Genomic DNA, 56,350 nt, shown 5'->3' with positions numbered 1-56,350 from the left:
CATGCCGATGTTCAAGGCGCTGCAGCTGTGCCCCGACGCGGTGATCCTCAAGCCCCGCATGTCGGTCTATGCCGAGGTCAGCCGCGCCATCCGCGTGATGATGGAGGAGCTCACCCCAGCGATCGAGCCGCTCTCGCTGGACGAGGCGTTCCTCGACCTCACCGGCACCGCCCGCCTGCACGGCGCGCCCCCGGCAGTGGTGCTGGCCGGCCTAGTGCGCCGCATGCGGTCCGAGCTTGGGGTGACCGGGTCGATCGGGCTGTCGCACAACAAGTTCCTGGCCAAGATCGCCAGTGACCTTGACAAGCCGCACGGCTTCGCAGTGATCGGCCGGGCCGAGACGATGGATTTCCTCGGGCCCAAGCCCGTGCGCATGATCTGGGGCGTGGGCGCGGCCGGTCAGGCCGCGCTGGACGCCGCCGGCATCCGCACCTTCGACGACTTGCGCCGCTGGGACAGGCGCGACCTCGCCGCGCGCTTCGGCTCGATGGGAGACCGGCTGTGGCACCTCGCCCGGGGCGAGGACAACCGCCGCGTGACGCGCGACGCGGCGATGAAGTCGATCTCGAACGAGACGACGTTCGACGAGAACACAGCCGATGCGGACATCTTGGACGGGCACCTGTGGCGCATGGCCGAAAAGGTCGCCGACCGCGCCAAGGCAAAGGGGCTGGCGGGACGGGTCGTTGTGCTGAAGCTCAAGCGCGCGGATTTCACGCTGATCACGCGGCGTACCTCGCTGAACGACGCGACGCAGATGGCCGACCGGATCTATCGCACCGCGCGCGCGCTGTTCGACCAGGTTCCGGCCGGCGGATCGTACCGCCTGCTGGGCGCGGGCGTCTCGGACCTGGTGCCCGAAGCGTTGGCCGATCGCGGCCGCGACCTTCTGGATCCGCAGGCCGAGGCGCGGGCGCGGGCCGAGCGCGCCACCGACGCGATCCGCGCGCGCTTCGGCGAGGCGGCGATCGTCAAGGGACGGTCGCTGCGCTAGGCGCCGAACAGCCGGTAATACAGCCCGTCCGGCAGGAATTGCCCGCCCCGGAAGACATAGCTGAACCCGGTCGGGAAGGACCGCTTGAAGTTGCCCGAGTTCATGTGCTCGAACATCCGGCGCGCGGCATCCTCGGGCTCCATGATGAATGGCATCTTGAAGTCGTTCTTCGCGGTCAGCCGGGTGCGGACGAAGCCGGGGTTCACCAGCTGCACCTCCACGCCCGTGCGCCGCAGGTCCGCGTACAGCGACTCCGCCAGCGCCATGATCCCGGCCTTCGTCGCCACGTACGGCGCCGATCCGGGCAGCCCGCGGAACCCCGACAGCGAGCCGGTCAGCACGATGTGGCCGGCGTCACGCGCGACGAAGCGGGGCAGCACCACGCCCATCAGGCGTATCGCCCCGGTGAAATTCACGTCGGCCATCGTCGTGGCCTTCTCGGCGTTCCAGTTCTTGGCGCCGAAGGGCCAGTAGACGCCCGCCATCTGCACCACGCCGTCGATCTCGTGGCGATCGAAGATCGCCTGCAGCCCGTCCGCGTCGGTGACGTCGCCCGGCTCGACAACCGCGCGGCCCGGAAGGGCCTGCGCCAGCGTCTCGAGCTTGTCTTGCGACCGCGCCGTCAGCACCAGTTCGGCCCCGGCGCGGCTGAGGGCATGTGCCAGCGCCTCGCCCAGCCCTTCCGAGGCGCCCACCAACCAATAGCGTTTCCCGATCCAGTCCCTCACGCGGCCTCCTTCCGTCTCATGGTGGCCACCAACTCGGCCACCTTTATTCCAAACTTCCGAAACTGCGATCGGTTCACGATCGTACCGTTCGGTCCTAGGTACATCCAGTCGGTGGCGTCCAGCACGTGCCCGCCCGCATCTGCCGGCAGACGTATGCGGTAGCGCAACTGCAGCGCCGGCCCCTCGACGCGTCCCAGCCCCTCGCCCACCACGTCGGGCGCGGTGGCTGTCACCCGACCGTCATTGCCCAGCATCAGGGTCCACTCGCGCCGCTGCCGCGCCCCCGTGTCATAGACGAAATGCTCGATCAGCCGCCCGCGGTTGCCCTCCCACGCCGCGTCGAACTCGGCGGTGAAGCGCGAACTCACGCGCCCCGTCGGCCCGTAGATCACCCCGTCGCACAGGATCGGGCCGTTCAGGTGCCGCCGCAGGTCCAGCGCCTCGCCCGGCGCGCCGCGGTAATCCGCCGGCTTCTGCGCGACAAACCCGAACCAGCGCGCGCGGAGCCAGCTCATCCCCAGCATCGCGGCCGAGCCCGCGACGAAATACAGCGCCTCCATCACGCATTCCCCCTGATCGGCGTGGCGACCAGCAGGCCGATCGCCACCAGCTTCAGCAGACACGGCACCCCGGCATAGAGCAGGCCGAGCGTCCGCAAAGCCGCCTCTCCGTTGTCTTCCCCGGACCGGAACCCCTGCCATTCCAGCACCGGAAGTAGCGCGATCGCCGCGAAGGCCAACGTGAACTTGGACGCGAAGGACCACAGCGCAAAGCCCTCGGCCCCGGCCGGAGAGATGCGTGCCATGCGCGCCGCGAACAGCGCCGGCAGCAGCGTCAGGTCCGCGCCCACGGTCGCGCCCGAGGCAATGCAGATCAGCGCGAACAGCCACGCATCGCCCGCGCCCAGCGCCAGCGCCCCGCCGAAGGCCGCGATCGACAGCACCATCGCCGCCAGCAGCACGCGCTTCGCGCCGAAGCGCTCGGCCGCCATGCCCCAGCCCGGCGCTGCGGCGGCGGCCGAAAGGAAGAACACCAGCAGCAGCGGCCCTTCCCAGCCCGGCGCCTGAAGGCGGCTTTCCACGAAGAACAGGAACAGGGTCGAGGACACCGCCACCGGCGCCGCGTTGACCAGCGCCACCGCCAGCAACCGCAGCGCGACGCCGTCGCGCAGCACCAGCGCGAACCCCGTTGCCGGCAGCGCCGCGCTGTGGCGCCATTCCGGCGCCATCACGAGCGCCGCGACCGCGCAGAACACCACGAACACCGCCGCGAAACCGGCGAAGGGCGGCACGCCCAGCGGCGCCAGCACGCTGGGCATCAGCGCGGCCGCACACACCCCCAGCAGCGCGCCCGTCTCGCGCCAGCGGGCCAGCCGCAGGTGCCCCTGCCCCGCCAGCGCGCCGGCCTTGGCCACCCCGGTCGAATAGAACGCGATCGTCAGGAAACTGAAGCTCGAGAAGACGACCGTCAGCGTCAGCGCGAACCACCACAGCGGCGGCAGCAGCGGGTCGAGCGCGAAAAGCCCCACCATCCCCGCGCCCATCAGCGCCACCGCCACCGCGACGCCCAAACCCCGCGCGGCCTGCGTCGCCTGCGCCAGCCAGCCCAGCACCGGATCCTGCACCACGTCCGCCAGCCGCAGCACGAACAGCACGCCGCCCAGCGCGGCAAGGCTGACGCCGTACTGGTCGACGTAGAACTTGGGCGCGTGGATGTAGATCGGCAGGCCAGCCGCCGACAGCACTCCGGCGAAGACCGCATAGGCGCCGAGGCGCTCGGTCACCGACTGACGTCTTCAACCGGCGGCGCGGGCCGCTGGCGGAAGCGCGCGCCCTTCCACCACAGCTTCAGCGCCTGCCAGTGGATCAGCGCCAGCACCCGGCGCGCGCCCAGCGGCCGGCGCAGCAATGCCCGCGCGATCGAGGCATGGCTCATCGGCCGGCGCGGCCCGCATAGAGTGGCGATCAGCCCGCCCTCGGCGCGCGTATAGTCGATATGCACGCCCACGTGGTCGTCGCGGATGTCGAAGCGGAAGGCATAGCCGCCCTCGACCGGCTGGAACGGCGAGACGTGGAAGATCTTGCGCGCCGTCAGCGTGTCGCTCCGCGTGATCGCGCTGCCATCGGGTTTTGCGCACAGGTAGGAATGCCGGTCGCCATAGGTGTTGCTGACTTCGGCGATCACCGCCATCAGCGCGCCGCCCTCGTCATGGGCCAGCCAGAACGACACCGGGTTGAACACGTGGCCCAGCGTGCGCGGCTGCGCCAGCAGCATCAGCCTGCCCGGCGCGCGCACCTGGTGCGCCTCCAGCACCTCGCGCGCCCAGGCCGGCCCGCGCCCGTGGCCGGGCGCACCCCCGTGATCCCTGTCGTGCAGCGACAGCAGGTTCGCGCGGTTGCGCGAGAACGGCCAAGGCGCGCGCGGTTGCACCTCGGGGTCCAGAAGCACGTAATCCACCGCATAGCGGAAGGCGTTGCCGATGGCGCCCTTGCGGCCGTGCCAGGTGTGACCCTCGATATGCTCGACATGGCTCATGCGGCGGCCTCGACATCGGCGCGGGCAGTGATGGCCTCGGCAACGTCGACGGCGCTGGACAGTCCGTCCTCGTGAAAGCCGTTCTTCATCCAGGCACCGCAGAACCACGTGTTGCGCGTGCCGTTGCGGGCGGCCACCACCTGCTGCGCCTCGAGCGCGGGAAGGTCGTAGACCGGGTGGCGCAGCACCGTCTCGTCGTAGATCAGCTCGTCGCGGATCGGGCGGGTCGAGTTCAGCGTGACGAACATCGGGTCGTCCTTCGGGATCGGCTGCAGGCAGTTCATCCAGTAGGTCAGGTCGATCCGGTTCATCGTCTTGGCCTCGGCCTCGGTATAGTTCCACGACGCCCAGACGACCTTGCGCCGGGGCATGATCCCGGTGTCGGCGTGCAGCACCATGCGGTTGGGCTGGTAGCGCACGGCGCCCAGCGCGGCACGCTCCTCGGGCGACGGATCGGCCAGCATCGCGAGCGAATCGTCGGAATGGGTGGCGAAGACCACGTCATCGAACGCTTCCCAGTCGCCGCGCGCGCGGATCTCGACCCCGCCGGACGTCCGGCGCACCGCCTGCACCGGCGTGCCGGTCCGAAGCACTACGCCCTGCGCGCGCATCGCCGCCTCGAGCCGCCGGACATATTCGACCGAGCCCCCCTCGACCGTGTACCATTGATGCTGACCGTAGGTGTTCATCAGCGCGTGGTTCTCGAAGAACTGCACCAGCGCGTGGGCCGGGAAATCTAGGATCTTCTCGGTCGGCGTCGACCAGATCGCGCCCGACAGCGGCAGCAGGTAGAAGTCGCGGAACCAGTCGCCCGTGCCCATCCTGTCCAGGAAATCGCCCAGCGACAACGTCCGGTCCCGCGACCGGTCCAGCGCGTGGCGGTTGAAGTGCATGATGTCGCGCACCATCCGCAGGAACCGTGGATTGGCCGCGTTGCGCTTCTGCGCGAAGAGCGCGGCCAGCGAATGCAGGCCGTACTCGATCGCGCCGCCGCGCAGGCTGGCCGAAAAGCTCATGTTGGACCGCACGACCGGCACGTCCAGCCGGTCGAACAGCGCCGTCAGGTTGGTATAATTGGCATAGTTGAACACGATGAAGCCGGTGTCGACCGGCTGATCCCCGCGCTTCCCGGCGATGCGGGTCCGCGCATGTCCGCCCAGCTGTGGCTCGGCCTCGAACAGGGTGACGTGGTGGTTGCCGCCCAACAGATGCGCCGCCCCCATTCCCGAGATGCCGGCGCCGATCACGGCAATACGTCTCGGCGCGGCGCCGCGGGCTTCGAATGGCATGGGCTTTTGTTCCTCCTCTGCGGTGTCTACTCTCAGTTACGCAGGCCGGTCGCGACCGGATGAAAAATGTGGGAATTTATTTTTGATCCGATCCCGAAACGCCCGCGTAACCCTGTCATGTACGGTGGCGTGGACACATCGAAGCCTGACGATTCCGCGCCCCCGGCGCGGTCGGTGCCAGCGTTCGACCGCATCTCCCGGCGCCGGCAGGGCCGTTTCATGAGCCGCCCGACCGAAGGCGTGGCCGCCGACTGGATCGACGTGATCATCCGGATCCGCGACCACCGGGACGAGACCGCGTTCGTGACGCTGTTCCGGCACTTCGCCCCGCGGGTGAAGGCGTTCCTCATGCGGTCCGGCGCCGACGCGGCCCTGGCCGAGGAATGCGCGCAGGACGTGATGGCAACCGTCTGGCACAAGGCGGCGCAGTTCGACCCGACCCGCGCCTCGGTGGCGACGTGGATCTTCACGATCGCGCGGAACCGCAAGATCGACGTGCTGCGCCGGCAGCGCCGGCCCGAACCCGAGGATCTGCCCTGGGGGCCGGAACACGAACCCGACCAGGCCGACGCGATCGGCCTGCAACAGGAAAGCGAACACCTCGGAGAGGCCATCGCCTCTCTGCCCCGCAAACAGAGGGAGCTGATCGAGAAGGCCTATTTCGGAGAGCTGTCGCACACCGAGATCGCGCAACAGACCGGGCTTCCGCTCGGCACGATCAAATCCCGCATCAGGCTGGCGCTCGAACGTTTGCGCCACGCCATGGACAGAAGTTGACGCCCATGACCATCAACCACCACCTTACCGACGACCTGATCCGGTCCTACTCGGCCGGAATCCTGCCCGAGGCCATGGACCTGATCGTCGCGACGCACATCTCGCTGTGCGACGAATGCCGGGCGGCGCTGTGCGCGCAGGACGCGGTGGGCGGCGCGGTGCTGGAACGCGCCCGGGGCGAGGCCGTGTCCGATGCCTGCCTGGACCGCACGCTGGCGCTGATCCGTGGCAGCGACCGCGCGGCCGGGCCCGCGCGCGACACCCGGAAACCGGACGCGCCGCACGATCCGGTGCTGCCCGCGCCGCTGCGCGACTATGTCGGCGGATCGGCGGACGCCATCCGCTGGCGCCCCGTCGGCATGGGCGTCAAGCAGGCGGTCCTGCGCACCAAGGGTGACGCCAAGGCGCGCCTGCTGCGCATCCCCGCCGGCGCCGCGATGCCCGATCACAGCCACCGCGGGATCGAGCTGACGATGGTCCTGAAGGGCGCCTATTCCGACGCCGACGGCCGGTACGCCCGCGGCGACATCGAGATCGCGCACGAGGACCTGCACCACACACCCGTGGCCGACGTGGGCGAGGATTGCATCTGCCTCGCGGTCAACGAGGGGCCGCTGCGCTTCAAGGGAATTCTGCCCCGGCTGGCGCAACCTTTCCTCGGGATCTGAGTTGAGGCTGCAGTGAACGGGCAGCACCCGCCCGGATGACCAGTATCTTCGGTACGAAAAAGGCGGAGCCTCGGCTCCGCCTTTTGTCGTCCGCAGGCCCGCCTCAGGCCTTTTTCTTCTTCGGCGGCATCAGGTCGGTGATCGTGCCCTCGAACATCTCGGCGGCGAAGTTCACCGTCTCCGACAGCGTCGGGTGCGGGTGGATCGTGTGGCCCAGATCGATCGCGTCGGCGCCCATCTCGATCGCCAGCGCGGCTTCCGAGATCAGTTCGCCCGCGTTGGTGCCGACGATCGCCGCCCCCAGCACGCGCTGGTCCTGCGGGTCGAACAGCAGCTTGGTCATGCCCTCGCTGCGCCCGTTCGACAGCGCGCGGCCCGACGCGGCCCAGGGGAACACGCCCTTCTCGACCTTGATGCCCTGCGCCTTGGCCTCGGTCTCGGTCAGCCCGCACCACGCGACCTCGGGGTCGGTGTAGGCGACCGAGGGGATCAGCTTGGCATCGAAATGCCGCTTCTCGCCGGCGATGACCTCGGCCGCGACCTTGCCCTCGTGCACCGCCTTGTGCGCCAGCATCGGCTGGCCCACGACGTCGCCGATGGCGAAGATGTGGGACTGCCCCGTGCGCATCTGGCTGTCGACCGCGATGAAGCCGCGCTCGTCCACCGCGACGCCGGCCTTCTCGGCGTCGATCAGCTTGCCGTTGGGCTTGCGTCCGACCGCCACCAGCACCTTGTCGAAGGTGTCGCTGAACGTCTCGCCCTTGTCGTCCTCGAACGTGACCTTCAGGCCCTTCTTCTGCGCCTCGACGCCCGTGACCTTGGTCTTGAGGAAGATGTTCTCGTACCGGCCCTTGATGCGGGTCATCAGCGGCTTGACCAGGTCCTTGTCGGCGCCGGGGATGATCTGGTCCATCAGTTCAACCACCGTCACCTTGCTGCCCAGCGCGTCGTAGACCGTGGCCATCTCGAGCCCGATGATCCCGCCGCCCAGAACCAGCATCCGCTTGGGGATGTCTTCCAGCTCCAGCGCGCCGGTGCTGTCGATCACCCGGTCGTCGTCATGCGGGATGAAGGGCAGCGTCACCGGCTCGGACCCGGCGGCGATGATGCAATTGTCGAAGCTGACATTCGTTTTGCCGTCGTCGCCCTCGACCGCGATCATGTTCGGCCCGGTGAACGTGCCGTAGCCGCGCACGACCTTGACCTTGCGCGCCTTCGACAGCCCGTCGAGGCCCCCCGTCAGCTGCTTGACCACGCCGTCCTTGAAGCCACGCAGCTCGTCGAGGTCGATCTTCGGTTTGCCGAAGCTGACGCCGTGGCTGCCCATCTCGTCGGCCTCGGTGATGACCTTGGCCACATGCAGCAGCGCCTTGGACGGGATGCAGCCCACGTTGAGGCACACGCCGCCCAGCGACGGGTATCTCTCGATCAGCACCACGGACTTGCCCAGGTCGGCCGCGCGGAACGCCGCCGAATAGCCGCCGGGGCCCGAGCCCAGAACGACAACCTCGGCATGCACGTCGCCCTTGCCCGACGCGTCGCCGGTGGCCTGCACGGCCTTCGGCGCGTCGTCCTGCGGGGGCGACCCGCGGCCGCCATAGCCGCCCTTGACCTCGCCGCCCTGGCCGGTGGCGTCGGCGGCCTTTTCCTCGGCGGGCGCGTCGCTGTCCTCGGCCTCGAAGACCATGATGACCGATCCCTCGGACACCTTGTCGCCCTCGGCGACCTTGATCTCTTTCACTGTGCCGGCGCGGGGGCTGGGCACCTCCATCGTGGCCTTGTCGGATTCCAGTTCGATCAGCGGGTCTTCGGCGGCGACGGTGTCGCCGACGGAAACCAGAACGCTGACCACGGGGACGTCGGTGAAGTCACCGATATCGGGTACCTTGATGTCCATACCTGTCACCTCACCACATCAGCTTGCGCATGTCGCCCAGCAGCGTCTTGAGCGTCACGCAGAAGCGCGCGGCCAGGGCGCCGTCCACCGCGCGGTGGTCGTAGCTCAGCGACAGGGGCTGCATCAGGCGCGGCTCGAACTCGGTGCCGTTCCACACCGGCGCCATCTTGGACCGAGTGAGGCCCAGGATCGCCACCTCGGGCGCGTTGACGATCGGGGTGAAGCTGGTGCCGCCGATCCCGCCGAGGCTGGAGATCGTGAACGTGGCGCCCTGCATGTCCTTGGACTTGAGGTTGCCGTCCCGCGCCGCCTTCGACAGGCTCATCAGCTCCTTGCTGATGTCCACCAGGCCCTTGCGGTCGGCATCCTTGATCACCGGCACCATCAGCCCGTTGGGCGTGTCGGCGGCGAAACCGATGTTGTAGAAGTCCTTCCTGATCAGCTTGTCGCCGTCCGGATGGATCGAGGAGTTGAACTCCCAGTGCTGCTTGAGCGCGCTGACGCTGGCCTTGATCACGAAGGACAGCAGCGTGACGCGATAGCCCTCGTCCTTGGCCATCGTGTCCATTTCCTTGCGGTACTTGTCCAGCTCGGTGATGTCCGCCTCGTCGTTGTGGGTGACGTGCGGGATGTTCAGCCACGACCGGTGCAGCGCAGGGCCGGACAGCTTCTTGATGCGCGACATCTCGACGGTCTCGACCGGGCCGAACTTCGAGAAGTCCACGGCCGGGATCGGCGGGATGCCCATGCCGCCCTGCGCGGTGCCTCCCGCGGCGGCCGGGGCCGCCTGCGATTTCAGCGCCTTCTCGACGTCCTCGCGCAGGATGCGGCCCTTGCGGCCCGACCCGTTGAGCCGCGTCAGGTCCACCTCGACGCGGCGCGCATAGGCCCGGACGGAAGGAGAGGCATGCACGCGGCTGAAGCCCGCATCCGTCACGGGCGCGGGCGCGGCACCGCCGGACGATGCGGGCTGCTCAGCCTTCTCGGCCGGCTCCTCGGCGGGTTTTTCGGCCGGCTTGGCCTCTTCCTTCACCGCCTCCTTCTGCGGGGCGTCGCCCTCGTCCTCGGCCTCGAGCAGCAGCACCACCGAGCCCTCGGACAGCTTGTCGCCCTCCGAGACCTTGATCTCCTTCACCACACCCGCGTGGCTCGACGGCACCTCCATGGTCGCCTTGTCGGATTCCAGCTCGATGATCGGGTCCTCGACCTCGACCCTGTCGCCCACGCTCACCAGTACGGTCACCACCGGAACGTCGGTGAAATCGCCGATGTCGGGTACCTTTACCTCAGTCGTCATGTTCTATCCCCTCCGTTCCGCCGTCACACCAGGCGCGGGTTCGGCTTGCCGCCGTCGATTTCGTACTTGTTCAGCGCCTGCTGCAGAATCTTGTCGTCCACGGCGCCCTCGCGCCACAGGTCGACCATGGCGGCCGCGGCGATGTGGTTGGCGTCGACCTCGAAGAAGCGCCGCAGGTTCACGCGGCTGTCCGACCGCCCGAACCCGTCGGTGCCCAGCACGGTGAAGCGCCCCGGCACGCAGGAACGGATCTGCTCGGCGTAGTTCTTCATGTAGTCCGTGGCCGCGATCACCGGACCCTTCACGCCCTCGAGCAGCTCGGCCGCGTAGGCGCGGCGCTGCTCGGCGAACGGGTTGAGCCGGTTGAACCGCAGCGCGTCCTGGCAATCGCGGGCGATCTGGTTGAAGCTGGTCGCCGACCAGATGTCGGAGGTCACGCCGAAATCCGCCTCGAGCATCTCGGCCGCCTGGATCGCCTGCACCAGGATCGTCCCCGAGCCCATCAGGTTCACGTGCTTCTTGCCCGGGCGTGCGGTCTTCTTCATCCGGTAGAGCCCGCGGATGATGCCCTCCTCTGCGCCCATGGGCATTTCCGGGTGCCGGTAGTTCTCGTTCATCAGGGTCAGGTAGAAATAGACGTCGTCCTGGTCCTGGTACATCCGCTTCAGCCCGTGCTGCACGATCACCGCGACCTCGTAGCTGAAGGTCGGATCGTAGCTGATGCAATTCGGGACCGTGCCGGCCAAGATGTGGCTGTGCCCGTCCTGGTGCTGCAGCCCCTCGCCGTTCAGCGTGGTGCGCCCGGCGGTGCCGCCCAGCAGGAAGCCGCGCGCGCGGCTGTCGCCGGCGGCCCAGCACATGTCGCCCACCCGCTGGAACCCGAACATCGAGTAGTAGATGTAGAACGGGATCATCGGCACGCCGTGGTTGGCATAGGCCGTGGCGGCGGCGATCCAGTCGGCCATGGCGCCGGCCTCGTTGATGCCCTCCTGCAGAACCTGCCCGTCGGCGGATTCCTTGTAGTACATCATCTGGTCGCGGTCCTGCGGCGTGTAGTTCTGCCCCAGCGGGTTGTAGATGCCCACGGACCGGAACAGCCCCTCCATCCCGAAGGTGCGCGATTCATCGGGCACGATCGGCACCACGCGCTTGCCGATCTTCTTGTCGCGCAGCAGCGTCGTCAGGATGCGCACGAAGGCCATCGTCGTGGAGATCTCGCGGTCGCCGGTGCTTTCCAGCTGGCCCTTGAACTTGTCCAGATCGGGGATCTCCAGCGACTCGGTGCTGGGCTCGCGCCGCGGGAAGGAGCCGCCGAGCTCGCGCCGGCGCTCGGACATGTAGGCCTTCTGCGCGTTGTTCAGCGTGACGTAGGGGATGTCCTTTTCCAGCTCCTCGTCGGTAACCGGAATCCTGAACCGGTCGCGCATCTCTTTCAGCTGCTCCACCTGCATCTTCTTCTGCTGGTGGGTGATGTTCTGCCCCTCGCCGGCCGAGCCCATGCCGTAGCCCTTGACCGTCTTGACCAGGATGCAGGTCGGCTGGTTCTCGGACTTCGTCGCGCGCAGGAAGGCGTTGTAGACCTTCTTGGGATCGTGCCCGCCGCGCCGCAGGGCCCAGATCTGGTCGTCGGTCCAGTCCTTCACCAGCTCGGCGGTCTCGGGATACTTGCCGAAGAAATGCTCGCGGATATAGGCGCCGTCCTTCGACTTGAAGGTCTGGTAGTCGCCGTCCACCGTCTCGTCCATCAGCTGGCGCAGCTTGCCGCTGGTGTCCTGCTCCAGAAGCTCGTCCCAGCCGCGGCCCCACAGCAGCTTGATCACGTCCCAGCCCGCGCCGCGGAACTCGCCTTCCAGCTCCTGCACGATCTTGCCGTTGCCGCGCACCGGGCCGTCCAGACGCTGCAGGTTGCAGTTGACCACGAAGATCAGGTTGTCGAGCCCCTCGCGCGCGGCGAGGGAGATTGCGCCGAGGCTTTCCGGCTCGTCCATCTCGCCGTCGCCGAGGAAGGCCCAGATCTTGCGGTCCTGCTTCTCGATCAGCCCGCGGTTTTCCAGGTATTTCATGAACCGCGCCTGGTAGACCGCCATGATCGGGCCAAGGCCCATGCTCACGGTCGGGAACTGCCAGTAATCCGGCATCAGCCAGGGGTGCGGGTAGGATGACAGCCCGCCGCCCGCGACCTCCGAGCGGAACTTGGTCAGCTGCTCCTCGCTGATGCGCCCCTCCATGAAGGAGCGCGCGTAGATGCCCGGCACCACGTGGCCCTGAAAGAACACAAGGTCGCCGCCGTGTATCGCCGATTTCGAGCGCCAGAAATGGTTCAGGCCCACGTCGTACAGCGCCGCGGACGAGGCAAACGACGCGATGTGCCCGCCATACTCGGTGCTGATCCGGTTACGCTTCACGACCGTCGCCATGGCGTTCCAGCGGTTGATGGTGCGGATGCGCCATTCCATGTCCCGGTCGCCGGGCATGTCGACCTCGTCGTCGGGCGGGATCGTGTTCTGGTAGGGCGTCGTCGCGCTGAACGGCAGCCTCGCGCCGGCCGCGCGGGCCTGCTGCACCGCCTTGTCCAGCAGGAAATGCGCGCGGTCCGGACCGTCGCGCAGGATCACGTCCTCGATCGCCTCCTGCCACTCCTGGCTTTCGGTCGGATCGATGTCGCTTTGCTGATCTTTCATGAACCCTCTTCCCTTCTGGCGCCCGCTTGGACCCTCGTCCCGGCAAGGCCGGCATTCCATCCGGCCGGGCCGTTCTCCCGCGGGCACGGCGTCCCTGGCGGCCGAGTCTGCACACCTCGCACCGCGTTGCAATCCGGCTCTAGCAGCTAGGGCGACGTCGCGGCAGGCAAGCCTGCGCAAGGTCGCCATGCGCCGGGCGCAAGGCTCGGACGCCGGCCCGGGCGTTCCGCGGTGCAGCATTCCTCGCACCGCCCGGCGGGACCGAAGCGATCTCTTCGCGGGTTCGTCGGGCAGCTTGATCGATGGGATGACCGGGTCCCGGCCGGCCCGGCCGGGACCGCTGCGCCGCTGCTTCGCGGGCTGGCATTCGGGGTTCCGGCGCCGGTCAGGTCCGGCCGAAAAGCCGCTCGATATCCGACAGCGCCAGCGAGACATAGGTGGGCCGGCCGTGATTGCACTGACCGGAATGGGGCGTCGCCTCCATCTCGCGCAGCAGGGCGTTCATCTCTTCGGGCCGCATCCGCCGGCCCGACCGGATCGAGCCGTGGCACGCCACGCAGGCAAGGATTGCCTCGATGCGCTCCTGCACCAGCTGCGTGCCGCCCATCTCGGACAACTCGTCGAGGATGTCGTGGATCATCGCCTTGGCGTCGACATTGCCCAGCAGCGCGGGCGTCTCCTGCACCGCCACCGCGCCCTCGCCGAACGGCTCGATCCCCAGCCCCATGCGCGAAAGCGTCCCGGCGTGCTCCAGCAGCCGGTCGCGGTCGTCCGCCGACAGATCCACCACCTCGGGGATCAGCAGCGCCTGCGCCGCCACGCCCCGCTCGGCCATCTGGGCCTTCAGCTTCTCGTAGACCAGCCGTTCGTGCGCCGCGTGCTGGTCCACGATCACGATGCCCGTCTCGGTCTGCGCGATGATGTAGTTCTCGTGCACCTGCCCGCGCGCCGCGCCCAGCGGCAGCGCCTCGGTCTCGGGCTGCGTCTCCGGGGCTTCGTCCACCCGGCCCGAAAAAACCGCCGGCATCTCGGCGAACCCCGGCTGCGGCGCCTGAGACGCATAGGCGGCGATGCGCGCCCCCGGTCGCGGCCGGTCCATCTGGTAGACGCGCGGCGCCACCGGTTCCGGCCGCATCGCGCCCAAGGTCGCGCCGGCAACGGTCGAGGACGCCCGGTGCCCCGCCTCGGCCAGCGCGTGACGGAGGCCTGAGACGATCAGCCCGCGCACCAATCCCGCCTCGCGGAAGCGCACCTCGGACTTGGCGGGGTGCACGTTGACGTCGACGCGCGCCGGCTCGCAATCGAGAAACAGCGCCACTGCCGGATGCCGGTCGCGGCTGAGGAAATCCGCGTAGGCCCCGCGCAGCGCGCCGATCAGCAGCTTGTCGCGCACCGGGCGGCCGTTGACGAACAGGTGCTGCGCCGTGGCCGAGCCGCGCGAATAGGTCGGCAGCGCCGCGAAGCCCGTCAGCCGCAGGCCCTCGCGCTCGGCATCCACCGCAATCGCGTTCTCGGTGAACTCGGCCCCCATGACGCGCGCCAGACGGCCGCGCAAGGCGTCGAACAGGTCGCCCGTCTCGGGGTCGGCGCGGAAGCTCACCCGCCCCTCGCCGCCGGATACGTCGCGCAACGTGAACCCCACCGCGGGCTCGGCCATCGCCAGCCGGCGCACCACCTCGCCCACGGCCTGCGCCTCGGCGCGGTCGGTGCGCAGGAACTTCAGCCGCGCGGGCGTCGCGAAGAACAGGTCGCGCAGCGTGACCACCGTGCCGGCGGACAAGGCGCAGGGCCGCACCGCCCCCGCCTGCCCGCCACTGACCGAGATCTCGACCGCGTCGTGCCCAGCGGCACGGCTTTGCAAGCTCAGCCGGCCGACGGCGCCCAGCGAGGGCAGCGCCTCGCCCCGGAACCCGAAGGAGTGGATGTTGAGCAGGTCCGTCCCGTCGATCTTCGACGTCGCGTGCCGCGCCAGCGCCAGCGGCAGATCCTCGGCCGTCATGCCGCAGCCGTCGTCGATCACCCGGATCAGCGTCTTGCCGCCATCGGCGATCTCGACCGTGACCCGCCGCGCGCCCGCGTCGAGCGCATTCTCGACCAGCTCCTTGACCGCCGAGGCCGGCCGCTCGACCACCTCGCCGGCGGCGATGCGGTTCACCGCGCCTTCGTCGAGCTGCCGGATGGTCGGGCGTATATGGGGGCTGTGCGTGTTCATGCCACAAGACCTAGCACGGCCTGGACGATTCTGAAAATGCCTTCCAAGGCTGCCCCGCCCGTGGCCTTGCCGACACGTCACCCGCCGCTCGCACCATTTGCAACGATTTCATGACAGACAGCGTTGGATGATTGCGCTATCTTGGTACACGTCAGGCTACAGGAGCTGATCATGCTGGTGCCACGCATCACCTACGACACGATCGCAGCGATCTACGGCGAGGCTTTCGCCAAACTCTGGTTCCGCGCCGTCCCGATCACCCTGCGGATCCTCTAGCCACCGGTCGCCGCGGCGTACCAGTCGCGGATTGCCGCGCGCTCGGTCTCTTCCATCCACGACAGGTTCGCGGGCGGCATCGCGTGGCTCAGCCCCGCCTGCAAATGGATCGCCCGCGCCTGCGCCGCGATCTGGCCCGGCGTTTCAAGATGAACGTTCTTGGGCGCCCAGTGCAGCCCCGGCCAGACCGGCTGTTCCGCATGGCACATGGAACAGCGCGTCATCACGATCTGCTCGACATCCTCGAACCCCTCGGCCTGCGCGAACCGCATCGCCGCCGCGTCCGACGCCTCGCGCGCGTCGCGCGACAGGGGCGCGGTCGACAGGCCGACGATCGCGATGAACAGCATCACCGTCACCGCCCAGGTCCACCACGGCATCCCCTTGCGCTGGTGCATCGTGTTGAAGAAGTGCCGGATCGTCACGCCCATTAGGAACACCAGGCTGGCGATCACCCAGTTCCACTCGCTGGCAAAGGCCAGCGGGTAATGGTTCGACAGCATCAGGAACAGCACCGGCAGCGTCAGGTAGTTGTTGTGCGTAGAGCGCTGCTTGGCGATCTTGCCGTAGATCGGGTCCGGCTTGCGGCCCGCCATCAGGTCGGCCACCACCACCTTCTGGTTCGGAATGATGATCATGAAGACGTTCGCGCTCATGATCGTGGCGGTGAACGCGCCCAGGTGCAGCATCGCCGCGCGCCCCGAGAAGACCTGCGTGTAGCCCCATGACATGACCACCAGCACGCCGAACAGCGCCACCATCAGCCAGGTCTGGTCCGCGTGCACGAAGACCTTGCACAGCGCGTTGTAGACCAGCCAGCCGAAGGCCAGCGAGGCGATGGAAATGGCCACCGCCTGCCACACCGCAAGCTCCATCACCGACGGGTCGATCAGGTAGAACTCGGCCCCGAGGTAATAGACCAGCGCCAGCAGGACGAAGCCGCTGATCCACGTCCAGTAGCTTTGCCATTTGTGCCAGATCAGCCCGTCGGGCATGTGCGCCGGCGCCACCAGGTATTTCTGGATGTGGTAGAACCCGCCGCCATGCACCTGCCATTCCTCGCCATCCGCGCCCGAGGGCAGGTTGCGGTCGCGGTGCAGGCCCAGGTCCAGCGCGATGAAATAGAACGACGAGCCGATCCACGCGATGGCCGTGATGACGTGCAGCCAGCGCACGGCGAATTCAATCCAGGCGCCCATCGCCGCAAGGTCGTACATGAGAAGTCTCCGCAAATCCGCCGGCACCTTAGACACGGGCCGCCGGGAACGTCAGCCCCTTCGCGTCGATTTACGCGACGAATTTTGGAACGGGCGGGCGCCCGCAGTGCATTTACATTCGATTACCTGAATGTTTAGCTTCCGACGCAACCCGAGGAGGACACCGCGATGAAGACCGAACAGATTGGCGAAGCCACGTTTGAGACCTGGACCCCGGACGAGGTTCAGGCCGCGCTGGACAAGCACGAGATCGTGCTCATCGACGTCCGCACTCCGCAGGAGTTCATGTTCGAACATATCGAGGGCGCGCTGCTGATGCCGATGGCCTTCTTCAAGGCCGACGCGCTGCCCGGCCAGAGCGAGAAGAAGATCGTCTTCCATTGCGGCTCGGGCGCGCGGTCCGAGCGCGTCTCGCGCGCGGCGGTCGAGGCCGGGCTGAGCCGCGTGGCGCACATGGAGGGCGGCTTCGGCGCGTGGAAGCAGGCGGGCAAGCCGCACATCACGACGAACATGGCCACCGGCGCCCCGCAGCGCAAAGCCTGAAAATGAAACGCGGACGGACATCCCTGTCCGCCCCCGCATTGTCGGTATCTTCCGAAGGCTCGCGGCGACGGGAATCGCTAACGAATCCTGAATCCGTCGCCGCAAGCCATTGATTTCGCTGGGGCGCCCCGGTGTCCCATCGTGGGACACCGGATTTCCCGCCTCAAGCGGCCCGTGTGCCCGCCTTCATCAGCCCGTCCCGCTCGAGCTGGGCATGGGCCTCGTCCAGGCTCTCCCAGGCCCGCTCGATCAGAATGTCGATCTCCTCCTTCGAGATCACCAGCGGCGGCGAGATGATCATCCGGTCGCCCACATGGCGCATCACCAGGTTGTTGGCGAAGCACCGCTCGCGCGTGATCAGGCCCACTGTGCCCGCCTCGGCCGCGAAGGGCGCGCGCGCCGCCTTTTCCGGCGTCAGCGCGATCGACCCCATCATGCCGACGATCTTCGCCTCGCCCACCAGCGGGTGATCCGCCAGGCTTTCGAACTTGTTCTTCAGGTAGGGACCGGTGTCCTCGCGGACGCGGGTCACGATGCCCTCCTCGTCGAGGATGCGCAGGTTTTCCAGCGCCACCGCGCAGGCCACGGGATGGCCGGAATAGGTGTAGCCGTGGTTGAACTCGGTGTCCGAGATCACGCGCGCCACCTCGCCCGACAGGATCGACCCGCCGATCGGCTGGTAGCCCGACGACAGTCCCTTGGCGATGGTCATGATGTCGGGCGTGATGCCCATGGTCTGGCTGCCGAACCAGTTGCCCGTGCGCCCGAAGCCGCAGATCACTTCGTCCGCGATCAGCAGGATGCCGTATTCCTTCACGATGCGGCTGATCTCGGGCCAGTAGGTCTCGGGCGGCACGATCACGCCGCCGGCGCCCTGCACCGGCTCGGCGATGAAAGCCGCGACCTTGTCCGGCCCGATCTCGAGGATCTTGTCCTCGAGCTGTTTCGCCATCGCCAGGCCGAAATCCTCCGGGCTCTGGTCGCCACCGGCCGACCACCAGTCGGGCTGGTCGATATGGGCGATGCCGGGGATCGGCATGCCGCCCTGCGCGTGCATGCCCTTCATGCCGCCAAGGCTGCCCGACCCCACCGAGGAGCCGTGATAGGCGTTCCAGCGCGAGATCACGACCTGCCGCTCGGGCTGGCCCTTCTCGTGCCAATAGGTGCGAACCAGCCGCAGGTTGGTGTCGTTCGCCTCGGAGCCGCTGCCGGCGAAGAAGACGTGGTTCAGATCGCCCGGCGCCAGTTCCGCCAGCCGCGCCGCGAGGTTGATCGCCGGCACGTGCGTGGTCTGGAAGAAGGTGTTGTAGAACGGCAGTTCGCGCATCTGCCGCGCCGCGGCCTCGGCCAATTCCTCGCGGCCGTAACCGATGTTGACGCACCACAGCCCCGCCATCCCGTCGAGGATGCGGTTGCCGTCACTGTCGGTCAGCCAGCAGCCCTCGGCCCGGGTGATGACCCGTGCGCCCTTGCCCCGCAGGCCGGCGCCGTGGGTGAAGGGGTGCATGTGGTGCGCGGCATCCAGCGCCTGCAGTTCGGCGGTGGGGGAATTGGGCGTGAGAATGGTCATGTGGGGCCTCCGGAAACGTTGGCGGCAGAATATGATCAAATTCCGGGACCGTCAATCGAATCGCGGGACGCGGTCACAGGCTCTGGGCGATCAGCGCCATGCCTTGGGCAACGTCGTCGCGCATCGCGCGTTCAGCAGCCTCGGCGTCGCCGGCACGCAGCGCGGCGGTCAGGTCCTTGTGCCGGTCGGGCAGATTCGCGGTGCCGATGCGGCCGCAGACCACGCGCAGCGACGGCCCAAAGCGCAGCCACAGAGACTCCGACAGGCTGGTCAAGATCGGCGCTTCGGCCAAGGCGTTCAGCCCGGCGTGAAAGCGGTGATTCTCGCGCAGGTACAGCGGAATGTCGCCGCGCGCGATCGCGCGGTCCAGGCGGGCGTCGGTATCCTCCAGCGCAGCGATGGCGCCGGGATGCGCCGCACCGGCGGCACGCGACGCCAGCATCGGCTCGATCGCGAGCCGCGCCTCGGTCAGTTCGGACACCGCAGCCGCATCCAGAACCGGCACCGCGATGCGCCGGTTGCCCAGCGACCGCAGCGCGCCCTCGGCCGTCAGCCGGCGCAACGCCTCGCGCACCGGGGTCATGCCGGCGTCCAGCAAGGTCACGAGACCTTGGATCGTAACCGCCTGCCCCGGCTCGATATCCCCGAACAGGATCATGTCGCGCAACTGCCGGTAGACCTGTTCATGCGCCGGCAGGCGCGGGTCCGCTGCCGTGATATTCATCGCGCTGCCTCCTTGCACTGCGGCATCGCCGGTGTCGTCTTGCGCGCGACACCGGCGCATGAAAGCATCGCAGGTGTTGCCAAACGGCGCAACGTTTGATCAAATTCGCGGATGACGGGGCGCAGACCCCGCACCACTCGGGAGAAGCACATGAAGACCATCGTTCAAGTGACCGCGACCCTCGCGCTGGCCGCCGGCGCCGCGAGCGCGCAGGAAGTCCGCGTCTACAACTGGTCGGACTACATCGACGAAGAACTGCTGACGAAGTTCGAGGAAGAGACCGGCATCGACCTGATCTACGACGTGTTCGACAGCAACGAAGTCCTGGAGACCAAGATGCTGGCCGGCGGCTCGGGCTACGACGTGGTGGTGCCCACCGGCACCTTCCTGCAGCGCCAGATCCAGGCGGGCGCGTTCCAGAAGCTTGACAAGTCGAAGCTGCCCAACCTCGACAACATGTGGGACGTCATCGAGGAGCGCACCGCGGTCTACGATCCGGGCAACGAATACTCGATCAACTACATGTGGGGCACCACCGGCATCGGCGCCGACGTCAACAAGGTGACCGACATCCTCGGCGAGGACGCGCCGCTGGATAGCCTCGACCTGATCTTCGACCCGGAGAACATGGAACAGCTTGCCGAGTGCGGCGTGATGTTCCTTGACGCGCCGACCGAGATGATCCCCGCCGCGCTGACCTATGCCGGCCTCGACCCGGACCGGAAGGACGAAGAGGCGCTGGCCAAGGCCGAAGAGATCCTGATGGCCGTGCGCCCCCACGTGCAGAAGTTCCACTCGAGCGAGTACATCAATGCGCTGGCTAACGGCGACATCTGCGTGGCCTTCGGCTGGTCGGGCGACATCCTGCAGGCCCGTGACCGCGCGGCCGAGGCCGAGAACGGCGTCGAGGTGGTCTACAACGCGCCCAGCGAAGGTGCGCTGATGTGGTTCGACCAGATGGCCATCCCGGTCGACGCGCCGAACCCCGAGGCCGCGCACACGTTCCTGAACTTCATGATGGACGCGCAGAACATGGCGCAGGCGACGAACTACGTCTACTTCGCCAACGGCAACCTCGCCTCGCAGGAATTCCTCAACGAGGACGTGATCGGCGACACGGCGATCTACCCGTCGCCCGCCGCGCTGCAGAACCTGTACACGGTCACCCCGTTCCCCCCGCGCGAGCAGCGTGACCTGACGCGCATGTGGACGCGCGTCAAGTCGGGTACCTGACCCCTGACGGCCCGCCCTGCGATCAGGGCGGGCCCCTTGCCGACCGGACCCAGCAAACATGGCCCAGACCGTCTTCGCCCCTTGGGAAGATCCCGAGGAAAAGCCGCTTATCGAGTTCCGCAACGTGACGAAACGCTTCGGCGAGTTCGTCGCGATCGACGACCTGTCGCTGGCGATCTACAGCAAGGAGTTCTTTGCCCTGCTCGGCCCGTCGGGCTGCGGCAAGACGACGATGATGCGGATGCTTGCCGGGTTCGAGGACCCCTCGGAAGGCGCGATCCTGCTGGACGGTCGCGACATCAGCGGCGTGCCGCCCAACCGGCGCGCCGTGAACATGATGTTCCAGAGCTACGCACTGTTCCCGCACCTGTCGGTCTGGGACAACATCGCCTTCGGCCTGAAGCGCGAAGGCCAGCCAAAGGACAAGATCGCCGCCCGCGTCGACGAGATGCTGCGCCTGACGCGGCTGAACAAGTTCGCGACCCGAAAGCCGCACCAGATCTCGGGCGGACAGCGGCAGCGCGTGGCGCTGGCGCGCAGCTTGGCCAAGGCGCCGAAACTGCTGCTGCTGGACGAACCGCTGGGCGCGCTCGACCGCAAGCTGCGCGAAGAGACGCAGTTCGAGCTGATGGACATCCAGGAAAAGACCGGCACCACCTTCGTCATCGTCACCCACGACCAGGAAGAGGCGATGACGGTGGCCAGCCGCGTTGCCGTGATGGACGAGGGGCGCATCGTGCAGGTCGCCACGCCCTCGGTGATCTACGAGGCGCCGATCTCGGTCTACGTGGCGGACTTCATCGGCGACGTTAACCTAGTCCGCGGCACCGCCCGCGCCCGGCCCGAGACGCCCTCCGTCGCCGCCGAGGCGGTCGCGGGACCGACTGCGCCCGAGCCCGCCGCGGCGGCGGCCGTCGCGCCCAATCTGGCCGCGCCCGAACAAACCGCCTCCGAACGCTCCGCCGCCGAGGCGGCCCTGCCGGTCGATCCGCGCGCGCCGCAGCCCAACGCCTTGGGCGAATGGCTGCACGACAAGGTGCTGTTTCCGATCCTGGGCCGGCGCAAGCCGCAGCAGAAGCTGCTGCCGGCGCCCTCGCCGCAGGAACGCGCAACCTCTGACCGTCCCCAGACCGCCCCGCCGCGCGACGCCGCTCAGGCCAAACCGGCACCGGCGCACGCCGACGATCCCGATGCGCTCGCGGGCGGCGGCATCGTCATCGACTGGGCCGAGGGCCAGCCGCCCGTGATCGCGACCAATGGCGACGCCGCGCTGGACGGCAAGCCGGTCGTTCTGGCCCTGCGCCCCGAGAAGGTAAGCATCGGCAAAGCGGCGCTCGACATGCCCAACACGCTGCGCGGCAAGGTCATCGACATCGCCTACCTCGGCAACATCTCGACCTACCACGTGCAGCTGGCGGACGGCTCGATGATCAAGGCGCAGACCGCCAACACCCGGCGCCTCTCGCGCCGTGACATCACGTGGGAGGACGAGGTCTGGGTCGGCTTCTCGGCCACCGCGGGCGTGGTGCTGGAAGAATGAGCGGCGACGGCCTCGACACCCGCCACCGCGGAGAGGCGCTACGCAAGGCGGTCCTGATCGCCGTGCCCTACCTGTGGCTGGTCGCGCTTTTCCTGGTGCCGTTCTTCATCGTGCTGAAGATCTCGCTTTCGGACATCGCGCTGGCGCGGCCGCCCTACATGCCGCAGCTGGACTTGTCCGCGGGCCTCGCCGGCCTGCGCGACTTCTTCGCCGGGCTCGATTTCGAGAACTTCGTCTTCCTGACCGAGGACAGCCTCTACTGGAAGGCCTATCTCAGTTCGCTCCAGATCGCCGCCGTGTCGACGATCATCACGCTGCTGGTGGGCTACCCGATCGCCTACGGCATGGCGCGCGCGGCGCCCGAATGGCGCCCCACCCTGCTGATGCTGGTGATCCTGCCGTTCTGGACCTCATTCCTGATCCGCGTCTATTCGTGGATGGGCATCCTGTCGAACGAGGGCACGCTGAACTCGGTGCTGTTGTGGCTGGGCGTGATCGACGTGCCCCTGCAGATCATGAACACAAACATCGCCGTCTACATCGGCGTGGTCTATACCTACCTGCCCTTCATGATCCTGCCGATCTACGCCACGCTGGACAAGATGGACTCCTCGCTTCTGGAAGCGGCCGAGGATCTTGGATGCTCGCGCACCGAGGCCTTCTGGCTGGTGACCCTGCCCCTGTCGAAGGGCGGCATCATCGCGGGCTGCTTCCTGGTCTTCATCCCGACGATCGGCGAATTCGTGATCCCCACCCTGCTGGGCGGCTCGGACACGCTGATGATCGGCAAGGTCCTGTGGGAGGAGTTCTTCTCGAACCGCGATTGGCCGGTGGCCTCGGCGGTGGCCGTGGTGCTGCTGATGATCCTGATCATTCCGATCGTGCTGTTCCAGCGCAACGAGCAGAAGCAACGGGAGGCCGAGGGATGAGGGGCTTTTCCTGGTTCAACGTGACTTCGCTGACGCTGGGCTTCGCGTTCCTCTACCTGCCCATGATCCTGCTGGTGTTCTATTCGTTCAACGAAAGCCGGCTGGTCACCGTCTGGGCGGGCTTCTCGACCAAGTGGTACGGAGAGTTGCTGCGCGACGCCGAGTTCCTCGACGCCGCCTGGGTCACGCTGAAGGTCGCGGTGCTGTCGTCGACGATCGCCACGGTGCTGGGCACGATGGCCGCGCACGTGCTGATCCGCGCCGGGCGTTTCCCGGGGCGCACGCTGTTCTCGGGCATGATCTATGCGCCGCTGGTGATGCCCGAGGTGATCACCGGCCTGTCGCTGCTGCTGCTGTTCATCGGGCTCAACATCGACCGCGGCGTGTTCACCGTGGTGCTGGCGCATACGACCTTCTCGATGTGCTACGTCTCGGTCGTGGTGTCCTCGCGGCTGGCCACGTTCGACCGCGCACTGGAGGAGGCCGCGCTGGATCTCGGCGCCTCTCCCTTCCAGGCGTTCCGGCTGGTGACGCTGCCGATCATTGCGCCGGCGGTGATCTCGGGCTGGCTGCTGGCGTTCACCCTGTCGCTCGACGACCTGGTGATCGCAAGTTTCACCACCGGCCCCGGCGCGACCACCCTGCCGATCAAGATCTTCTCGGCGGTGCGCCTTGGCGTCAGCCCGCAGATCAACGCACTGTCTACGCTGATGATCGCCATCGTTGCAGTGGGCGTCATCACCGCCTCGCTGATCTCGAAGCGCGGTGCCATCCGGCAGGCGCGCGAGGAACAGGCAGGCCTGCGCGCCACCGGATGAAGCGTCTCTACGAGCCCGCCGCCTATGGCCCGCAGGGCAACTGCTGGTGGGCCGAGACCGTCCCGAATGACCCGTGGCCGGTGCTTGAGACCAACATGCGCTGCGAGGTGGCGATCATCGGCGGCGGCTTCACCGGGCTGTCCGCGGCGTTGCACCTGGCGCAGGACGGCGTCGACGTGGCCCTGCTCGAGGCCGAGCATCCCGGCTGGGGCGCATCGGGGCGCAACGGCGGGTTCTGCTGTCTCGGCGGGGCCAAGGCGCCGCGGACCTTGCTGCTTCGCCGCTACGGACCCGAGGGGCTGGCCGAATGGCGTACGGCAGAGGTGGCCGCCGTCGAACTGGTCGACGGGCTGCTACGCGACCACGCCATCGACGTGGACCGCCATTCCGAGGGCGAGACGCTGCTTGCCCACACGCCCAAGGCGTGGGCGCGCATGCGGGCCGATCAGGACGCGGCACGCGTCGATTTCGGAATCGCGCCCACGCTGATCCCGCGCGACGGGCTGCGCGAGAACGGTCTCGGCGGGCCGTGGCATGGCGCCGCCACCATGCCCATCGGGTTCGCCCTGAACCCGCGAAAATATCATGCCGGCCTTGCGCGGGCCGCGCAAAAGGCCGGCGCGCTGCTGTTCCAGGACAGCGCCGTCACCCGGTTGACCCGCGCCGAAGGCGGCTGGCGGCTGGACACGGCCGGCGGAGCGCTCCGCGCGAACCGGGTTCTGATCGCCACCAACGGCTACACGTCCGACGACCTGCCCGACTGGATCGCCGGGCGCACCCTGCCGGTGCAATCCTCGGTCATCGTGACCGAACCGCTGGGCGAGGACGTGCTTGCGGCGCAGGGCTGGACATCGTCGCAGATGGCCTACGACACCCGGCACCTTCTGCATTACTTCCGCCTGATGCCGGACCGGCGCTTCCTGTTCGGGATGCGCGGAGGCTTGCGCGTCACGCCGCGCGCGCAGGCGGTCATCGCACGCAAGATCCGCGCCGACTTCGCCCGGCTGTTCCCCGCGTGGCAGGGCGTGCGCATCACCCACGAATGGGCGGGCCTCGTGTGCCTGATGGCGCGGCTGGTGCCCTTCGCCGGCGCGGTGCCCGACCACCCGGGCCTGTTCGCGGGTCTTGGCTACCACGGCAACGGAGTGGCGATGGCCAGCTACACCGGCGCGCTGATGGCCGACGTCGTGCAGGGTCGCGCGCCGCGCCGTCCTTGGCCGCGCGCCATGCAGTCCATCCCGCCGCGCTTTCCGCTGGGCCGCTTCCGGCGTGCGTCGCTGTGGCCCGCCTATGCGATGGGCGAGGCCTTCGACCTCTAGGCGTGCGGCGTCATGTTAGCTCGCGCCTTGCCGCGCTGCAGGCCCAGCGCACGCTCGCGCCAGACGATGATCACGCCCGCCGCCATCACGATGACCGATCCCACGATCACGTTCGGCCCCGGCACCTCGTCGAAGAAGGCCATGCCGAACAGGATCGCGAACAGGATCGAGGCATAGTCGAACGGCGCCAGCACCGCGGCCTCGGCCGTGCGGTAGGCCGAGGTCAGCAGGATCTGCGCCACGCCGCCGATCAACCCCGCGCCGACCAGCATCGCCGCCACGGACCCGGACGGCAGCACCCACCCGAAAGGCGCCGACAGAAGCGACAGCGCCGTCGCCGTCAGCGAGAAATAGAACACGATGGCCGAGGTCTCTTCGGTCGCGACCAGCCGACGGATGTGGATCTGCGCCAGCGCCCGCAGCGCGGCCGATGCCAGCACGCACAAGACGCCGAGCGTCGCCGCGCCCTCAAGGCTGTCCAGCGTCAGGCGCGGCCACATGACCACCGCGACGCCCACCAGCCCCAGCGCCACCGCGCTCATCCGGAACAGGCGCAGCCGTTCTCCCAGCAGAGCGGCGGCGAAGAGCACCGTCAGCATGGGCGAGGCGTAGCCCAGCGCCGTCACCTCGGGCAGCGGCAGCAGGCCCAGCGCGGCAAAGCCGAAGCCCATCGCCGCCACGCCGATCACGCCGCGCCAGAAATGGCCCAGCGGACGCTTCACCATCAGCCCGGTCCTCAGGTCGCCGCGCATCGCCAGCCAGCCGATGATGATCGGCATGGCAAAGAGCGAGCGGAAGAACACCGCCTGTCCGGGCGGCACGGCTTCGGCGCTGGCCTTCACCAGCGATGCCATGATCGTGAACAGAAAGACGGAGGAGAGCTTCAGCGCGATGCTGCGCAGCGGAAACATCAAGACTCCATTTCGGACCGGGGTCTGTCCACCGTGAGCTTCCGTGGCGGGAAGGTCAACGCGATCACCCGGCGTGAATATGGCAAGCGCCAGTCAGAATGCGGCACGGCGATGCCGCGTGACAACCAGATCACCGACGCAGATACGTCCAATGGACGCCGCATCGAAGAGCAGGTCGATCCAGGCGGCCGACACGCCCCCGCCGCCCAGCCCCGACCGGCCGAGATCGAACTCGGCGATCCGACGATCATCCGTTGCCCGCAAGGGCCGTGCCATCGTAATCACGTTCGGACCCGTGCGCAGGTTCAGTCGGGCGAGGGGGGACGCGGCGGCGTCCAAGAGGAGATGAATTACGACGACGTCCCGCGCACCCAGCTGCCGCGCCAGGTCTTCGGGCAGATCGACGACAAGCGACAGATAGCTGCCCTCGAACCGCGCCACGGACACCGCCACGCCATGCGGCGGCCGGTCCGCGCCGATCTGGGCAAGCCCGATCTCGGCGCGCGGGCAATCGTGGAACAGCGTCAGCCCTGCGCCGAACGAGGTGGGGCCGAGCGGAGCGGGCACTTCGGGCTTGTCCAGCGGACGCAGCCAAGCCTTGGGCCGCCAAGAACGCCAAATACCTGTGGCGCCGTCGCCCGTACGCGGACCTGTCGCAAAAGCGCGCCGAGCGAGACTGCACAACAGGCCCACGCCGATCACCCGCCCGGCTCCGTGGCGGTCCGTTCGCTCATCTGGGGCCCGAACGGTTCAGCGCCTCGATCCGGGCGCGCAACGCGGTCAGGAAGGCGGCGCCTTCCGCATCCGCCAGCGCACTACCCTCGGGGGCGTAAAGCGCCAGGCCGAGCAGGTGCCCCTTCTGCAGAAAGGCGCCGCGCCAGTGGCGGGCGTCGCCGTCGGGGATCGCACTGCGCCCGCCGTCGGAGAGATGCACGAGAACCAGCCCGTCGCGCGTCTGTCCAGCGATCAATGGCATGCCCGCAAGCTCGGCCAGCGCGGCGGGCTCGGGCAGATCGGCGGCCGCTCCTGGCGGGCCGACCGTGACGCTGACGACCAGCGGCGCCACCGCGCCCTCCCGCGCGTCGCTGCCATCCGTATGCGTGCAGGGAGCGATCAGGACGAAGCCCGACTCGCCGTCGTCCCGCCAGGTCTGCCGGTCGATGCAGTAACCCGCCGGCCCGGCGATGGCGATCGCCCCCCCCGCCAAAGTCGTCTGCGTGAGCGGAAAGAGGTGCGCCCCGTCCGCCGCCATCTCCGCGTCTTGGCTTCTGGCGGCGGTCGCGAAGGCCATCAGAAGGCAGGCAAGGCAGTAGGCGGGAAGCACCTGCGTTACAGATCCATGTAGACGTGCTTTTCGGCCGCCCCGCCGGGATGCGTCACCGCCCCCTTGTAGGTCTCGCCGACAAGCTGCGCGTACTTGTAGAGCGCGCCAGAGGCATAGATCGTGTCGCGCGGGCCGCCCCAGGCCGCACGCCGGCGGTCCAGCTCGGTCTGGTCGAGATCGACCGACAGCGTGCCTTGGACCGCGTCGATGGTGATCATGTCGCCGTCCTTCAGCAGCGCGATGGGGCCGCCATGCGCGGCCTCGGGGCCGACATGGCCCACGCAGAACCCGCGCGTCGCGCCGGAAAAGCGCCCGTCGGTGATCAGTGCGACCTTCTTGCCCATGCCCTGCCCGGACAGCGCCGCGGTGGTTGACAGCATCTCGCGCATGCCGGGGCCGCCAGCGGGGCCCTCGTTGCGGATGACGATGACCTCGCCCTCTTCGTACTGGCGCGCCTTGACGGCGGCAAAGGCGTCTTCCTCGCATTCGAACACGCGCGCAGGACCGGTAAAGACCTGGTCTTCGGCCGCGATGCCGGCAACCTTCACAATGGCGCCCTGCGGGGCGAGGTTGCCCTTGAGCCCCACGACGCCGCCGGTCTTCGTGATCGGGTTGTCGATGGCGTGGATGACCTTGCCGTCGGCCTTTCGCGTGACCTTGTCCAGTTCCTCGCCGACGGAGTAGCCCGACGCGGTCATGCAATCCTCGTGGATCAGGCCGGCCTTGCGCAGCTCGTTCATCACCACCGGCACGCCGCCCGCCTCGTACAGATCCTTGGCCACGAACTGGCCGCCGGGCTTGAGATCGACGAAATAGGGCGTGTCGCGGAAAATCTCGCACACGTCGTCGAGGAAGAACTCGATCCCCGCCTCGTGCGCTATGGCGGGCATGTGCAGGCCCGCGTTGGTCGACCCGCCGGTGCAGGCGACAACCCTTGCCGCGTTCTCCAGCGCCTTGCGGGTGACGATGTCGCGGGCGCGGATGTTCTTTTCCAGCAGGTTCATCACCGCGTGGCCCGAGGCTTCGCCGTACTGGTCGCGGGATTCGTAGGGCGCCGGCATGCCGGACGAGTTGAACAGCGCCAGCCCGACCGCCTCGGAGACGCAAGCCATGGTGTTGGCGGTGAACTGCCCCCCGCAGGCACCCGCCGAAGGGCAGGCCACCCGCTCCAGCATGTCGAGCGCGGCATCCGACATCTGGTTGTTCTGGTGCCGCCCGACGGCCTCGAACATGTCCTGCACCGTCAGGTCGCGGGTGCGGAAATCCTCGGGGATCTCGTCGACCTGAGGGGCGCGGCCCGGCAGGATCGAGCCGCCGTAGATGAAGACCGACGGTACGTTCAGCCGCACCATCGCCATCATCATCCCCGGCAGCGACTTGTCGCAGCCGGCGAGGCCGACGATCGCGTCGTAGCAATGGCCGCGCATGGTCAGTTCGACCGTATCGGCGATTGCCTCGCGGCTTGCCAGGGACGAGCGCATGCCCTCGTGGCCCATCGCGATGCCGTCGGTGACGGTGATCGTGGTGAATTCGCGCGGCGTGCCGTAGGCCTGCTTGACGCCGCCCTTGACCGCCTGCGCCTGCCGGCTCAGCGCGATGTTGCACGGCGCGGCCTCGTTCCAGCAGGTGGCGACGCCGACCAGAGGCTGGTGGATCTCGTCCTCGGTCATGCCCATGGCGTAGTAGTAGGACCGGTGCGGCGCCCGTTCGGGGCCTTCGGTCACGTAACGGCTGGGCAATTTCGACTTGTCGAACCGACGCTTCAGCATGGCGGCTTCCTTCCGGGTGGCATGTTCCGATCCGGCATAGCGAAGCCCCCTGCACCGTTCAAGCGCGATGCCGCCGCCGCGCGCGCTCATCCCGGGCGGCCCGCACGGTTGTCCGCGACCGGATCGTCGCCGGTCGCGCCGGGACGGATCGTGCCGCGTTCCTCGACCATGTCCAGCAGCTCGACCACGTTCAGCGGCCGGGCATAGTGGAATCCCTGCAGGGTGTTGCAGCCCAACTCGCGCAGGATCACGGCATGCTCGGCGGTCTCGACGCCCTCGGCGGTGACAGAGATACCGAAGGACCGGCCGATGCCCACGATATGGCGCACCAGATCGCGGGTCCGGGCCGAGCTGATGATCGGGATGATCAGCCTCTGGTCGATCTTCATGGCGTCCGGGTTCAGTTGCATCAGCCCCACGACCGACGCATGCCCCGAGCCGAAATCGTCCACCTCTATCCGGTAACCCCGGTCGCGCAGCCGGTCCACCTGAAAGCGGAAGTTGCTCGACTGCTCCTCGACCAGGACGCTTTCCAGTATTTCGAAGGCCACCGTCGTGCTTTCGAGCTCGTACAGGTCCGAGACCGAGATCAGCCCCGGGTCCTCGATCTGCGCCGAGCCGACGTTGAACGAGATCTTCGGCAGCCCGTGGCCGACGCGCTCCATCTCGGCGGCGGCACGCAAGCCCTGCCGATAGATGATGCGATCGATCTCGGGGAGCAGCGCCAGTCGCGTGGCCATCGGCAGGAACTGGTCGGGGGTCAGCACGCCGCGCTCGGGGTGCTGCCAGCGCATCAGCACCTCGGCGCCGACAACGCGCTCGGTCACCGCGTCGACCTGCGGCTGGAACAGCGGCACGAATTCCTCGTTCTCGATGCCGCGCTCGATCTCGACCGACAGGCGCCGCTTGTCCTGCACGCCGGCATGTATCTCGGGCGTGTACAGGATCGTCTGGCTGCGGCCGTGCTCCTTGGCCTCGTAGAGTGCGGCGTCGGCGGCGACCAGAAGCTGCCTGTTCGTGATCAGCCCGCCCTCGGAGCTGGCGACGCCGAAACTTGCACCCACGCGACAGGTCTTGCCCTCGAACACCACGTCCTTGCGGATGGCGGCCTGCAACCGCTCGGCCAGCGCCACGCCGTCATCGGCGTTCCGCCCCGGACCCAGCGCGATGACGAACTCGTCGCCACCGATGCGCCCGGCGAAGTCGGTTTCGTCGATCTCGGCCTGCAGGACGTCGCTTACATGCTTCAGCACGTGATCGCCTGCGGCGTGGCCGTGGGTGTCGTTCACCGCCTTGAAGTGATCCAGATCGACGCGCACCAGCGTGCGGGCGCCGGGGTCGCTGCCGATCTCGGCCTCGAGCATCGCGTCGACGCTGCGCCGGTTGGGCAGGCCGGTCAGCGCATCGTGCAGCGCGTGATGTTCGGTCTCGCGTCGCGCATCCTCCAGCCTGCGCTCGGCCAGTTTCTTATGGGTGATGTCGGACGAGATCGCGACATAGCGGTCGACTACGCCGTCCTCACCGCTGAGCGGCGATATCGACAGCGACACCCAGTAGGGGCGGCCGTCGCGGCGGTAGTTCACGAGGTCCTCGCGGATCGGCCGACCAGCCTCGATCGCGGCCCGCAGGCGGGCGATCGTCGCGGGATCGGTCTCAGGTCCTTGCAGCAGGCGGCCAGGGTGCTGGCCCAGCGCCTCGTCCTCGTCGTAGCCGCTGAGAACCGTGAAGGGCGGATTGATCCAGATGATCCGCCGGTCGCGGTCCGTCACGAGGATCGCCTCGTGCGTCATGGTGGCGATCTGGGCAAGCTCGGCCACCTCCTTCTGGCTGCGCGCCAGCTTCTGGCGCGATGCCGCCAGCGCCTCGTAGGGCTTCAATATGACACCGCGCCCGAAGATGACCATGCCGAGGAACGGCAAGGCCATGCCCCAGACGACGACGAACAGCACGCTCTGGACCAGGTCCCAGCCCAGCGTCGCGATCTCCTCGTGGTTGGCCAGCCGCACCAGGGCATAACCAGTGTCACCGATCGGGGCGTGGACCGGCTGGGCTTCAAGCCCGCGCCATTGACCGATCATGCTCAGCTGGAATGTCGACATGACGACCCAGTCGCTGTCGGAAAACGGTCGCGTCAGCCCGACCGCGGCGACCGAGGGCAGTTCGATCACGCGCTCGACGATCAGCGCGCCCTCGGCCAGCCCGCGCGAGGTGACCGGGAGGACCACCAGAATGTGCGCCAGACCGTCCACGTCGGACATCCGCAGCCGGACCGCCTCGGCCAGCGGATTGGCGGTGCTCAACAGACGGGCAGCGCTGTAGAACTCGTTCGCGGCGAAGGCCGCCTTGCTCTCGCGCAGCATGAAGCCGGGGGAGCGCAGGATCGGCGTGCCCTTGTAGTCGAGGATCGCATGGCGCACGTGCTTCTGCCCATCCAGCTCGGCCAGCACGTCCTCGACCTTGAACGCCGCCCGGTCGAATCCCATCACGAAGCGCGAGATCGCGTCGTCGCTTTTCAAGTGACGGATCGTGTCGACCACTTCGGCTATGCGATCGTCGATGTCGCGCGCGCGGGCGGCGGCGCGTTCCGTCATCGCTTCACGCTGCATCTGGTCCAGGAAAGGCTGCGCACTGAAGCGCACCCCGAACCCGACCACGAGGATCGCCGCGACGTATCCGGCGGCCACCACCCAGGTGAACCGCTTGCCCAGGATCTTGCCGTCGGCCAATCGCGACCGCGCGGCCGCGATCCGCCCGGATGCCGGATCGCCGCGCCTGCCGCGCGACGCGAAGCGGCGCCGGCCGTCAGCAGACATTCCTGCGGTCATTCGCGCTGGGGCCATGCGACGGTTGCCGCCCGCAGGGCAGGAGCGATTGGCCGGAGACGCCCGAGCGCGTCGAAGCGACTCATGCACAGGTCATCGGCCGTCAGGGCCTCGTGGCCGTCCGGGTTGTGGGGATGGAAAGGCGAGAACGGCGCGCGATACGTCTTCACGAAGCCCCGCACGGGCTCGTCCAGCCCGTATAGCGCCCGGCGGATCACGGCCCGCCGCGCGGCGGGACCGGCGTCGAAGTCCGGCTGCGCCCGAGCCTGCGTATAGGCGGCGATCAGCAGCGCCGCCACGTCGAAACCGTGAAAGAACGCGTGCGGGGCGGGCAGCCCCCCGAAGTCGGGTACGTCGCCGCGCCGCGCGACGATATTCGCGGCCGCGCCGCGCGGCCCCCCGGACGCGGCGGCCCGGCGCAGCGCACACGAGCCGAGTACGCGCAGATCTATCCGCGCCAGCGGCACCCTTATCCCGTCGTACAGGTCGGGATCGCCGAAGATGCCCCAATGCGCGAACACCCGCGGCGGCCGGTCCCGCTGTGCCAGCTCTCGCAGAAGACTCGCCGCGTTCAGCGTATCGACCACGAGCACCACGCAATCCGCTTCGCCCATTTGCTTCGCCACTCCGGAGGCCACCGCCTGTCCGGCCCCCAGCGGTATGCGCCACAGCCCCGAAGGCTGCAGTGCCAGGATCGCGAACTGCCGGGTCAGTTCGGCCGCGCTGCCGATGCCCCATGGCGTGTCGACCACGACGCTCGCCGGGCGGCGGCAGCCCGCCGCGAGCGCCTGGCCCGCCAGGTATGGCAGCGCGCTCCTGTCGTCGACCGACACGCGGAACATCCAGTTGCGGACAGCGGGCGCACTGCGCGTGATCGGCGCAGCCGAAGCCCAAGCCAGCAGCACCGGGATGCCAAGCGCATTGATGTCGGCATTGTAGGTCAGGTAGGGCGGCGACTGCATCCCCCCGACAACCGCGAGCGCCAGCGGATCGGACGCAGCAGTGCGCATCGTGTCCAGCGACCGCCGCGAATTGCCCCGGTGGTCCTGCGTCAGGATTGTGATATCCCCTGCCGCGCCATGATGGTCGAGCGCGGCGAGGATGCCCGCCTCAATCCCCTGCGCGACCGCCGGAGCATGGGTGAAGTCGGCGTCGAGATACACGCGCCAGCGGTCCTGCATCGCCTGCGCCGATGCGCCGAACGCACCCAGACACAGCAGGACGCCGGCGCAAAGCCCGGACAGCCGCACACGCCAACACCTGTTCCCATGTCTAGGAATGCCCATGCGGGTTCACCCGTCGCCTCCCTCGTGTCGGCGGCAGCGTAAGGGCCAACAGGCTTCGAAGTTGTTAATGGGCTCTGCCGCGCGGATTGCATTCCCGCGGGCCGGGCTTTAAGTCCGGGCTGTCAGCCGCAGCAGGATCCGCGCATGAACTGGATCACGAACTACGTTCGCCCCCGCATCAACTCGATCTTCTCGCGCCGCGAGGTGCCCGAGAACCTGTGGGCAAAATGCGACGCCTGCGGAACCATGCTGTTCCACCGCGAGATCAGCGACAACCTGAACGTGTGCAGCAATTGCGACCACCACATGCACATCACGCCGCGCGACCGCTTCACGGCGCTGTTCGACGGCGGGGTGTTCAACCAGGTCGCGGTGCCAGAGCCGGTCACCGACCCGCTGCATTTCCGCGACCAGAAGCGCTATCCCGACCGGCTGAAGGCCGCGCAGCGCACGACCGGCGAGAAAGAGGCCATGCTGGTCGCCACCGGCGAGATCGGACGCATGCCCATCGTCGCGGCGGCGCAGGATTTCAGCTTCATGGCGGGCTCGATGGGGATGTATGTCGGCAACGCCATCATTGCCGCTGCGCAGGAGGCCGTCAAACTGGGCCGGCCGCTGATCCTGTTCTCGGCCGCCGGCGGCGCCCGCATGCAGGAGGGTATCCTGTCGCTGATGCAGATGCCGCGCACCACCGTCGCAGTGCAGATGCTCAAGGAGGCTGGCCTGCCCTACATCGTCGTGCTGACGCATCCGACGACCGGCGGCGTTACCGCGTCCTACGCGATGCTGGGCGACGTGCAGATCGCCGAACCCAACGCGCTGATCTGCTTCGCCGGCCCCCGCGTGATCGAACAGACCATCCGCGAGAAGCTGCCCGAGGGCTTCCAGCGCGCCGAATACCTGCTCGAGCACGGCATGCTCGACCGCGTGACCGACCGCCGGAAGCTGCGCGAAGAGTTGATCGTGCTGACACGGATGCTGATGAAGGCGCCGCCGGCGACGTGGGGCGACCTGCCCGCGCCCGGTCCAGACGACGCGGCCGCCGGCACTGAGCCCGACGCCGTGAAGGGCGCTGCCAAGACATGACGACCGCGGCCTCGGACGTCATCCTCGTACGGATGATGGCGCTGCACCCCAAGATCATCGACCTGACGCTGGACCGGGTCTGGCGCCTGCTGGATGCGCTGGGAAACCCGCAGAACGACCTGCCGCCGGTGGTCCACGTCGCCGGCACGAACGGCAAGGGCTCGACCATCGCGATGATGCGCGCAGGTTTTGAGGGAGCGGGCAAACGCTGCCACGTCTACACTTCGCCGCATCTGGTGCGCTTCCACGAACGCATCCGCCTTGCCGGAGACCTGATCGACGAATCCGCCCTGTCGGCCGTCTTGGACGAATGCGAGACCGCCAACGGTGGCGCGCCTATTACGTATTTCGAGATCACCACCGTCGCCGCGATCCTGGCGATGGCGCGTACCCCCGCCGACGTCACCCTGCTCGAGGTCGGGCTGGGCGGCCGGTTGGACGCCACCAACGTCATCGAGAAGCCCGCCGCGACCGTCATCACGCCCGTCAGCATGGACCACGAGCAATACCTCGGCGACACGCTGGGCAAGATCGCGGGCGAAAAAGCCGGTATCATCAAGCGCGGCGTGCCCTGCATCGTCACCCGTCAGCACCCCGAGGCCGAAGCCGTGATCGAGGCCCGCGCCGAGCGTCTGGCCGCGCCGCTGCTGGTGCAGGGTCAGCACTGGCACGCTGCGCAGGAACGTGACCGGCTGGTCTACCAGGACGAACGCGGCCTGCTGGACCTGCCGCTGCCCAACCTGCCCGGCGCGCACCAGATTGACAATGCGGGCGCGGCGCTGGCCGTGCTGCGCCTGATGGGCCTCGACGACCGCGCCGCCGAGGCCGCCCTTACGTGCGCCGAATGGCCCGCCCGGATGCAGCGCCTGGCCGCGGGCCACTGGGCAGATCGCGTTCCCCGGGCGGAGCTATGGCTCGACGGCGGCCACAACCCCGCCGCCGGGCAGGCGCTGGCCACGCACCTGTCGCGCTTGTCCGAGCGGCCCACGCATCTGGTCTGCGGCATGCTGAACACCAAGGACGCGCGCAGCTTCCTGCGCCCGTTGGCGCCCTTGGCCCGCAGCCTGACCGCCGTGGCAATCCCGGGCGAGCGCAACACCCTGCCCGCCGAAGAGACCGCGCGCCTAGCCGCGGAAACCGGCCACGACGCGCGCGTTGCCGACAGCGTGGGCGCAGCACTCGACGCAATCGCCAAGCGCGATCCGGAGGCGCGCGTGCTGATCTGCGGTTCACTCTACTTGGCGGGCCACGTGCTGCGCGAAGATGGCTAAGCCTTCGTTAACGAAACGCCATATCTAGCGCTCGCGCATGAGGGGTAGTTTTTTGTTCGCGTGCGCACACTAGATGTTGACCGAAGCACGGTGATTCGCTACGTCTTGAACAGTGATCGAGTGGATCCAGCCACCGACCTTCCCGACCCTTTCCATCGACGGGCCAAATGGCGCGACGCCGCGCCGACGGCATCCGTGCGACCCGAATTCACGGCAGGCAGAACCGATAAAAAGAGCAGTATCGGAGGTCCTTCGGGACCTCCTTTTTTATTGTCTGTCAGCCGCCCCAGCCCTCGGCCATCATCTCGCGCAGGCGCGAGGCGGTGCGCTCGAACTCGAAGCTGCCGCGGCCTTCGACATACAACGATTCCGGCGCGTCCGCCGCGCTGGCGATCAGCCGCACCTTCGCCTCGTAGAGCGCGTCGATCAACGTCACGAAGCGGCGCGCGTCGTTGAAGTTGCGCCGCGACAGGCGGGGGATGTCCTCGAGCACCAGCACCCGCACCGCCTCGGTCAGCGCGAGGTAATCCGCCGGGCCCAGCGCGTGGCCGCACAGGTCGTAGAACCGCGCCCGCGCCACGCCGTTGTGATAGCGCGGAAGTTCTACCGCGCGCCCCTTCACCGTCAGGGTCAGCGTCTCCTCATGGCCGCCGGTCAGGTCCTGCCATATCTTGTCGATTGCCTTGCGCGCCCCGGCGTCAGCGGGGGTGAAATAGACCTGCGCGCCAGTCAGCCGGTCTTGCCGGTAATCCTTGTCCGAGGACAGCCGGTGCACCACCAGCCGCATCTTGATCAGGTCGATGAACGGCAGGAACAGCTGCCGGTTCAGCCCGTCCTTGTATAGGTCGTCCGGCGCCCGGTTCGAGGTCGTCACCACCACGCAGCCCCGCTCGAACAGCTGCTCGAACAGCCGGCCGACGATCATCGCGTCGGCGATGTCGGTGATCTGCATCTCGTCGAAGGCCAGCACCTTCACGCTGTGCGCGACCGAAGCCGCGACCTGCCGGATCGGGTCGTCCTGCCCCTGCTGGCGCAGACGGTGAATCCCGGCCTGGATCTCCTGCATGAAGGCGTGGAAATGCACGCGCCGCGCCGGGACGGTCAGCGTCTCGACGAACAGGTCCATCAGCATAGACTTGCCGCGCCCCACGCCGCCCCACAGGTACAGCCCCTTCGGCGGCTCGGGGGCGCGGCGGAACAGGCCCCTGCGCGGCGGATTTGCCAAGGCGGCGCGGATGCGCTCAAGCTCGGGCAGCGCGTCTTCCTGCGCCGGATCCGGGGTCAGGTGGCCCTCGGCGGCGCGGGCGCGGTACAATTCAGGGACGGTTGTCATGCCGGCGTCATACGCTGCGCCAAGGGGAAGGTGTAGCCCTCGATGGCTGCGCCGGAACAGCGTCCCGTGCGGGCGCGGCGTCCAAACACGTGACTCATGTCACAGCGCCTTGTGCGTGATTGACGTAAGGTAACTCTGTGCCTGATTCCGCGGTCCCCGTGGGGAACGATCGAATGGCCGCCCTGCACAAGTAAACCGGTTGGTTTACTTATTCTAAACTAAACTGTATGGTTTAGTTCAATCAGCATCTTTGGAGAACACCCATGAAGCACATCGCATTTGCCACCCTTCTTGCCCTCGGCGCGACCGCCGGGCACGCCGACGTCGGCCCGGCCTTTCTGCCAGACCTGACCTTTCCGGCCCCTGTCCCGGCGCCCCCAGTCTCGATCCAGGACTGCGAGACCGCTCCGCGCTGCACCCGGTAATCCCCTCGGACGGCGGCATTCCCCCGGCCGCCGCCTCGTCCGCGCGCAAGGATAGGCGCCGCGACGGCATGGCTTGCAGGAACTGAACCACCCGGTTTACGTTGTAGGTCCGCAACGGGTGGAGGTGGCATGTCGGCACAGGCACTTGTGCGCAGGGGACGCAAATTCGATCAGGTGGTCGCCGGCGCACGCGAGGTGTTCCTGCGCGACGGTTTCGAAGGCGCCAGCGTCGACGACATCGCGCGCGTGGCGGGCGTGTCCAAGGCCACGCTTTACAGCTACTTTTCCGACAAGCGCCTGCTGTTCATCGAGGTCGCCACCGCCCAGTGCAAGCGGCAGGCCGACGAGGCGATGATGACGATGGACCTGTCGCAACCGCCGCGCGTCGTCCTTCGCAAGGCCGCGACGACCTTCCTTGGCTTCATCTTTTCGCCGATGGGCCAGCGGGTCTTTCGCATCTGCGTCGCCGAGTCCGACCGTTTTCCCGAGCTAGGGCGCGAGTTCTACCGCAGCGGCCCGATGACCCTGCACGTGGCGTTGGTGGACTACCTGAAGGTCGCGCGCGACCGGGGCGAGCTTTGCATCGAGGACCTGGATCTGGCCGCCGACCAGTTCGCCGAGCTTTGCAAGGCCGATCTGTGGACCAAGCTGGTCTTCGGCCTGCGCGACGGCTTTTCCCCGGACGAGATCGAGCGCGTCGTCGACGGCGCCATGGAAACCTTCATGGCCCGCTACAGCGCCTGACCGGCGCATCTCCGCCGCATGCGTGGCCAAGCGCGGCGCTCGGGGCTATAACCGCCGCAACATCGAACAGGCGGAGGTCAAGGCGATGGAACTCAAGTCCGAAAGCCGCGCGTTCGGCGGCACGCAGCGCGTCTACACCCATGACAGCACGGCCTGCGGCGGCCCGATGACTTTCGGGCTGTACCTGCCCCCGGCGGCGGAAGACGGCCCCGTGCCGGTGCTGTGGTACCTCTCGGGCCTCACCTGCACGCACGAGAACGCCATGACCAAGGCCGGCGCGCAGGGCTGGGCGGCCGAGGCCGGCATCGCGCTCGTGTTTCCCGACACCTCGCCGCGCGGCGCCGACGTGGCCGACGACGATGCCTTCGACCTGGGCCAAGGCGCGGGCTTCTACGTCAACGCCACCGAATCCCCCTGGGCATCCCGTTTCCGCATGTGGGACTACGTCGCAGACGAGCTTCCCGCCGCACTGTCCCAGTTCCCGCTGGACCTGGACCGGCAGGCGATTACCGGACACTCGATGGGCGGGCACGGGGCGCTGACCCTCGCGATGCGCCACCCCGGCCGCTTCGCATCCGTCTCGGCCTTCGCGCCCATCGCGCACCCGACGCAGTCCGACTGGGGCCGCAAGCAGTTCAACGCTTACCTCGGCGACGACGAGGCCACATGGGCCGCGCACGATTCCACTCTGCTGATGCGCCAGGGCGGGCTCGGCGTCCCCGTGCTGATCGATCAGGGCACAGACGACCAGTTCCTTGACAAGCTGATGCCCGAGGCGCTGGCCGAAGCGATGGCCGCCACACGGCAGGACGGCGTCTTCCGCATGCAGAAGGGCTACGACCACAGTTACTTCTTCGTCTCGTCCTTCATCGAGGATCACGTCACCTTCCACGCCGAGGCGCTTTTCTCGTGACGATCCTCTACGTCGATGCCGATGCCTGCCCCGTGAAGGCCGAGGCCGAACGTGTGGCGACCCGCCACCGCGTGCCGCTGAAGATGGTGTCCAACGGCGGGTTGCGGCCGTCGCAGAACCCGTTGGTCGAGCATGTCATCGTTCCCGAAGGCCCCGACGTGGCCGACATCTGGATCGCCGAGCGCGCGACCCGCGGCGACGTGGTCATTACCGCCGACATGCCGCTGGCCGCGAAGTGCGTCGAGGCCGGCGCGCAGGTGCTGCGGCACGACGGGTCGGTGCTGGACGCGCGCAACATCGGCCAGCAGCTGGCCACTCGCGACCTGATGGCCGACCTCCGCGCTGCCGACCCGTTCCGGCAAGGTGGCGGCAAGGGCTTTACAAAGCCCGACCGAAGCCGCTTCCTCGACGCGCTGGAAACCGCGCTTCGCAAGGCCGCGAAGGAGACGACATGATCCCGCAGGCGGTGATCTTCGACATCGGGAACGTGCTGATCGAATGGCAGCCCGAACGCTACTACGACCGCGTCATCGGCGAGGAGGCGCGCCGCGCGATGTTCGCCGAGGTCGACCTGCACGGCATGAACGACCACGTCGACCGCGGCGGCGACTTCCGCGAAACCATCTACGACTGGGCCGAAAGGCACCCGCAATGGGCCGACGCGATCCGCATGTGGCACGACAACTGGCTGGAGCTTGCCACGCCGCGGATCGACCATTCCGTGCGCCTGCTGCGCGCCCTGCGCGCCAACGGCGTGCCGGTCTTCGCGCTGACGAATTTCGGCATCGGCACCTGGGCGGTAGCCACGCCGGAATTCGACTTCCTGTCGGAATTCGACCGCACCTACGTCTCGGCGCGCATGGGCGTCATCAAGCCCGAACCGGAAATCTACGCGCAGGTCGAGGCCGATTGCGGGATCCCCCCGCAGGCGCTTTTGTTCACCGACGATAAGCCCGACAACATCGCCGCCGCCAACGCCCGCGGCTGGCTGACGCACCTGTTCACCGGCTCCGAGGGATGGGCCCAGCGCCTGGTGGTCGAAGGCCTGCTGACCAACGAGCAGGCCCGATGACCCGCACGATTTCCTTTGCCGAGGGCGAGGCGCGGCTCGGCTGGCTGAAACTCGCCGACGCGATCGCCTCCGGCCACCGTCTGCCCAAGGCCGAGATCGCGGACGTGTTCCTCTATCGCGGGCGCGACACCACGCTGAACCGCTCGGCGTGGATCGACGGGCTGGGGCTGCTGGTCAAGGTGGCGACGATCTTCCCTGGCAATCCCGATGCGGGACGCGCGGTCGTCAACGGCGCGGCCACGCTCTACCAGGACGATTCAGGCATGCTCGCCGCGGTGATCGACTTCCACCTGCTGACCAAGTGGAAGACCGCCGGCGACAGCCTGCTCGCCGCCCGGCGCCTTGCCCGCCCCGACAGCGAACACATCGTCATCGCCGGCGCCGGCACCGTGGGCGCCTCGCTGGTGCAGGCCTATTCCGCCGCCTTCCCGAAGGCGCGTTTCACGGTCTGGAACCGCACGCCCGAGAAGGCGCGCGGCTTTGCCACGGCGCATGGCATCGGCTGGACCGACGATCTGGAGACCGCCGTGCGCGGCGCCGACATCGTCGCCTGCGCCACTATGGCGACCGAGCCGTTCCTGAAAGGCGACTGGCTGCGCCCGGGCACGCACTTGGACCTGATCGGCGCCTACCGTCCCGACATGCGCGAGGCCGACGATACGGCGCTGCAACGCGCGCGGATCTTCGTCGACAGCCGCGACACCACGTTGGGCCATATCGGCGAATTGAAGATCCCGCTCGAATCCGGCGCCATCACGCCGGACTACGTGATCGCGGATTACTACGACGGCGACCGCATGCGGCGCGACAGCGACGACGAGATCACGCTGTTCAAGAACGGCGGCGGCGCGCATCTCGACCTGATGGTCGCGCGCCACATCCTCGACTCGGTGGACGCACCCTGATGCGCCGCCCGGCGTCGCGCGCCCGCGCCCATGCTTGAGATCCTGCTGAAGACCTTGCCCTTCTTCGCCCTGATCGGGCTGGGCTATGGTGCCGCGCGCACCCGCTTCTTTCCCGAGGAAGCCACCGCCTACCTGACCAAGTTCGTCTTCTACTTTGCGCTGTCGGCGATGCTGTTCCGGTTCTCGGCCACGCTGTCGATCGACCAGATCTTCGATCCGCAACTGGCGATGGCTTACCTCTGGGGCACCGCCTTCGTCTACGGCATCGCGATGCTGGTGGCCTTCCTGCGCGGCCTCGACACGCCCACCGCGGCGATCGAGTCGCAATGCGCCGCCATCGGCAACACCGGCTTTCTCGGCGTGCCGATGCTAGCCGTACTCTTGGGGCAGCAGGCCGTCGGCCCGATCATCCTGGTCCTGTCCATCGACCTCATCGTTTTCTCGTCGGCGCTGGTGATTCTCGTCACCGGCTCGCGCGGCACGGGCGGAATGGGGGCGGTGCTGCGAACCGTCCTGCTGGGGCTGGTGAAGAACCCCATGATCGTGGCGATCGTGCTGGGCCTTGCCTTCGCATCGACCGGCCTGCACCTGCCCGCCCCGGCGAGCGACTTCCTGACCATCCTCGGCAACGCCGCCACACCCGGAGCCCTGTTCGCCATCGGCGCGTCGCTGGCCTCAAAGTCAGCCGAGCGGCTGCAGGTTGCGGGCTGGCTCAGCTTCTGCAAGCTGGTGCTGCATCCCGGCCTGGTGGCCCTGGGCGCGCTGGTCGTGTTCCCGGCCGACCCCTACAAGGCCTCCGTCGCGATCTCGGCGGCGGCGCTGCCGGTGGCGGGCAACGTCTTCATTCTGGCGCAGCATTACGGCGTGGCGCCCCAGCGCGTGTCGGCCTCGATCCTGATCTCGACGACGTTGTCGATCCTGACCGTCACCGGTGTTATCGCACTGGTCAGCGCCTGAGTTCCGCCGCGTTCAGTCGACCCGCCGCACGAGAAGCTGGTTGCCCGGTCCGCGCCGCGTCTCGAAGACCTTCAGGTCGGCCACGAGGTCCGACAGCTTGCGCTTGCCGTAGGTGCGGGTGTCGAAGTCGGGATGCGCGGCGGTGATGTACTGCCCCAGCGGGCCCAGCGCGTACCACTCGTCGTCCTGGTCCAGCCCTTCCATCGCCTTGAAGATCAGGTCGCGCGCTTCCTTCAGGTCGCCTGTCGGTGCGGCCTTCTCGCCCTCGGCCTTTTCCGGCGCGTTGTCGAGGTTCTCGAGGTAGATGAACCGCTTGCACGCCTTGCGGAAGGCGTCGGGGGTCTTCTGCATGCCCATGCCGTAGACATCCAGCCCCTGCTCGCGCAGTCGCGACGCCAGCCGTGTGAAGTCGGAATCCGAGCTGACCAGCACGAAGCCACCGAAGCGGCCCGTGTGCATCAGGTCCATCGCGTCGATAACCAGCGCGATGTCACTGGCGTTCTTGCCCACGGTGTTGGCGGGCTGGTGATGCGGCACCAGCCCGAACTCGGCCTGCACCTTGGACCAGCCGTGCATCTGATGGCTGGAAAAATCGCCGTAGCAGCGCCGCACCGACGCCTGCCCGATCGACGCGATCTCGTCGAAGATCGCCTTGGTGTATTTCGGCGAGGTGTTGTCCGCGTCGATCAGGACGGCAAGCAGCTTTGTCTCGTCTGGCATGGGGCCTCCGTTCGTTGCCGCCTTGTAGCGCGCGACGCCCCCGGTGACGAGGGGCGATGGCGCCACCCGTCTGGCCTGTCTTGCGGTTCCGCCACGCAACCGGAGAGTTCCATTAAATTCTTCACATCTTGTTGAAAGTTTCAGGGATACTTGGCGGAAAATGAGTTTTTATAGATTTAATTCATTGGCTTAAATATTTTTTGCGCACCGTGGCGGCAAGATCACGTCAGCGCGGACCGTCGCAACCGTGCAACACATGACGCGCAGGGGGCGGACGGGCGGGATCAATGGCCTAGGTGACCGTGTTCAAAGCACGTCATCAAACCGAAAGGGGAATCCAATGGGAAACCGCGCACTTCCATACCTGACGCTGGCCGGCATCGTCGCCTTCTCGCCCGCCTTCGCGCAGACCGCGTTCGACAACACGAACATGGCCGAGGACCGCAACGAGGCGCTGACCGACGCGATCGAGGACGACTTCGAGCGTGACATCGACGACTTCGGCAACCGCGGCCGCACGCTCGGCTTCGACGGCTCGATCGCGCTGCGAGGCACCGCCACCAGCGGCAACAGCGACGACGTCTATCTCGGCATCGGCTCGAACCTGGGCTACTACGACGGCACCAACGGCTACGAGTTGCGTCTGAACTACACCTATGCCGAGGACGATGGCGACACGACCGAGGAAAGCCTGTTCTACGACTTCCAGTACACTCGCGACTTCACCACGCGCGCCTATGGTTTCGCGAAGGTGCAGGGCACGGTCGACGAATTCTCGGCCTATGACAGCGACACCTTCGTCGGCATCGGCGCCGGTTACTGGATCTACGACCAGCCGACCATCAAGTGGGCCGTCCAGGGTGGCCCCGGCTACCGCGTGGCCGAGCTTGACGACGCGCTCGACGCCGATTTCGAGGAAGAGGCGCTCAGCCTGTCGTCGGCGTTCTCGTACCAGGTCTCGCCGACCACGTTCCTGACCAACGACACCGACGTCATCGCATCCGAGTCGGACACGGTCATCTACAACGAGATCGGCATGAATGTCGCGCTGAACGATCGCCTGGCGCTGCGCACCAGCCTCGGGACCGAGCATCACACCGACCCCAAGGCCGGCTTCGAAGCCACCGACAACACGCTGGGCGTGTCGCTGGTCGTCGGCCTCAACTGATCGGCTGACCGCCTGATAGCGGGGCGCGCGACTTCGCACGCCCTGTTCGATCGGGCGCACGGGAAACCGTGCGCCCGTTTCGTTTTCACCTGCGCGCACGACTGCGCACGTGAGCAGCGTGTTCGATCGCGGCAGATGCGCGCCGTCCTGCACTCTCGAATGCTCTTTCCTCCCGCATCAGCCGAGGTTCGCCCCCGCCGGGCACGACCGGCTGGCAGCGCCGGCGGAACGGGCCACCCCGCGCCGCGTTACCACGCTGGATACTCCGCAGGCACGAGGCTCGGTATGAAAGAGCGAGAAGGCGAGCTGACCGACGTCGTCGAAGAACTTGATGAGGCGTCCGAGGGCGGCGACACCGTCGAGGTGGGCCACCTGCTCGACGCGCTCGATCATCGCGGCTATGGCCCCGCGCTGGCCGTGCTGCCCCTGATCGAGCTCACCCCGATCGGCGGCATTCCCGGCTTTCCGACCCTTCTCGCGCTGACGCTCGCCATCCTGACGGTCCGCATGCTCATGGGGTACGAACATTTCTGGGCGCCGCACTGGTTGCGCAAGCGCCGGCTCGATTCGGACAAGGTCATCAAGTCGGTGAACTGGCTGAAGCCCGTGTCCCTGCGGATCGACGCCAAATTGCACGAGCGTCTCAAGCGGTTCGCCGGCCCGACCGGGCGGCGCGCGGCCTGCATCGTGATCCTGCTTCTGCTGCTCACCGTCCCGCCGCTCGAACTCATTCCCTTCGCCACCTCCGGACCGATGATCGTCATCGCAATCTTCGGCCTCGGCCTGCTCTACCGCGACGGGCTGCTGATGCTGTTGGGCTTCGTCGGCGCGGTGATCGCGGCCGGGGGCGGATTGTGGGCGTTTTTCTCCTCGGGCGGCAGCGCAGAGGGCGGCCTCTTCGGCAGCGATTGACGCTGCGCTTGCGGCCGGACCTCCCTCGGCCTCACAACGCCCGGAACATCACCAGCGCATCGACCGCACCAGCGTCCGGGTGCAGGAACGCCCTCGACAGCCGGCCGACGATCTCGAATCCGGCACGTTGCCACAGCGCCACGGCGCGGGCATTGGTCTCGATCACGAAGTTGAACTGCATGGCGGCGAAGCCCCGCGCACGGGCCTCGGCCAGCGCGTGGTCCAGCATGGCGCGCGCAACACCACGTCCCTGCGCCTGTACCGCGGTGACGAAGCCCGCATTGCAGACATGTGCGCCGCCGCCACCCTGGTTGCGCACCAAATAGTAGGTGCCCAGCGGCCTGCCCGCCTCCTTGGCAACGAAGACCGCGCGGCCCCCGCCGGTCCAGTAGGCGAGCGCCGCGTCGGGGGCGATGTCGCGGTCGATGGCGTAGGTCGCACCCTCGCGGAAGACCGGCATCAGCATGTCGGTCACGGCCGATGCGTCGGCGGGTGCGTAGGGACGTAGCGTCAGGCTCTGCATGGCATCCTTCTCGCACCCGCCGCCGATGATGAAAAGCGCTCTGGGCCGGGCAGAACGCGAAGCCGTGCCTTTCCTGGATCGCCCGGCTGCGGGTTCTCCCGCGGGGCGCGGACTCGACTCGGGTTCTTGCGGCGATTAGAACAAATAAAGAACAACTCTGCCGCACAATGCCACACCGCCGCATCCTCTCGCTCTGGTTTCCACGCCTCGGCGCCGAACGGGCGATCCGGGCCGAGCCCCTGTTGGCCGACCAGCCCCTTGCCATCGTCGAGCAGAACGGCCCGGCGCAGGTGCTGTCTTCGCTGTCCTTGGCCGCGTCAGAGGCCGGGCTGCATCCGGGCCAGTCTCTGCGGGACGCCAGCGCGCTGTGTGCCGGACTGGTCACTCGCCCCCGGCTGACCCACCGCGAGACCGCGTTCCTCGACGCGCTGCACCGCTGGGCGGGCAAGTTCTCACCCTGGATCGCGGCCGAGCCGCCGGATTCGCTGGTGTTGGACCTCACCGGCTGCGCGCATCTCTTCGGCGGCGAACCCGCTCTGGCCGAGGCGGTGACGCAGGACTGCGCGGATCTGGGCCTGACGTTGCGGCTGGGCCTGGCCGACACGCTTGGCGCGGCTTGGGCGCTGGCGCGGTACGCGGGCGCCGCGCCGGGCGCGCACCGCACCGGAGACGCGATCGAGCAGGAGGCCCGCGCCACCCGCTCCCGCGCCGGCAAAAGGCGGCACTGGGAGCGCGGCGGTGCGGCCCCCTCCGCCGCGCGGGTACCCGTGGCGCAAGGTCGGATCGCACCGCCGGGGCACGGCTCGAAGGCGCTGTCGCCGCTGCCGGTGGCTGCGCTGCGGGTCGACCCCGACACGCAGGCGCAGCTGGCCCGGCTGGGCTTGCGCCGCATCGGCGACCTGCTGGGCCAGCCGCGCGCCGGACTGGCGCGGCGCTTCGGGCGCGGCCTCGTCGATCGGCTCGACCAGGCGACGGGGGCGGCGCCGGAACCGCTCTCGCCCGCCGCAGCCCCCGAACGCTTTGCCGTGCGCCTGTCCCTGCCAGACCCGATCGGGTTGCGCGACGATGTCGAGGCCGCGCTCGACCGGCTGCTGGAACACCTCTGCGCCCGGCTGCGCGCCCGCGCCCACGGGGCGCGCGTCCTGCGGCTCGAGGCGTGGCGCTGCGACGGCACGATGAGCGCGCGCAGCGTGACCTCCGCGGTGGCCAGCCATGACGTCCCCCGGCTGAAACCCCTGCTGGCGATGAAGCTCGACGATCTCGATGCGGGGCCGGGCATCGACATGCTCCGGCTCGTGGCCACGCGGACCGAGCGGATCCACGACCGCGTGACCGCCGGCCATGCCGAGGCCGCCGCCCGTGCCAGCACCTCCGCCGCGTTCGAGGACCTGATCGGCCGGCTGGGCGCACGGCTCGGGATGGAGACGATCACCCGCCGCCACCCTGCGCAAAGCCACCTCCCCGAGAAAGAGGCCCTGACCCTCGCCGCCGCCTGGTCGGATCCCTGCGGCGACTGGCCCGCGCCCCCGGCACCGCGTCCGCTGACGCTGTGGCCCCTGCCCGAACCGGTACAGGCCCCCGACACGCCCGACCCGCCCGCCACGTTCCGCTGGCGCGGCCGCGACTGGACCGTCGAAGGCGCCACCGGCCCGGAACGCATCGCGGCGGAATGGTGGCTGGACGATCCCGCGTGGCGGTCCGGCGCGCGCGACTACTGGCGCATGGAAACTAACCGCGGCGACAGGCTGTGGCTGTTCTACGCCCACGGCGCGGGGATGTCCTCGGGCTGGTTCTGCCACGGCGCCTTTCCCTGACCCCGGCACACCGCCCGATGGGGGCCGACGGGACGGCGGGCGGGGCGACGTTACCGGCCGCAAAGGCCGGTGACGAGCGCCGGACGGCTTCCCAATCCCGCCGCGGCATGCCAGACAACCGCCGAAAGGATCCGCCCATGCCTATCGTTTCGCTCATCGCCGCGCCCGGCGCGCTCGATCCCGCGCTGGCCGAAAACCTGCGCAACGCCTGGGGCGGCGGCGCGGTGCAATGGCTCTCGCCGGACGAGGCCGCGGAATTCGCGGTGTCCGCCCTGACCGATACGTGGGAGGACACGCGCGCCACGCTTGCGGATAGCGTCGACCTGAACGCCCTGCCCGATACAGACCGGCGCAAGCGCATGCTGCTGGCCGACATGGACAGCACGATGATCTGCCAAGAGTGCATCGACGAACTGGCCGACGAGGCCGGCGTGGGCGATCGCGTCAAGGCCATCACCGCCCGTGCCATGAACGGAGAGCTCGACTTCGAGGGCGCACTGACCGAGCGCGTGGCCCTGCTGAAAGGCCTGCCGGAGACGGTGATCTCTCGCGTGCTCGACACCCGCATCACGCCGATGCCCGGCGGCGCCACGCTGGTCGCCACGATGAAGGCGAACGGCGCGCATTGCGTGCTGGTCTCGGGCGGCTTCACCGCCTTCACCACCCGCGTCGCGGCGGACCTGTCCTTCGACGAGCATCGCGCCAACACGCTGGAAGTCGCCGACGCTCTGCTGACCGGCACCGTCACCCAGCCCATCCTGGGCCGCGCGGCCAAAGTCGAGGCGCTGGAGCAAATCACCGCCCGGCTGGGCATCACCCCCGCCGAGGCCATCGCCGTGGGCGACGGGGCGAACGACCTTGGCATGCTGGGCCGCGCCGGGATGGGCGTCGCCCTGCACGCCAAGCCCTCGGTCCAGGCGCAGTGCGACCTGCGCGTCAACCACGGCGACCTCACCGCACTGCTGTACTTGCAAGGATACGCGCGCAGCGACTTCGCCTGAGGGCTAGATCCCTTCGGCCAGATCCTTCAGGATCGGGCAATCGGGCCGGTCGTCGCCGTGGCACGTCTCCACCAGGTGCCCCAGCGTGTCGCGCATGGCGCTCAGCTGGGCGATCTTCTCTTCGATCCGCGCCAGGTGTTCGCGCGCCACGCGCTTGACGTCGGCGCTGGCCCGGCTGTCATCCTCGTAAAGCGCCAGCAGAGTACGGCAATCCTCGATCGAGAACCCCAGCGCACGGGCGCGCGCCAGGAAGGCCAGCTTGTGCATGTCCTTCTGCCGAAAGGCCCGATAGCCGTTGGTGTCGCGCGCCGGAGTCACCAAGCCAATCTCTTCGTAGTACCGGATCGTCTTGGCCGGCAGCCCGGCCTTATCCGCGACTTCGCCAATATTCATGCCGCCGCCTCCTGAAGGTTTGCGACGGGCCGGGCCGGACCCTCGGCCAGCGCCGGCGCCGCGCGGCGCAGCCGCAGCGCGTTCGACAGTACGAAGACCGACGACAGCGCCATGGCGCCCGCCGCCAGCATCGGCGAAAGCATCATGCCCGTGGCAGGATACAGCAGGCCCGCCGCCACCGGGATCAGCGCCACGTTGTAACCGAAGGCCCAGAACAGGTTCTGGCGGATGTTGCGCATCACCGCTCGGCTGAGCGCCAGCGCGTTGACCGCCCCCGCCACCGCGCCGGACGACAGCACCACGTCGGCGCTTTCGATCGCCACGTCGGTGCCGGTGCCGATCGCCAGCCCGACCTCGGCCTCGGCCAGGGCCGGCGCGTCGTTGATGCCGTCGCCCGCGAAAGCCACGTCGCCGAAACGGTCGCGCAGGTGGCGGATCGCATCGACCTTGCCTTCGGGGCGAACCTCTGCCTCGACGTGGTCTATGCCCAGATCGTCGGCGATGGCCCGCGCCGTGGCACGCGTGTCGCCGGTGATCATTGCCACCTGAACGCCTGCCTCGCGCAGGGCGGCGACGGCGCGCCGCGCATCGGGCTTGACCCGGTCGGCTACCGCGAGGGCGGCGGCAAGCCGGCCGTCCACCGCGACCAGAACCGGCGTCTGCCCGCGCGCGGCGGCCGTTCCAAGCGCGTCGGCCAGCGGGCTATCGTCGATTCCGGCCTCGGCCATCAGGCGCGCGTTGCCGACCAGCACCTCGCGTCCCTCGACGACCGCCCGCAGGCCGGCGCCTGGCAGGGTCTCGACGCTGTCGGGTTCGGGCGCGGCGGGTGCGGCGCGTTCGAGCGCGCGGGCGATGGGATGGGCCGAGCCTCGCTCGGCCGAGGCGACCAGCCGCAGAACCTCGGCATCGTCGAACCCGCCGGCCATGGTCGAGGATGCGAGCTCGGGCCGCCCCTCGGTCAGGGTGCCGGTCTTGTCGAAGGCGACCACGCGGGCCTGCGACAACATCTGCAGCGCGTCGCCCTTGCGGAACAGCACGCCCAGTTCGGCCGCGCGGCCGGTGCCGACCATGATCGAGGTCGGCGTCGCCAATCCCATCGCGCAAGGGCACGCGATGATCAGCACCGACACGCCCGCCACCAGCGCCTGCGCCGGATCGCCGGTCAGCGCCAGCCAGACCGCCACGGTCACGGTCGCGATTGCCAGCACCACCGGCACGAAGATCCGCACCACCCGGTCGGCCAGCGCCTGGATCGGCAGCTTGGCGCCCTGCGCCTGTTCGACCAGCGCGATGATCCGCGCCAGCACCGTGTCCGAGCCGACGGCCGTCGCGCGATACCGCAGCGCGCCGTTGCCGTTCACCGTGCCGCCCGTCACCTCGGCGCCTTCGGATTTCTCGACAGGCACCGGCTCGCCGGTCAGCATGCTCTCATCCACATAGGACGCACCCGAGACGACGACGCCGTCGACGGCGATCCGCTCGCCGGCGCGGGCGTGCAGCACGTCGCCCAGGGCAACGTCAGACACCGGCACCTCGGCGACAACGCCTTCGCGCTCGCGCCGGACGGTGTCGGGGCGCAGCCCCATCAGCTTGCGGATCGCGGCGCCCGTGCGCCCCTTGGCCCGCGCCTCGAGCAGGCGACCCAGCAGGATCAGCGTCACGATCACGGCGGCGGCCTCGAAATATACCGCGCGGGCCGTTTCGGGCAACAGGCCCGGCGCGAACAGGACCGTGGTGGAATAGCCCCAAGCCGCCAGCGTGCCCAGCGCGACCAGCGTGTTCATGTCGGGCGCGCCCTTGGCCAGCAGCGGTAGACCGACGCGGAAGAACCGGCGCCCGGGGCCGATCAGCACCGCCGTCACCAGCAGGAACTGGGCGAGCCAGACCTGCCACGTGCCGGCCATACCGTGCAGCCAGTGATGAAAGGCGGGCACCGCGTGGCCGCCCATCTCGACCAGGAAGACCGGAAGGGTCAGCGCGGCGGCGATGTTGAAATCGCGGCGCAGGACGGCCGTCTCGGCGCGCCTGCGCTCTTCCGCCGCCTCGGTGTCGTCGCCCTCCAGCTGTGCGCCATAGCCCGCGTCGCGGACGGCGTGCGTCAGTTGCTCGGACGTGACTGCGCCTGACAGCACGCGCACCAGGACGGTGTCGGTCGCCAGGTTTACCTGCGCATCCAGCACACCCGGCAGAGCCGTCAGCGCACGCTCGACCCGGCCGGCGCAGGACGCGCAACTCATGCCTTCTATCGCCAGCGTGATGCGGGCTTCCTGCGCCGGATAACCGGCCTGCTGCAACGCATCGCGCAGCGCCGCGGCATCGGCGCCACCTGCCACGGTGGCACGGTGGCTGGCGATACTGACGGACGCGGCCTCGACCCCCGGCACCCCCGCAAGCGCGCGCTCGGCGCGACCGGCGCAACCCGCGCAGGTCATGGAGGTGACGTCGAACTGGATCTGCTGTGCCATGGCCGGACCTTATGTGCACGGATATTTTCCGCCACATAGGGCTTCCAGTAGCCGGAAGGTCAAGCGTCCAGTGCGCGTTTCCTTCTCAAGGGTCGACCCAGCACACGGGCGCGACAATCCTCGCACAGCAGGGGCAGGCCGAACCGGGCGGCGGCCTGCAGCAGCGGCAGGAACGCCAGTGGCGAGACGAGGAATTCCGCCTCGGCCAGCGCGACCTCGCGCCGCTGTTCGGCCGCGGCCATGACGAAGCGGGCGATGGCAAGCTCGTCCTCGGAGTATCCCTCGGCGCCCTCCTGCAGGAGGACGGGCATGCGCCACGCATGGTGGTCGAGCAAGCTGCGCAGTTCGAAGAACGCGATCAGGCAGGACCGGGCGCGTGACTCGCCGATCGTACCGCACAGCTCGTCCCACAGCACGTCAAGCATGGCCGGTCCCGCGGCCCATGCACGCAGCACGGCGATCACGCGCCGTTCGGGCCGCCGCATGACCCCCGCCTTGGGCACACCACCGACGCTCATGCAGCGCTTCCAACGGAGGGACGATTAAATGGTTGGGCACAGGCAGACATGGCGGGCTCCCGAAGTACACTCACAAATTCCTGACTATTTCAGTCGGTACTGTCAATCCCGGTGCGCGGCGCTTACGCGGTGCCGCCGATCCCGGCCTCTGCCTCGATCTGGCGGCGCGACTTCCTCGCGCGCTCGGAGGCCGATTTGAGCTGCCCGCAGGCGGCCATGATGTCCTCGCCCCGCGGGGTGCGGATGGGCGAGGCGTAGCCGGCCTTGTAGATGATGTCGGCGAAGGCGGCGATCCGGCTCTTGTCGCTGCGCTGGTATGGGGCGCCGGGCCATTCGTTGAACGGGATCAGGTTGATCTTCGCGGGTATGCCGGCGATCAGTTGCACCAGCCGCCGCGCATCGGCGTCGCTGTCGTTCACGTCCTTGAGCATCACGTACTCGAACGTGATCCGCTCGGAATTCGACAGCTTCGGGTACTCGCGCAGCGCGCCCAGCAGCGTTTCGATGTTCCAGCGCTTGTTGATCGGCACCAGTTTGTCACGGACCTCGTCGGTCGTGGCGTGGAAGCTGACCGCCATCAGGCAGCCGATCTCTTCGGCGCACCTGGCGATCTCGGGGACGACGCCGCTGGTCGACAGGGTGATCCGCCGGCGCGACAGGGCGATCCCCTCGCCGTCCATGGCGATCTTCATCGCGTCACGCACGTTGTCGAAGTTATACAGCGGCTCGCCCATGCCCATCAGCACGATGTTCGACAGAAGGCGCGGGCCGTCTTCGCCCGTGCCGGTGCCGGGCGCGGGCCATTCGTCCAGGTCGTCGCGCGCCAGCATGACCTGGCCGACGATTTCGGCCGCGGTCAGGTTGCGCACCAGCCGCTGGGTGCCGGTGTGGCAGAACGAACAGGTCAGCGTGCAGCCGACCTGGCTTGAGATGCACAGCGTGCCGCGCCCTTCCTCGGGGATGTAGACCGTCTCGACCTCATGCCCGCCGGCGATGCGCACAAGATACTTGCGCGTACCGTCCGCGCTAACCTGGCGCGACACGATCTCGGGCAACGCGATCTCGAACCGCTCGTCCAGCATGGCGCGGTAGGACTTGGACAGGTTGGTCATCGCACCGAAATCGCGCACGCCCCAGTGATAGAGCCATTGCCAGATCTGGTTCACGCGCATCCGCGCCTGTTTTTCAGGCGTGCCGGCTTCGACCAGCGCGGACTGCAGAGCCGGCCGCGTCAGGCCGACAAGGTTCACCTTGCCGGTTTCGGGCGACTTGCGGGGAAGGGTCACGACGTCCTGCGTGATCGGCGCGCTGGCGGACATGCATCTGTCTCCGGAAAAAGGAAGGCCTGCTCATACAGGATTCGGCGCGGAAACCAAAGCCCCCGCGCCGACATGGCGGATCTGCAATTTCTGGCGCGCCCTCAGCCTTGGCGGGCGCGAGTGGTTACGACGAGCAGCGCTGCTCGGCATCCTCAACTGCGGCGGTGAAGCCCAGAAGCGAGAACGTGTCCTTCGTCTGCGTCCCGCGCGACGAGCGCGCCGTCAGGACCGCGTCGGTGCCGCGCTTCATCGCGGCGACCATCTGCGCGTCGTCCTGCGGCGAAGCGGGCCAGGCCCACTCGCCTTCGGTATACATCTCGAATTCGGTGCCGCCGATGTTTACGTTGACGGTCGAGCCGTTGGCGAAGGGATAGCCGCCGGTGAAAGCCACCTGCCCGGAGACGTCGGCCTCGGGGCGGAAGAACACCATCAGCAGGATCTCGCCGCGGTTGACCGATACCACGCGCCCGTCCTTGGTGTTCACGCTTTCCTTGAAGGTGGTCACCGCCCAGCACTCGCGCGGGTCCTGCCCTTCGAAGACCGACCAGTCGGTCATCGCATCGACGCGGTTGGTGCTTTCCTCTTCCTGCGCGAACGCACCGCCCGCCAGGATCCCCAGCGCCGCCGCGCCTGCCACGATCGTCCGCCCGAACGCCGATATCATGCCTGCTGCCTCCAGCCTTTGCTGCCTTGAATCCGCGGGATGCGGTTGCACCGCACCACGCGACGCGCGATGTTGCCCTCGCTCAACGGTGCGGACAATACCGCGAAATCGCTGCGAAACGAAAGCCCCGTTGGCGGATTGTCGCCAGTTTGTGAGAGGCCTGCATGTCCCGTTCCCCCCATCCCCTCGTCGAGATCCATCGCGGCCCGCTGGCCGAAAGCGTCCATGCCGGACACGCGGTGATTTGCGACGACACCGGCGCCGTGCATCAGGCCTGGGGCGATCCGGACGCGGTCGTGCTGCCGCGGTCCTCGGCGAAGATGATCCAGGCGTTGCCGCTGGTCGCTTCGGGAGCAGCGGACGCTTTCGGGATCGACCCGCGCCGGCTTGCGCTGGCCTGCGCATCGCACCAGGGCGCGCCGATCCATGTCGATGCGGTGAATGCCTGGCTGGCCGAACTGGGGCTTGACGACGACGCGTTGCGCTGCGGCGCGCAGGGCACGCGCGACCCCGACCTGAAGCTCGCGATGATCCGCGCGGGCGAAAGCCCCTGCCAAGTACATAACAACTGCTCTGGAAAGCACGCGGGCTTCCTGACCCTGACGAAGCACCTGGGCGCCGGACCCGAATATGTCGAGCCCGACCACCCGGTGCAGCGTGCCTGCCTCGAGGCGTTCGAGACCGTCACCGACGAAGTCAGCCCCGGTTTCGGCATCGACGGCTGTTCGGCGCCGAATTTCGCCGGTTCCATGACCGGCATGGCGCGCGCGATGGCGTGGTTCGCCACAGCCCACACGCGCGACGACGCGCTGTCGAAGGCGGCTGCCCGACTGGTCGAGGCGATGATCGCGCATCCAGAGATGGTCGCCGGCGAGGGCCGCGCCTGCACCCGCCTGATGCGCGCCGCGCGCGAACCGGTCGCGCTCAAGACCGGTGCCGAGGGGTTCTTCATCGCGATCCTGCCGCAGCGGGGCCTGGGAGTCGCGCTAAAGATCACCGACGGTGCGACGCGGGCGGCCGAATGCACGATCGCGGCGATCCTCGTGCGGCTGGGCGTGCTGAACGCCGCCGATCCCGAGGTCAAGGCGTTCCTGAACCCCGAGATCCGCAACTGGCGCGGTCTTCTTACCGGCGAGATCCGCCCGTCGACGGACCTTCTGAAACTGGCCTAGGCGCGGTGTGCGCGCCGAGCCTCAGCAGATCCTCGACCACCGGGTTCGGGAACCGGCGCGGCACGGTGATGGCATAGAAGGCCTCGATGATGTCCAGGTCGAAGGGCACTGCGCACAGCCGACCTGACGCCAGTTCGTCGGCCACCACGACCTCTGGCGCGATGGCCAGCCCCGCGCCTTCGCGCGCCAGCAGGCGGACCATCGCCATGTCGTCGACCTCGGCGGCGATGCGGGGCGCGATGCCCAGCCGGGCGATCAGGCTGTCGAAGCCGGTGCGGATCGGGCTTTCCGTCGGCAGGATCACCGGCTCGGCGGACAGCAGGCTGTGCAGGTCCGGGTAATCCACGCTCGCCGGCACGCCGAACAACCCGACCTTCTGTTCCGCCAGCCGGTGCGCGACGATGCCGTCCAGCACGTCCCGCGCCGGAGGCTCGGTCGTCAGCACCACGTCCAGGTCCAGCGTCCGCAGCCCGTCCAGCAACACCGCCGCGCCGCCCGAGCGCAGGATCACCTCGACGTCGCCGCGGTCCAGGACCGGGCGCAGGAATTGCAGCTGGAAGTTCCGCGACAGCGTCGACAGCGCGCCGACGCGCACGGTGGCCCGCGGCGTGCCGGTCTGTGCCAGCGTCGCCACCAGCTCTTCTCCGACGCCGAAGATCCTGTCCGCATGGTCCAGAGCGATCCGCCCGGCCTCGGTCAGCACGAGGCCGCGGCCCTGACGCAGGAACAAAGGGTGGCCAAGACGTTCTTCCAGCTTCCGAATCTGCGTCGACAGCGCGGATTGCGACAGGTTCAACCGTTCCGCCGCACGGGTCAGCGCCCCTTCATGCGCCACAGCGCGGAAGTAACGCAGGTGATGATAGTTCAGCTCTGCCATCGTTTCGATTTATAGAACACTTCCTGCGAAACAATGTATTTTTCAAGAAGCCTGTCGACAGCTACACCCGGCCGGAACCCGTCGGAAGGAGCGCCGCCCGTGACATCGCTGACCTATCTTGCACCTCTTGCCCTGCTGGTTGCAACGGCATGGCTGACATGGCGGCCCGCCGCGCGGGGCGACAGACGCCTGCGCATCCCCGAGTATGCGGCACTGGCCGCACTAGGCACCGGGGTCGCGATGGCCCTCCTGTTGATCGCACACGGGCCGCGGACCGGCGCGCTGATCGGCGCGGGCGGCGTGGGTTTCGCGGCGCAGATCGACCTGCTGAGCACGGCGATGACGCTGACCGTCTCCTTCGTCGGCTGGGTGGTGCTGCGGTTTTCGCGCACGGCGCTGGACGGCGAGGCCCGGCAGTCGAGGTTCCTTGCCAACATGACGCTGACGCTGGCCTTCGTCCTGCTGCTGGTGACTGCCGGCACGCTGCTGCAACTGGTGCTGGCATGGGCAGCGGTGGGCCTGTCGCTGCGCGGCCTGCTTCTGTATTACGGCGACCGGCCGCGCGCGCGTCGCGCCGCGCGCAAGAAGGCGGTCAGCGGCGCGCTTGGCACGGCCGCGCTGGTGCTGGCAGCCGCAGCGCTCATGCAGGGTTTCGGCACGGCCGACATCGCGGAAATCAACGCGCAGGCCCGCGCGGGCGTGGCGCCTTCGGGGCTGTGGTTCGCCGCAGCGGCACTGG

Annotated in this window: 50 protein-coding genes and 1 pseudogene (2 of these 51 running past the window's edge); 24 read left to right on the top strand and 27 right to left on the bottom strand. The window is 68.3% G+C overall.

Annotated features, from left to right (window positions below):
- On the top strand, positions 1-994 hold the 3' portion of the coding sequence (locus tag BLW27_RS13960) for a DNA polymerase IV (RefSeq protein ID WP_089884003.1). The gene continues 260 nt to the left of window position 1, outside the view; only the last 994 of its 1,254 coding nucleotides appear in the window; the start codon falls outside the window, past its left edge; the stop codon is at positions 992-994.
- On the opposite strand, the gene BLW27_RS13955 is transcribed toward BLW27_RS13960, so the two are convergent.
- From BLW27_RS13955 to BLW27_RS13935, 5 genes are read right to left on the bottom strand one after another with little or no spacing between them, the layout of a single operon-like run.
- Positions 991-1,722 carry an SDR family NAD(P)-dependent oxidoreductase gene (locus BLW27_RS13955; RefSeq protein WP_089884002.1) on the bottom strand — a complete coding sequence of 244 codons (732 nt, stop codon included), beginning with the start codon at positions 1,720-1,722 and terminating at the stop codon, positions 991-993. The genes BLW27_RS13960 and BLW27_RS13955 overlap by 4 nt on opposite strands.
- Complete coding sequence (locus BLW27_RS13950) at positions 1,719-2,282, bottom strand: DUF3833 domain-containing protein (protein WP_089884001.1); 564 nt, start codon at positions 2,280-2,282, stop codon at positions 1,719-1,721. The genes BLW27_RS13955 and BLW27_RS13950 overlap by 4 nt, the downstream gene beginning before the upstream one ends.
- Positions 2,282-3,505, bottom strand: a complete 1,224-nt coding sequence (locus BLW27_RS13945; protein ID WP_089884000.1) for an MFS transporter — start codon at positions 3,503-3,505, stop codon at positions 2,282-2,284. Before BLW27_RS13945 ends, BLW27_RS13950 begins: the two co-directional genes overlap by 1 nt.
- Positions 3,502-4,257, bottom strand: coding sequence for a DUF1365 domain-containing protein (locus BLW27_RS13940; protein ID WP_089883999.1), 756 nt, complete (start codon positions 4,255-4,257; stop codon positions 3,502-3,504). Before BLW27_RS13940 ends, BLW27_RS13945 begins: the two co-directional genes overlap by 4 nt.
- Positions 4,254-5,546 (bottom strand): NAD(P)/FAD-dependent oxidoreductase, encoded by a 1,293-nt coding sequence (locus BLW27_RS13935; protein WP_089883998.1) that lies wholly within the window; start codon positions 5,544-5,546, stop codon positions 4,254-4,256. The genes BLW27_RS13940 and BLW27_RS13935 overlap by 4 nt, the downstream gene beginning before the upstream one ends.
- Before the next feature lie 219 nt (positions 5,547-5,765).
- Between BLW27_RS13935 and BLW27_RS13930 the strand changes: the two genes are divergently transcribed.
- Both BLW27_RS13930 and BLW27_RS13925 read left to right on the top strand, forming a co-directional pair.
- Positions 5,766-6,323 (top strand): sigma-70 family RNA polymerase sigma factor, encoded by a 558-nt coding sequence (locus BLW27_RS13930; RefSeq protein ID WP_218141122.1) that lies wholly within the window; start codon positions 5,766-5,768, stop codon positions 6,321-6,323.
- 5 nt (positions 6,324-6,328) lie between these two features.
- Positions 6,329-6,991, top strand: coding sequence for a ChrR family anti-sigma-E factor (locus BLW27_RS13925; protein ID WP_089883996.1), 663 nt, complete (start codon positions 6,329-6,331; stop codon positions 6,989-6,991).
- 103 nt (positions 6,992-7,094) lie between these two features.
- Here BLW27_RS13925 and lpdA read toward each other — a convergent pair whose 3' ends face one another.
- The 5 genes from lpdA to BLW27_RS13900 form a co-directional block, all read right to left on the bottom strand.
- A complete protein-coding gene (gene lpdA, locus BLW27_RS13920) occupies positions 7,095-8,888 on the bottom strand; it encodes a dihydrolipoyl dehydrogenase (RefSeq protein ID WP_177177910.1) in 1,794 nt (597 codons plus the stop codon).
- 10 nt (positions 8,889-8,898) lie between these two features.
- Positions 8,899-10,185, bottom strand: coding sequence for a dihydrolipoyllysine-residue acetyltransferase (gene aceF / locus BLW27_RS13915; protein ID WP_089883994.1), 1,287 nt, complete (start codon positions 10,183-10,185; stop codon positions 8,899-8,901).
- A gap of 23 nt (positions 10,186-10,208) precedes the next feature.
- Positions 10,209-12,866 carry a pyruvate dehydrogenase (acetyl-transferring), homodimeric type gene (gene aceE / locus BLW27_RS13910; RefSeq protein ID WP_089883993.1) on the bottom strand — a complete coding sequence of 886 codons (2,658 nt, stop codon included), beginning with the start codon at positions 12,864-12,866 and terminating at the stop codon, positions 10,209-10,211.
- A 385-nt stretch (positions 12,867-13,251) separates the two neighbouring features.
- Positions 13,252-15,078, bottom strand: a complete 1,827-nt coding sequence (gene mutL, locus BLW27_RS13905; protein ID WP_089883992.1) for a DNA mismatch repair endonuclease MutL — start codon at positions 15,076-15,078, stop codon at positions 13,252-13,254.
- Between the two features lie 272 nt (positions 15,079-15,350).
- Positions 15,351-16,571, bottom strand: a complete 1,221-nt coding sequence (locus BLW27_RS13900) for a urate hydroxylase PuuD (RefSeq protein WP_089883991.1) — start codon at positions 16,569-16,571, stop codon at positions 15,351-15,353.
- 168 nt (positions 16,572-16,739) lie between these two features.
- On the opposite strand from BLW27_RS13900, the gene BLW27_RS13895 reads away from it, so the two are divergent.
- Positions 16,740-17,114: a rhodanese-like domain-containing protein gene (locus BLW27_RS13895; RefSeq protein WP_089883990.1), complete on the top strand. Its 375-nt coding sequence runs from the start codon at positions 16,740-16,742 to the stop codon at positions 17,112-17,114.
- Between the two features lie 163 nt (positions 17,115-17,277).
- Here BLW27_RS13895 and BLW27_RS13890 read toward each other — a convergent pair whose 3' ends face one another.
- Both BLW27_RS13890 and BLW27_RS13885 read right to left on the bottom strand, forming a co-directional pair.
- Complete coding sequence (locus BLW27_RS13890) at positions 17,278-18,684, bottom strand: aspartate aminotransferase family protein (protein ID WP_089883989.1); 1,407 nt, start codon at positions 18,682-18,684, stop codon at positions 17,278-17,280.
- A 73-nt stretch (positions 18,685-18,757) separates the two neighbouring features.
- Positions 18,758-19,408, bottom strand: coding sequence for a GntR family transcriptional regulator (locus BLW27_RS13885; protein ID WP_089883988.1), 651 nt, complete (start codon positions 19,406-19,408; stop codon positions 18,758-18,760).
- Between the two features lie 150 nt (positions 19,409-19,558).
- Between BLW27_RS13885 and BLW27_RS13880 the strand changes: the two genes are divergently transcribed.
- The 6 genes and pseudogenes from BLW27_RS13880 to BLW27_RS13860 all read left to right on the top strand — a co-directional run bounded on the left by BLW27_RS13880 (position 19,559) and on the right by BLW27_RS13860 (position 25,247).
- Positions 19,559-20,641, top strand: coding sequence for a polyamine ABC transporter substrate-binding protein (locus tag BLW27_RS13880; protein WP_089883987.1), 1,083 nt, complete (start codon positions 19,559-19,561; stop codon positions 20,639-20,641).
- Between the two features lie 58 nt (positions 20,642-20,699).
- A pseudogene (locus BLW27_RS22120) lies at positions 20,700-21,488 on the top strand (ABC transporter ATP-binding protein); the annotation flags it as partial.
- A 189-nt stretch (positions 21,489-21,677) separates the two neighbouring features.
- Complete coding sequence (locus tag BLW27_RS22115; RefSeq protein WP_425429297.1) at positions 21,678-22,181, top strand: TOBE domain-containing protein; 504 nt, start codon at positions 21,678-21,680, stop codon at positions 22,179-22,181.
- On the top strand, positions 22,178-23,110 hold the full coding sequence (locus BLW27_RS13870; RefSeq protein ID WP_089883985.1) for an ABC transporter permease subunit: 933 nt from the start codon (positions 22,178-22,180) through the stop codon (positions 23,108-23,110). The genes BLW27_RS22115 and BLW27_RS13870 overlap by 4 nt, the downstream gene beginning before the upstream one ends.
- Positions 23,107-23,928 (top strand): ABC transporter permease, encoded by an 822-nt coding sequence (locus BLW27_RS13865; RefSeq protein ID WP_089883984.1) that lies wholly within the window; start codon positions 23,107-23,109, stop codon positions 23,926-23,928. The genes BLW27_RS13870 and BLW27_RS13865 overlap by 4 nt, the downstream gene beginning before the upstream one ends.
- Positions 23,925-25,247, top strand: a complete 1,323-nt coding sequence (locus BLW27_RS13860) for an NAD(P)/FAD-dependent oxidoreductase (protein ID WP_089883983.1) — start codon at positions 23,925-23,927, stop codon at positions 25,245-25,247. The genes BLW27_RS13865 and BLW27_RS13860 overlap by 4 nt, the downstream gene beginning before the upstream one ends.
- Here BLW27_RS13860 and BLW27_RS13855 read toward each other — a convergent pair.
- The 6 genes from BLW27_RS13855 to BLW27_RS13830 all read right to left on the bottom strand — a co-directional run bounded on the left by BLW27_RS13855 (position 25,244) and on the right by BLW27_RS13830 (position 33,323).
- Positions 25,244-26,158: a DMT family transporter gene (locus tag BLW27_RS13855; protein WP_089883982.1), complete on the bottom strand. Its 915-nt coding sequence runs from the start codon at positions 26,156-26,158 to the stop codon at positions 25,244-25,246. The genes BLW27_RS13860 and BLW27_RS13855 overlap by 4 nt on opposite strands.
- A gap of 93 nt (positions 26,159-26,251) precedes the next feature.
- Positions 26,252-26,860: a DUF6478 family protein gene (locus BLW27_RS13850; protein ID WP_143042271.1), complete on the bottom strand. Its 609-nt coding sequence runs from the start codon at positions 26,858-26,860 to the stop codon at positions 26,252-26,254.
- Positions 26,861-26,888: 28 nt separating this feature from the next.
- A complete protein-coding gene (locus BLW27_RS13845; protein WP_218141121.1) occupies positions 26,889-27,410 on the bottom strand; it encodes a dihydroxy-acid dehydratase in 522 nt (173 codons plus the stop codon).
- 77 nt (positions 27,411-27,487) lie between these two features.
- Complete coding sequence (gene ilvD, locus BLW27_RS13840) at positions 27,488-29,251, bottom strand: dihydroxy-acid dehydratase (RefSeq protein ID WP_089883979.1); 1,764 nt, start codon at positions 29,249-29,251, stop codon at positions 27,488-27,490.
- Between the two features lie 86 nt (positions 29,252-29,337).
- Positions 29,338-32,064, bottom strand: a complete 2,727-nt coding sequence (locus BLW27_RS13835) for a putative bifunctional diguanylate cyclase/phosphodiesterase (protein WP_177177909.1) — start codon at positions 32,062-32,064, stop codon at positions 29,338-29,340.
- Between the two features lie 8 nt (positions 32,065-32,072).
- A complete protein-coding gene (locus BLW27_RS13830) occupies positions 32,073-33,323 on the bottom strand; it encodes an ABC transporter substrate-binding protein (RefSeq protein ID WP_177177908.1) in 1,251 nt (416 codons plus the stop codon).
- Between the two features lie 180 nt (positions 33,324-33,503).
- Between BLW27_RS13830 and accD the strand changes: the two genes are divergently transcribed.
- Entirely contained in the window at positions 33,504-34,445 is a 942-nt protein-coding gene (gene accD / locus BLW27_RS13825; protein ID WP_089883976.1) for an acetyl-CoA carboxylase, carboxyltransferase subunit beta, read from the top strand.
- A complete protein-coding gene (locus tag BLW27_RS13820) occupies positions 34,442-35,716 on the top strand; it encodes a bifunctional folylpolyglutamate synthase/dihydrofolate synthase (protein ID WP_089883975.1) in 1,275 nt (424 codons plus the stop codon). The genes accD and BLW27_RS13820 overlap by 4 nt, the downstream gene beginning before the upstream one ends.
- 277 nt (positions 35,717-35,993) lie before the next feature.
- Here BLW27_RS13820 and zapE read toward each other — a convergent pair whose 3' ends face one another.
- Positions 35,994-37,049, bottom strand: coding sequence for a cell division protein ZapE (zapE, locus tag BLW27_RS13815; RefSeq protein WP_089883974.1), 1,056 nt, complete (start codon positions 37,047-37,049; stop codon positions 35,994-35,996).
- 554 nt (positions 37,050-37,603) lie between these two features.
- Between zapE and BLW27_RS13810 the strand changes: the two genes are divergently transcribed.
- The 6 genes from BLW27_RS13810 to BLW27_RS13785 all read left to right on the top strand — a co-directional run bounded on the left by BLW27_RS13810 (position 37,604) and on the right by BLW27_RS13785 (position 42,065).
- Positions 37,604-38,218 (top strand): TetR/AcrR family transcriptional regulator, encoded by a 615-nt coding sequence (locus tag BLW27_RS13810; protein WP_089883973.1) that lies wholly within the window; start codon positions 37,604-37,606, stop codon positions 38,216-38,218.
- An 85-nt stretch (positions 38,219-38,303) separates the two neighbouring features.
- Complete coding sequence (gene fghA / locus BLW27_RS13805) at positions 38,304-39,131, top strand: S-formylglutathione hydrolase (protein ID WP_089884022.1); 828 nt, start codon at positions 38,304-38,306, stop codon at positions 39,129-39,131.
- A complete protein-coding gene (locus tag BLW27_RS13800) occupies positions 39,128-39,586 on the top strand; it encodes a YaiI/YqxD family protein (RefSeq protein ID WP_089883972.1) in 459 nt (152 codons plus the stop codon). Before fghA ends, BLW27_RS13800 begins: the two co-directional genes overlap by 4 nt.
- Entirely contained in the window at positions 39,583-40,203 is a 621-nt protein-coding gene (locus BLW27_RS13795; protein WP_089883971.1) for an HAD family hydrolase, read from the top strand. The genes BLW27_RS13800 and BLW27_RS13795 overlap by 4 nt, the downstream gene beginning before the upstream one ends.
- The gene (locus BLW27_RS13790) at positions 40,200-41,108 is read left to right on the top strand and encodes an ornithine cyclodeaminase family protein (protein WP_089883970.1); all 909 of its coding nucleotides are present in this window, start codon (positions 40,200-40,202) and stop codon (positions 41,106-41,108) included. The genes BLW27_RS13795 and BLW27_RS13790 overlap by 4 nt, the downstream gene beginning before the upstream one ends.
- Positions 41,109-41,138: 30 nt before the next feature.
- Positions 41,139-42,065 carry an AEC family transporter gene (locus tag BLW27_RS13785; RefSeq protein WP_089883969.1) on the top strand — a complete coding sequence of 309 codons (927 nt, stop codon included), beginning with the start codon at positions 41,139-41,141 and terminating at the stop codon, positions 42,063-42,065.
- 12 nt (positions 42,066-42,077) lie between these two features.
- On the opposite strand, the gene BLW27_RS13780 is transcribed toward BLW27_RS13785, so the two are convergent.
- Positions 42,078-42,785: an NYN domain-containing protein gene (locus tag BLW27_RS13780; RefSeq protein WP_089883968.1), complete on the bottom strand. Its 708-nt coding sequence runs from the start codon at positions 42,783-42,785 to the stop codon at positions 42,078-42,080.
- A gap of 340 nt (positions 42,786-43,125) precedes the next feature.
- Here BLW27_RS13780 and BLW27_RS13775 point away from each other — a divergent pair, with 340 nt between their 5' ends.
- Together BLW27_RS13775 and BLW27_RS13770 are read left to right on the top strand one after the other, a co-directional pair.
- A complete protein-coding gene (locus BLW27_RS13775; RefSeq protein WP_089883967.1) occupies positions 43,126-43,953 on the top strand; it encodes a DUF481 domain-containing protein in 828 nt (275 codons plus the stop codon).
- Between the two features lie 285 nt (positions 43,954-44,238).
- Positions 44,239-44,865 carry an exopolysaccharide biosynthesis protein gene (locus BLW27_RS13770; protein WP_089883966.1) on the top strand — a complete coding sequence of 209 codons (627 nt, stop codon included), beginning with the start codon at positions 44,239-44,241 and terminating at the stop codon, positions 44,863-44,865.
- Positions 44,866-44,896: 31 nt separating this feature from the next.
- On the opposite strand, the gene BLW27_RS13765 is transcribed toward BLW27_RS13770, so the two are convergent.
- On the bottom strand, positions 44,897-45,388 hold the full coding sequence (locus BLW27_RS13765) for a GNAT family N-acetyltransferase (RefSeq protein WP_089883965.1): 492 nt from the start codon (positions 45,386-45,388) through the stop codon (positions 44,897-44,899).
- A 167-nt stretch (positions 45,389-45,555) separates the two neighbouring features.
- On the opposite strand from BLW27_RS13765, the gene BLW27_RS13760 reads away from it, so the two are divergent.
- Positions 45,556-47,202: a Y-family DNA polymerase gene (locus BLW27_RS13760; RefSeq protein WP_089883964.1), complete on the top strand. Its 1,647-nt coding sequence runs from the start codon at positions 45,556-45,558 to the stop codon at positions 47,200-47,202.
- Between the two features lie 137 nt (positions 47,203-47,339).
- Positions 47,340-48,203, top strand: a complete 864-nt coding sequence (gene serB / locus BLW27_RS13755) for a phosphoserine phosphatase SerB (protein WP_089883963.1) — start codon at positions 47,340-47,342, stop codon at positions 48,201-48,203.
- 3 nt (positions 48,204-48,206) lie between these two features.
- Here serB and cueR read toward each other — a convergent pair whose 3' ends face one another.
- From cueR to BLW27_RS13730, 5 genes are all read right to left on the bottom strand, one after another.
- The gene (gene cueR / locus BLW27_RS13750; protein ID WP_089883962.1) at positions 48,207-48,596 is read right to left on the bottom strand and encodes a Cu(I)-responsive transcriptional regulator; all 390 of its coding nucleotides are present in this window, start codon (positions 48,594-48,596) and stop codon (positions 48,207-48,209) included.
- Positions 48,593-51,061: a heavy metal translocating P-type ATPase gene (locus tag BLW27_RS13745; RefSeq protein WP_089883961.1), complete on the bottom strand. Its 2,469-nt coding sequence runs from the start codon at positions 51,059-51,061 to the stop codon at positions 48,593-48,595. Before BLW27_RS13745 ends, cueR begins: the two co-directional genes overlap by 4 nt.
- A gap of 59 nt (positions 51,062-51,120) precedes the next feature.
- A complete protein-coding gene (locus BLW27_RS13740) occupies positions 51,121-51,579 on the bottom strand; it encodes a hypothetical protein (protein ID WP_245710884.1) in 459 nt (152 codons plus the stop codon).
- Positions 51,580-51,701: 122 nt separating this feature from the next.
- The gene (gene rlmN, locus BLW27_RS13735; protein ID WP_089883960.1) at positions 51,702-52,898 is read right to left on the bottom strand and encodes a dual-specificity RNA methyltransferase RlmN; all 1,197 of its coding nucleotides are present in this window, start codon (positions 52,896-52,898) and stop codon (positions 51,702-51,704) included.
- 124 nt (positions 52,899-53,022) lie between these two features.
- A complete protein-coding gene (locus tag BLW27_RS13730) occupies positions 53,023-53,562 on the bottom strand; it encodes an invasion associated locus B family protein (RefSeq protein ID WP_425429296.1) in 540 nt (179 codons plus the stop codon).
- A 164-nt stretch (positions 53,563-53,726) separates the two neighbouring features.
- Between BLW27_RS13730 and BLW27_RS13725 the strand changes: the two genes are divergently transcribed.
- Entirely contained in the window at positions 53,727-54,734 is a 1,008-nt protein-coding gene (locus BLW27_RS13725; RefSeq protein WP_089883959.1) for an asparaginase, read from the top strand.
- On the opposite strand, the gene BLW27_RS13720 is transcribed toward BLW27_RS13725, so the two are convergent.
- The gene (locus tag BLW27_RS13720; RefSeq protein ID WP_089883958.1) at positions 54,688-55,611 is read right to left on the bottom strand and encodes a LysR family transcriptional regulator; all 924 of its coding nucleotides are present in this window, start codon (positions 55,609-55,611) and stop codon (positions 54,688-54,690) included. The genes BLW27_RS13725 and BLW27_RS13720 overlap by 47 nt on opposite strands.
- Before the next feature lie 99 nt (positions 55,612-55,710).
- On the opposite strand from BLW27_RS13720, the gene BLW27_RS13715 reads away from it, so the two are divergent.
- Positions 55,711-56,350: the 5' portion of a proton-conducting transporter transmembrane domain-containing protein gene (locus BLW27_RS13715; protein ID WP_245710883.1), read on the top strand. Its footprint extends 911 nt past the window's final position; only the first 640 of its 1,551 coding nucleotides appear in the window; the start codon lies at positions 55,711-55,713; its stop codon lies beyond the right edge, outside the window.

The sequence above is a fragment of the Citreimonas salinaria genome, from assembly GCF_900107235.1.
GTDB classification, from domain to species: Bacteria; Pseudomonadota; Alphaproteobacteria; order Rhodobacterales; family Rhodobacteraceae; genus Citreimonas; species Citreimonas salinaria.
This window is presented reverse-complemented; position numbering and strand designations above follow the sequence as displayed.

Coding starts and splice junctions, on each gene's coding strand:
- BLW27_RS13855 (WP_089883982.1), bottom strand. CDS start 26,158: ATGTTTCCGCTGCGCAGCATCGCGCTGAAGCTCTCCTCCGTCTTTCTG.
- BLW27_RS13885 (WP_089883988.1), bottom strand. CDS start 19,408: ATGAATATCACGGCAGCGGACCCGCGCCTGCCGGCGCATGAACAGGTC.
- cueR (WP_089883962.1), bottom strand. CDS start 48,596: ATGAATATTGGCGAAGTCGCGGATAAGGCCGGGCTGCCGGCCAAGACG.
- BLW27_RS13925 (WP_089883996.1), top strand. CDS start 6,329: ATGACCATCAACCACCACCTTACCGACGACCTGATCCGGTCCTACTCG.
- BLW27_RS13810 (WP_089883973.1), top strand. CDS start 37,604: ATGTCGGCACAGGCACTTGTGCGCAGGGGACGCAAATTCGATCAGGTG.
- BLW27_RS13845 (WP_218141121.1), bottom strand. CDS start 27,410: ATGGCGGCGGACGGGGCGCACCTCTTTCCGCTCACGCAGACGACTTTG.
- aceF (WP_089883994.1), bottom strand. CDS start 10,185: ATGACGACTGAGGTAAAGGTACCCGACATCGGCGATTTCACCGACGTT.
- BLW27_RS13865 (WP_089883984.1), top strand. CDS start 23,107: ATGAGGGGCTTTTCCTGGTTCAACGTGACTTCGCTGACGCTGGGCTTC.
- BLW27_RS13950 (WP_089884001.1), bottom strand. CDS start 2,282: ATGGAGGCGCTGTATTTCGTCGCGGGCTCGGCCGCGATGCTGGGGATG.
- BLW27_RS13795 (WP_089883971.1), top strand. CDS start 39,583: ATGATCCCGCAGGCGGTGATCTTCGACATCGGGAACGTGCTGATCGAA.
- BLW27_RS13725 (WP_089883959.1), top strand. CDS start 53,727: ATGTCCCGTTCCCCCCATCCCCTCGTCGAGATCCATCGCGGCCCGCTG.
- BLW27_RS13900 (WP_089883991.1), bottom strand. CDS start 16,571: ATGTACGACCTTGCGGCGATGGGCGCCTGGATTGAATTCGCCGTGCGC.
- BLW27_RS13940 (WP_089883999.1), bottom strand. CDS start 4,257: ATGAGCCATGTCGAGCATATCGAGGGTCACACCTGGCACGGCCGCAAG.
- BLW27_RS13835 (WP_177177909.1), bottom strand. CDS start 32,064: ATGTCTGCTGACGGCCGGCGCCGCTTCGCGTCGCGCGGCAGGCGCGGC.
- BLW27_RS13930 (WP_218141122.1), top strand. CDS start 5,766: ATGAGCCGCCCGACCGAAGGCGTGGCCGCCGACTGGATCGACGTGATC.
- BLW27_RS13820 (WP_089883975.1), top strand. CDS start 34,442: ATGACGACCGCGGCCTCGGACGTCATCCTCGTACGGATGATGGCGCTG.
- aceE (WP_089883993.1), bottom strand. CDS start 12,866: ATGAAAGATCAGCAAAGCGACATCGATCCGACCGAAAGCCAGGAGTGG.
- serB (WP_089883963.1), top strand. CDS start 47,340: ATGCCTATCGTTTCGCTCATCGCCGCGCCCGGCGCGCTCGATCCCGCG.
- BLW27_RS13730 (WP_425429296.1), bottom strand. CDS start 53,562: ATGATATCGGCGTTCGGGCGGACGATCGTGGCAGGCGCGGCGGCGCTG.
- zapE (WP_089883974.1), bottom strand. CDS start 37,049: ATGACAACCGTCCCTGAATTGTACCGCGCCCGCGCCGCCGAGGGCCAC.
- BLW27_RS13745 (WP_089883961.1), bottom strand. CDS start 51,061: ATGGCACAGCAGATCCAGTTCGACGTCACCTCCATGACCTGCGCGGGT.
- BLW27_RS13895 (WP_089883990.1), top strand. CDS start 16,740: ATGAAGACCGAACAGATTGGCGAAGCCACGTTTGAGACCTGGACCCCG.
- BLW27_RS13765 (WP_089883965.1), bottom strand. CDS start 45,388: ATGCAGAGCCTGACGCTACGTCCCTACGCACCCGCCGACGCATCGGCC.
- BLW27_RS13880 (WP_089883987.1), top strand. CDS start 19,559: ATGAAGACCATCGTTCAAGTGACCGCGACCCTCGCGCTGGCCGCCGGC.
- BLW27_RS13720 (WP_089883958.1), bottom strand. CDS start 55,611: ATGGCAGAGCTGAACTATCATCACCTGCGTTACTTCCGCGCTGTGGCG.
- mutL (WP_089883992.1), bottom strand. CDS start 15,078: ATGAACACGCACAGCCCCCATATACGCCCGACCATCCGGCAGCTCGAC.
- ilvD (WP_089883979.1), bottom strand. CDS start 29,251: ATGCTGAAGCGTCGGTTCGACAAGTCGAAATTGCCCAGCCGTTACGTG.
- BLW27_RS13775 (WP_089883967.1), top strand. CDS start 43,126: ATGGGAAACCGCGCACTTCCATACCTGACGCTGGCCGGCATCGTCGCC.
- BLW27_RS13740 (WP_245710884.1), bottom strand. CDS start 51,579: ATGAGCGTCGGTGGTGTGCCCAAGGCGGGGGTCATGCGGCGGCCCGAA.
- BLW27_RS13780 (WP_089883968.1), bottom strand. CDS start 42,785: ATGCCAGACGAGACAAAGCTGCTTGCCGTCCTGATCGACGCGGACAAC.
- BLW27_RS13870 (WP_089883985.1), top strand. CDS start 22,178: ATGAGCGGCGACGGCCTCGACACCCGCCACCGCGGAGAGGCGCTACGC.
- lpdA (WP_177177910.1), bottom strand. CDS start 8,888: ATGGACATCAAGGTACCCGATATCGGTGACTTCACCGACGTCCCCGTG.
- BLW27_RS13935 (WP_089883998.1), bottom strand. CDS start 5,546: ATGCCATTCGAAGCCCGCGGCGCCGCGCCGAGACGTATTGCCGTGATC.
- BLW27_RS13890 (WP_089883989.1), bottom strand. CDS start 18,684: ATGACCATTCTCACGCCCAATTCCCCCACCGCCGAACTGCAGGCGCTG.
- BLW27_RS13790 (WP_089883970.1), top strand. CDS start 40,200: ATGACCCGCACGATTTCCTTTGCCGAGGGCGAGGCGCGGCTCGGCTGG.
- fghA (WP_089884022.1), top strand. CDS start 38,304: ATGGAACTCAAGTCCGAAAGCCGCGCGTTCGGCGGCACGCAGCGCGTC.
- rlmN (WP_089883960.1), bottom strand. CDS start 52,898: ATGTCCGCCAGCGCGCCGATCACGCAGGACGTCGTGACCCTTCCCCGC.
- BLW27_RS13770 (WP_089883966.1), top strand. CDS start 44,239: ATGAAAGAGCGAGAAGGCGAGCTGACCGACGTCGTCGAAGAACTTGAT.
- accD (WP_089883976.1), top strand. CDS start 33,504: ATGAACTGGATCACGAACTACGTTCGCCCCCGCATCAACTCGATCTTC.
- BLW27_RS13860 (WP_089883983.1), top strand. CDS start 23,925: ATGAAGCGTCTCTACGAGCCCGCCGCCTATGGCCCGCAGGGCAACTGC.
- BLW27_RS13785 (WP_089883969.1), top strand. CDS start 41,139: ATGCTTGAGATCCTGCTGAAGACCTTGCCCTTCTTCGCCCTGATCGGG.
- BLW27_RS13760 (WP_089883964.1), top strand. CDS start 45,556: ATGCCACACCGCCGCATCCTCTCGCTCTGGTTTCCACGCCTCGGCGCC.